Source organism: Aeromicrobium sp. CFBP 8757 (genome assembly GCF_014841755.1).
Lineage (GTDB): Bacteria > Actinomycetota > Actinomycetes > Propionibacteriales > Nocardioidaceae > Aeromicrobium.
Genome location: NZ_JACYUM010000002.1, coordinates 169180 through 224706 on the forward strand (window position 1 = coordinate 169180; position 55527 = coordinate 224706).

A 55527-nucleotide genomic window follows, 5' to 3' on the forward strand; every position below is an offset into this window, starting at 1 on the left:
GACGACCCGGTCGTACATCTCGCGCCGCTCGGCGTGCCACGCGACCTCGGACTGCAGCCGCAGGAACAGGTCGTCGGAGCCGCTGACCCACCCGGGCAGGACGTCGACCCATGCCCCGTCGCCGAGCACCGTCCGACGTGGCTCGAGCGGCGCGATGGCGGGCGCCTGCCCCGTGTCGAGGAGCGAACCCTGGTAGTAGTCGGTCACCGGACGATCGTACGCCCGATCGAACACATGTTCTAGCCCTCGGGGCACTAGGCTCGACCCATGGAATCCGCCTGGGACCGACTGCTCGAGCTCGTCGAGCAGCTCGCCACCGACCCCGCGCTGCCGCTCGACGCCGCCGCCGAGGGACGTCTGGCCGGGTACGCCCACGAGGCCGTCGCGGACCGTCACATCGACACCGAGCTGCACGTCCCGGACGTCACCCGGTGGCTCGCGGGCCTCGTCACGGCGCACCGGGCCCTGCGCGACACCCACCCCGAGGTCGACACCGACACCGAGCTCGGCAACCTGCTGCGCATCGTCACCCGCTGGCTGCACCCCGCCCGCCCCCGCTGACGGGGAACGGGCGGGGCGAGGCGGGGTCAGCCCCGGTCGTCCGTCGTGCGCGGCGCGTCCGACCCGGGCGGAGACGGCTCGGCCGCCTCGACGACCAGGACGAACTCGCCGTCGTGCTCCTCGACGCCCGTCAGCACGGCGTCCTCGACCATCTCCTGGCCCAGACGGTCGCGGACGACCATCGGGTCGGTCTGCAGGTCCTTGTAGAGCGAGACGCACAGCGCCGCCATGACGAGCACGAACGGGACGGCCGCGACGATCGTGATCTTCTGCAGGCCGGCCAGCGCGTCGTTGCCGCCGATGATCAGCATGATCGCCGCGACGCCGCCCATCACGGTGCCCCAGAACACGACCGAGCGCTTGGAGGGCTCGGTCGACCCCTTCTCGCTCAGGGTGCCCATGACGATCGAGGCCGCGTCGGCGCCCGACACGAAGAAGATGCCGACGAGCACCATGACGAGCACCGTCGTGACCGAGGCGATCGGCAGCTGGTCGAGCATCTGGAACAGCGCGGAGTCGCTGTCGACGGACCCGGCTGCGTCGACGAGATCGCCCGTCCGGCGCTGGATGTCGATCGCGGTGCCGCCGAAGACGGCGAACCAGACGAGGCTGACCAGCGACGGCACGATCAGGACGCCCGTGACGAACTGGCGGATCGTGCGACCGCGGCTGATGCGCGCGATGAACATGCCGACGAACGGCGTCCAGCTGACCCACCAGGCCCAGTAGAAGATCGTCCAGTCGGCGAGCCACGACTTCATCTCGTCGTCACCGCTGGCGGCGGTGCGCGAGGCCATCTCGGTCATCTGCGAGGCGTAGTCGCCCAGCGCGGTCGGCAGCAGGTTGAGGATCAGCAGCGTCGGGCCCGCGACGAACACGAACGCCGCGAGCGTCAGCGCCAGCACCATGTTGGTGTTGGAGAGCCACTGGATGCCCTTCGCGACGCCCGAGACCGCCGAGAAGATGAAGGCGATCGTCAGGACGACGATGATCGCCACGAGGACGACCTTGCCCGGCTGGTCGACCCAGCCGTTGTACTTCAGGCCGCCGCCGATCTGCAGGGCGCCGAGCCCCAGCGAGGCGGCCGAGCCGAACAGGGTCGCGAAGATCGCGAGGATGTCGATGACGCGTCCGACGGGCCCGTCGGCCTTGGCGCCGATGAGGGGCCGGAACGCCGACGAGATGAGCTGCGAGCGGCCCTTGCGGAACGTGCCGTACGCGATCGCGATGCCGACGACGGCGTAGATCGCCCACGGGTGCAGCGCCCAGTGGAACATCGTGGTCGCCATCGCGGTCTGGAACGCCTCGTCCGACTGGGCCTCGGAGGTTCCGGGCGGCGGTGTGACGAAGTGCGACAGCGGCTCGGCGACGCCGTAGAACATCAGGCCGATGCCCATGCCGGCGCTGAACATCATCGCGATCCACGAGACGGTGTTGAACTCGGGCTTCTCGCCGTCGTCGCCGAGCGGGATGCGGCCGTACTTGCTGGCGGCCAGCCAGATGACGAAGATGACGAAGAACGTCGACGTCAGGACGAAGAACCACCCGGTGTTGGTGATCACCCAGTCCTGGGCGCTGGTCGACGCCGTGCCGAGGCTCGGCGTGCTGACGAGGCCCCAGACGACGAAGGCGATGGCGATGGCGCCGGTCACGTAGAACACCACTGGATCGATGCGCTGGCGCCAGGTGGGAGTCTGCTGACTCACTGAGATCCCCCGATCGTTCGGTCGTGCGGATGATTTGGACAACCTCACGACCGTACGCGACAACGCGCCCCGAAAGCGATTCAGCGGCTGATCGAGCCCCTGACCTGCGCCAGGTACACCAGCGCGGCCACCGTGCCGACGAGGTTCAGGATGCTGAGCGGGTACCAGAAGACGAGGTGCGCGACGACGGAGACCGCGAGGATGATCAGCCACGTCTGCTTGGGCAGCGTGTCGAGCGACTCGAACTGCGACGGACGCCGCGACACGCAGTCGACCAGCGCGAAGCCCTTCGCGACGAACAGCGCGATCGACACCACCATCATCAGCGTGCTCTGGAACTCGAACATGACCGAAGGCTACCGGGACGCCACGAGGCGGGCTCCCCGAAGGGAACCCGCCTCGTGGGTGGTGCGGTCGTGATCAGGCGTTGTCGGACGACGTCGACGTGCTCGGCGTGGCCTTCGCAGCGGTGTCGGACGCGCTCGAGGCGGCCTTCTTGGCGGTCGTCGCGGTCTTGGCCGGGGCCTTCTTCGCAGCCGTGGCCGTCTTGGCCGGAGCCTTCTTGGCCGCCGTCGCGGTCTTGGCCGGAGCCTTCTTGGCGGCGGTGGCCGTCTTGGTGGGGGCCTTCTTCGCGGCGGCCGTCGTCGTGCTGGCAGCGGCGGTGGCCTTCTTGGCCGGGGCCTTCTTCGCGGGAGCCTTCTTGGCGGCCGGGGCCTTCTTCGCGGGAGCCTTCTTGGCCGTGGCGCGCTTGGCCGGCTCGGGGGTCTTCTTGACCGTCGTGTCGACCTTCTCGGCGGCCTTGCGAGCCGTCGTGGGGGCCTTCGACGTGACCTTCGTGACCTGCGCCTTGGCGACCGAGACGTACTCGAACGCGATCTTCTGGGCGTCGGCGACGATGCCCTTGGCCTGCTGCGTGACGTCCTCGACGACGTCCTCGACGCTGTCCTCGGCCTTGTCGAGCAGGTCGTCGGCGGACTTGCGGAGGTCGTCGACCGTCATGCCCTTGGCCTTGGAGACGAGGTCCTCGCTCTTCTTCGACAGATCGGCGTAGGTGCTCGTGGCGGTGCCGAGGGCGACCTGCGCGAAGTCCTGGGCCTGCTTCTGCAGGTCGGCGACGTCGATCTTGCGGATCGTGCCGGGCAGGCCGCGCACGTCGTCGACGATGGCCTTGACCTGGGTCGTGATGGTGTCGGTGATGGTCATGCGTTCTCCTCGCTGGGTGCGGTCTCCTGAGGGGACGCGCCCGGGTGGTTGGCAGCGGTCACGGTCGTGACCAGCTCGCTGTCGGTGGCTTCGTCGATGCCGACGAAGGAGCGGTAGATGTCGAGCAACGCGCTCTTCTGACGCTCGGTGAGCCGCGGGTCGAGGGCGATGGCGTCCTCGACCATGCGGGCGCCGTGCTCGTCGGCATCGAGGATGCCGGCGCGCACGTAGAGCGACTCGGCGGAGATCCTGAGCGCCTTCGCGATCTGCTGCAGGACCTCTGCCGACGGGCGACGCAGTCCGCGCTCGATCTGGCTGAGGTACGGATTCGACACGTCCGTCAGCTCGGAGAGCTGGCGAAGCGACATCTGCGCCTGGCCCCGCTGCTCACGCAGGTACTCGCCGAGTCCTTCGACGGTCCTGTGCATGCTCAGCTTGGCCATGCCTCCATGCTGCTTGCAAAAGTTAGCAAATGCAAGCAGAACTGCTTGCGACATGGGTCACAGGCGCGCATCGCCGCAGGTCAGAAGGCTGTGCGGAGCTCTCCGACCTGCTTGCCGCCCCCCAGGACGACGGGCCGCTCGTGCAGGATCGGGGCCTCCACACCCGCCAGCTCGAGCATGCGCGCCATGACCGCGTACAGCGGGCGTTCGGCGCCGTCCTCGATCTTGACGGCGAACGCCGATCCGTCGTCGAGCGCCACGACGAAGACGCTCTCGGCCCCCGACTTGGCGACGAGCCCCGGGATCGCACGCATCAGCGCCCGCTCGGCCCGCCCCCTACCGCTGACGTACTCGGGGTGCTCGCGCATCGCGCCCGTCAGGCGGGCACCCGCCGACCCGGCCGGCTGCTGCACCACGCGGCCGATCGCCCGGGCGAGCTGCTGCAGCGGCGTCGCGAGCAGCGGGGCGCCGCAACCGTCGACGCCCACGACGGCCGGGGGGCCGTCGGTCAGCTCGGTGAACGTCTCGGTCACGACGCGCTGCAGCGGGTGGTCGGGCTCGAGGTACGTCGTGACGTCCCAGTCGTTGACGACGCACGTCAGGAGCATCGCGGCGTGCTTGCCCGAGCAGTCCATGCAGATCGGCTCGCGGACGCCACCGGCACGCAGGTGGTCGGCGTGCACGTGGGGGTCGAGCGGGTAGGACGGCGGCGTCTGCAGCGCCGACTCGTCCAGCCCCGCCAGCGCGAGGATCTCGCGGACCGCCGCGAGGTGGAACGGCTCGCCGGAGTGGCTCGCCGACGACAGCGCCAGCAGACGCCCGTCGAGCGGCAGCCCCGCCCGCAGCATCCCCATCGCCTGCAGCGGCTTGTTGGCCGACCGCGGGAAGATCACGGCGCCCGGGTCGCCCAGCGACCAGACGACCTCACCCGCGGGATCGACCCGCACGGCCACCCCCCGGTGCCTGCTCTCGACGAGCCCCGAACGGACGACCTCGGCCAGTATCTCCACGGCACGAGCGTACGCGTGGCGGGCCCGTTCTTCTCGTGTGACGGATTCTCGCCTATCCTGTTGCGATGGTTGGTCCTCTCGGGCCGCTTGACGCCGTGGTGCGCACGCACCGCGCAATCAGCTGACACGACTCCCCGAAGGTTCATCCATGCGCAGAACGCTCGCCGCCGCCCTCGTCGGCTTCCTCGTCGTCGCGGGGCTCCAGGCCCAGCCCGCCTCGGCAGCCTCCAAGAAGCCCAGCAAGGTCGGCCTCGTCTCGTTCGTCAAGGCCGACTACGACCGCCGCACCAACAAGACGAGCCTGTCGCTGGACTGGCCCGACGCCCGCCGGGCGCAGAAGTACGAGATCTTCGTGTCGCGGTACTCCTCGATGAAGAAGGCCAAGGTCTACCAGCAGAAGTCGAGCAAGACCACGATCCGCAAGCTGACCCGCGGCAAGGACTACTTCTTCCAGGTCCGCGGCGTCAACGGCAAGAAGCGCGGCTCGAAGTCGACCGTGGTGGGTCGCACCACGATCCTGCGTCCCGGCCCCTCGCAGGGGCTGCTGCCCGTGCGCGTGATGACCTACAACGTCTGCAGCGACGTGTGCGACGTCATCGGCACGACCAGCAACACCTGGGCGGCCTCGCGCCAGCTCGGCGCGCTCGAGCGGGTCGGCTCGTCGGGTGCCGACGTCGTCGCGATGCAGGAGGCCGGCAAGCTCTCGATCGCGCCTCCCGGCTACACCGAGGCGATCAGCTACAGCGCCAAGCGGCTGTTCTACAAGACCGCACGCTTCGACGTCGCCCCCGGCCTCAAGCCGTCCGCGACGTTCCAGCCGACGGGTGGCAAGTGCCGCCTGACGTCCGAGACCGACCGCCCCACCGGCGTCGTGTTCCTGGGTCGTCACTCGGGCGGCTGCCGCTACGCCGTGTGGGCCCAGCTCGTCGAGCGGTCGACCGGACGCACGTTCATGATGGTCGACGTCCACACCGTCACGGGTCAGACCAAGGCCTCGACCGACAACCGTCGCGCCGAGATGAACGAGCTGATCGCGGTGCTCAAGCAGGCCAACCCGCAGCGGCTCCCAGTCGTCTACGCCGGCGACTTCAACTCGCACAAGCAGACCAAGACGAGCGACTCGCCCCGCCCGGTCATGAACGCCCGCAAGCTCTACGACGCGTACGACCTGGCCCGCAACGTCTCGCGTCAGCACATGAACAGCTACAACGCCTTCCGGTCCACGCCCGTCATCAGCTACAAGTGGGGCGACCACATCGACAAGGTCTGGGTCGACCCGTGGCGCGTGCGCGTCGACGGCTGGTACAACTTCGCGCTCCTGGACGCGCGAGGACGCATGGTCCAGCCGATCCCGTCCGACCACAGCCCCGTCGTCGTCGACCTGCGCATCGGCGCCTGAGCGCACTCGGCGGCGCGGGCCTGTTCCGCGCCGCCCCGTAGGATCCACCTGTCCCGCCCGTCCGTCCCTGGAGCACTGCCGTCGCCACCCGTAGGAAGATCGCACCCCCGCGCCGGCGAGCGGAGCCCACGGCCGCACCGGCCGTCTCGCGACGTCTGGCGGGCCGCCGGCGTCGCCGCGACCGGCGTCGCCTGCTGATCGTCGCCGTGAGCCTCGTGCTGGTCGCGCTGCTGGCCGGCGGGCTCGCGACGACCTACGCCGAGCCCGATCCGCTCGGCGCCCCGAGCCGGGTCTCGGCGACGCCGCTCTCGCCGACGAGCGTCGAGCTCGACTGGACCGGTCACGACGACGTCGACCGCTACGTCGTCAAGGTCGGCGACGACCGGTCCCTGACGGCCGCCACCAGCACGACGGTCCCGGCCCGCGGCACGCGCGTGACGCTCGACGACCTGGCGGCCACGACCCCGGGCATCGACCGCTACTACCGTGTCGACGCCGTCCGCGAGGACGAGGTGCGGTCGTCCCGCACGGGTCGCTTCACGCTCCGCCCGGGCGACGTGCAAGGGCTCGACGTCCTTCGGTCGACCGCCAACGGCTTCCAGGCCGACTGGGCCGACGTGCCCAACGCCCGCCAGTACGACGTCGCGGTGGCCCGCGACGAGGGCTTCACGCAGGACGCCCGCGCGGCCCGCACGGTCGGGGTGGCCAGCGAGTTCGTCGGCAAGGGCCTGCGCCCCGACACGAAGTACTGGGTCAAGGTGCGGCCCGTCAACGGCGAGCAGGTCGGCGTGTACTCGGCCCCCGTCGCGTTCCGCACCGCGGTGCGCCAGACCGCGTTCAAGGTCGCCACCTGGAACGTGTGCTCCGAGAAGTGCAAGGGGTACGAGGGGCGGGCCCGCATCATGGCGCAGTTCCTCAACGACAACGAGGTCGACATCTTCGGTCTGCAGGAGTCCGGAGGCATCCGCGTCGGGGCCGTCACCAACACGATCTTCAGCGGTGGCGACCGCGGCTTCGAGCGGGCCGCGGGCGGCGCGAAGGCCCGGTACATCTTCTTCCGCCCCGCGCTGTTCGAGCAGCTCGGCGGCGGCAGCTTCGACATCGGCGACGGTCGTGACACGACGTGGGCGAAGTTCCGCGTCAAGGAGTCGCGCCGCACGTTCTACTACGTCGACGTGCACCTCGACAACGGCAAGGGCAAGGACGCCAACGCCCGTCGCACCCGCGAGATCGACCGCATGCTCGGCACGATGCGCTCGATCAACACGACCGGCACGCCCATGATCTACGCTGGCGACTTCAACTCCGGCCCGCACCGCGACCAGGACACCCCCGGCGACCGCATGCGCGGCGAGGGCCTGACGAACTCCGAGCTGCTGACGGACGACGTCCAGAACGCCGGCATCAACACGGGCCACACGTTCAGCACCGAGGTGCTCGACTCCGGCGCCCACATCGACCACATCTGGGTGACCCCCGACTTCGAGGTCGACTCGTGGAAGCAGCTGGTGCGCATCACCAACGGCCGCTACACGACCCCGGTCGTCTCCGACCACAACGCGATCAGCGCCGTCGTGGCCCTCGACGCCCGCACCAAGTCGCTGGGGCCGAAGACACCGACGACGCCCCTCGGCGAGGCCGACGCGCCGCTAGGCTGAGGCCCGTGGCCACTCCCCTCGACTCCTTCCACGCCGTGATCCCCGCCGGCGGTGCCGGCACCCGGCTGTGGCCGCTGTCGCGGGCGTCCCGCCCCAAGTTCCTGCTCGACCTCGACGGTTCGGGACGATCGCTGATCCAGCAGACGTGGGACCGGCTCAACGACCTCGTCCCCGCCGAGCGCATCCACGTCGTGACGGGCCACGCGCACGCCGCCGCGATCCGCGAGCAGCTGCCCGATCTGACGGGCCTGTTCGTCGAGCCGTCGCCGCGCGACTCGATGCCCGCGATCGGGCTCGCCGCCGCCGTCATCGGCGCCGAGCACCCCGGCGCGATCATCGGCTCCTTCGCCGCCGACCACGTCATCGACGACCAGGTCTCGTTCGCCGAGGCGATCGGCCAGGCCGTCGCGGTCGCCCGCACGGGGCTGGTCACGACGATCGGCATCACCCCCACCGGCCCGTCGACGGCCTTCGGGTACGTCGAGTCGGGCGACCGGCTCGACGTCGAGGGGGCCGGCTCGGCGCGCGCCGTCCGGTCGTTCGTCGAGAAGCCCGACGCCGAGACCGCCGCACGCTACGTCGCCGGCGGCGCCCACAGCTGGAACGGCGGCATGTTCGTGACCCGCACCGACGTGCTGATGGGCCACCTCGAGCGCCTGCAGCCCGGCCTGCACGCGGGTCTGCGGACGATCGCCGAGGCGTGGCCGACGTCGTCGCGCGACGACGTCCTCGACCGCACCTGGCCCGGGCTGACCAAGATCGCGATCGACCACGCGATCGCCGAGCCCGTCGCCCTCGAGGGCGGCATGGCCGTCGTGCCGGGCGAGTTCACGTGGGACGACGTGGGCGACTTCGCCGCGCTGCTCGACATCGGCGCGGCGTCGTCCCCGGAGACCGTGTGGGTCGACGGCAGCGGTCTGGCCCTCTCGGAGGACGGCACGACGATCGCCGTCGTCGGTCTCGACGACGTCATCGTCGTCCGCACCCACGACGCCCTGCTGGTCGTGGCCCGCGACCGCGCCCAGCAGGTCAAGGACGTCGTCGCCGAGCTCAGGCGCCGGGGCCGCGACGACCTGGTCTGAGGCGCGCTCAGCGGGGCGTGAAGGGCGCCACGAGGTCGACGAGACGGCCGACCGGCAGATCGGGGTCGGGCGTGTAGGCCTGCGCGACCTCGCCCGTGCCCAGCACCCGGATGTCACCGTCGTCCGGGCCTGCGTACACCGAGTCGCCGCGCGCCAGCTTGAGGTGCTGGTCGGTCGAGCTGACGAGCTCGACCTCACCGCCGGTGCACACCACGATCCGGTGCGGCGCCGGCGGCAGCAGGGTGCCGTCCGGCTCGGCCTTCGAGCACTGGCTGACCGCGAGCGCGAACTCGTCGACGCCGGGGCGGAACACGTCGGTCGAGAAGCCGAACGGCTCGGGGGTCACCCGGGCGAGCCGCGACATGCCCTCCTCGAGGCACTGCACCAGGCCCACGGGGTCGAGCGGCTTGGTCGTCAGGCCGGCGCGCAGCACGTTGTCGGACGCGGCCATGATCTCGAGGCACATGCCGCGCAGGTGGGCGTGGATGATGCCGGCGCCGAGGAACGCGGCCTCGCCGGGCTGCAGCGTCAACCGGTTGAGCGTCAGCGAGATCACCACGCCGATGTCGTCGGGGAAGAACTCGGCGACCTCGACGGCCGTGGCGTACGCACGCTTGACGTCGATGCCGGCGTCGGCGAGCTCGCGGCACGCCTCGACGACCGCGGCGACCTCGCCGTCGCCCACGCCGACCGTCAGCAGGCGCTCGACGAGCTGGACGATGCCGCGGAAGCCCGGCGCCTCGTGGAGCTCGGCCGCCAGCCCCCGCGCCAGCGGCGTGTCGATGCCGTGCAGGACGCGCAGGATCTCGGCGGTCGGACGGAAGCCGACCAGGGTGTCGAACGTCGTCAGGGCATAGGCCATCTCGGGCTTGTGCGAGGCGTCCTTGTAGGTGCGCTCCGGCGCGTCGAGCGGGACGCCCTCGGCCTCCTCGGCCGCGAAGCCCGCCCGTGCCAGGGCCATGTTGGGGTGCACCTGCAGCGACAGCGGTCGGTCGGCCGCGAGGATCTTCAGCATGAACGGCAGCGGACCCGACACGTCCGACAGCGCGACGGGCGCGTCACCGTCGCGCGTGACCGTCGACTGCCCCAGCGGGTGCGTGCCCATCCAGACCTCCGCCAGCGGCCCGCCGTCGGGCTGCTGGCCGAGGAACCGCGGGATGTCGGACGCCGAGCCCCAGTCATAGGCGCGGGACGCGTTGTCGAGCAGGAACATCGGGCACCTCGCGCAGCAGCGTGGACAGGTCGGGAGTCGGGACGAGTCTAGGGCGACGGCGCGGGCGGCCGCAGCCGTCTACTTGTGACGCGGCTTGCGGGCCGGACGGTCGTCCGACCGCGGTGCACCCTTGTCGGCGGCCTTGGACGGGTACGGCCGGTTCTCGTGGCTCTTCTTGTACGGCTTGCGGTCCTCGCGCGTGCGACGGATCGGCGGCCCCGAGTCGCGCTGCAGGTCGATCAGCTTGCCCGAGATGCGCGTGTTGGCGAGGGCCTCGAACACCGCGTCGGGCAGATCGGCCGGCAGCTCGACCAGGGTGTGGTCCTGGCCGATCGTGATCTTGCCGAAGTCGGAGCGCTTCAGGCTGCCCTCGTTGGCCAGCGCGCCGACGATCGCCGACGGTCCGACCTTGTGCCGCTTGCCGACCGCGACGCGGTAGACCGCCGCGCCCTCGGCCGGGAGACGGTCGCTGCGGCCGAAACCGGCCGGCTTGCGCCCGTCGGGGCCCGCGTCGCTGCGGACCGGACGCTCGCGGGCGGCCGCCTTCGGCGGATCGGGACGCAGGAAGAACTCCTTGTCGGACTGGCTCATGACGGCCAGCGCCGCCGCGACGTCGGTCATCGAGACCTCGTTCTCGCTGGCGTACTCCTCGACGAGGGAGCGGAAGGCGTGGAACGTGGGCGATCCCATGCTGGACGTGATGGCCTGCGCGAACCGTCCGGCGCGACGCTCGTTGACCTCCTCGGCCGACGGCACCGACATCTCCTCGACGGGCCGACCCGAGACCTTCTCGATCGCCGACAGCATGCGCCGCTCGCGCGGCGTGACGAACAGGATCGCCTCGCCCGTGCGGCCGGCGCGCCCCGTGCGGCCGATGCGGTGCACGTACGCCTCGGTGTCGTGCGGGATGTCGTAGTTGACGACGTGCGTGATGCGCTCGACGTCGAGTCCGCGGGCCGCGACGTCGGTCGCGACGATGATGTCGATCTGGCCGCCCTTGAGCTGCGAGACGGTGCGCTCGCGCTGCGCCTGCACGAGGTCGCCGTTCAGGGCGGCGGCGGTGTAGCCGCGGGTGCGCAGCTTGTCGGCGAGCTCCTCGGTGGCCGACTTGGTGCGGACGAACACGATCATGCCGTCGCCGGTCTCGACCTCGAGCAGACGCGTCAGGGCGTCGACCTTGTGGTGGTGCGAGACCTGGATCCAGCGCTGGCGGACCGTGGCGGTCGACGTCGTGGCCTTGGGCGTCGCGATGTCGACGGGGTCGTGCAGGTACTTCTTGGCCAGGCTGCGGATCATCTTGGGCATCGTGGCCGAGAAGAGGGCGACCTGCTTGTACTCGGGCGTGTCGGCCAGGATGCGCTCGACGTCCTCGGCGAAGCCCATGTTGAGCATCTCGTCGGCCTCGTCGAGCACCAGGAACTCGAGCGCCGTCAGGTCGAGGCTGCCGCGCTCGAGGTGGTCGATGACACGACCCGGGGTGCCGACGACGATGTGCGCGCCGCGCTGCAGGCCCTGCAGCTGGAAGCCGTAGCCCTGTCCGCCGTACACCGGCAGGACGCGGACGCCGGGGATGTTGACGGCGTACGCCGTGACGGCCTCGCACACCTGCAGCGCGAGCTCGCGGGTCGGGGCGAGCACGATGGCCTGCGTCTTGGCGTTCTTCGGGTCGATCTTCTGCAGGATCGGCAGGGCGAAGGCCGCGGTCTTGCCGGTGCCGGTCTGGGCGAGGCCGACGACGTCCTTGCCCTCGAGCAGGGTCGGGATGGCGCGGGCCTGGATCGGCGTCGGCGTCTCGTAGCCGAGCGCCGAGAGGCGGTCGACCAGGACGTCGACGAGGCCCAGGTCGGCGAAGGTCGGGGTCGAGTCGGCCGTCGTGGCGTCGGTCGGGATTTCGGTGGTCATGGATGCTCCTATGGGGACGACGCGGACCGGATCGGCCGGGACCGGTGCAACCTCACAGTCGACAGGCAGTACACGCGCAGGGTCAACGGTATCGGTCCGGACCTCGATCGGAGAAACTCGCGGGACGTGCTCCGGGACTCACCGCCCGACGGGAGGCGCCGTCTCCGGCACCAGGGCGTTGAGCCGGTCGGCGATCGTCGTCACGGCGACGTCGATCTGGTCGGCCGTCGCACGGTGCACGTCGGGGCCGCGGCGGTAGGGATCGCGCACGTCGGCCGCGGCCGGGGCGAGGCTGCGCCGCTGGGCCGCCGCGGCCACGAGGGCCGCGGGGTCGCCGCCGTCGACGAGCCCCGTCAGGGCCGCGAACTCGAGCAGCGTGAAGCTGCGGCGCAGGGCCTGCGGGTTCATCGCGAGCACCTCGGAGCGGTGCTCGCGGGTCGCCGTGAGGATCAGGTCGGCGGACTCGACGAGGTAGGAGTCGAGGGGGTGGGAGCGGAACGTCTCGGCCCCGTGGCCCAGGCGGTGCAGCTCCATCGCGGCCATCGAGTCCATCGGCTTGCGGTCCCAGCCGCGCACACCGGCGCTGGCGACCTCGAAGCGGTCGTCGTCGAGCCGCGCGCGCAGGAGGATCTCGATCAGCGGCGAGCGGCAGATGTTGGCGGTGCACACCGCCAGGACGGCGAACCGCGGGCCGCCCGTCACGACAGGACGGGGCGGACGTGCAGGCCCGCCTCGGGGTCGACCAGGACCTGCTGCGTCGCGGCGACGCCGTCGGCCAGCAGCGTCGCGTCGAGGGGGACGTTGCGCTTGACCATCGCGAGCGCGACGGGCCCCAGCTCGTGGTGGCGCGCCGCCGAGCCGACGAAGCCCACGACCTTGCCGTCGAGGACGACGTCGGAGCCGTGCGGCGGCAGGTGGTCGACGGACCCGTCGAGGTGGAGCAGCACGAGGCGTCGGGGCGGACGTCCGAGCGTGTGCACGCGGGCGACGGTCTCCTGGCCGCGGTAGCAGCCCTTGTCGAGGTGCACCGCGACGCCGAGCAGCCCGGCCTCGTTCGGGATCGTGCGGTCGTCGGTGTCGACGCCGACGCGCACGTGGCCGGCCTCGATGCGCAGGGCCTCCCACGCCCACAGGCCGACCGGGTCGCCGAGCTCGGCGGGCAGGTCGGTCAGGGTCGCACGCGGCACGACGCGGTGCTGCAGGCCCGGCAGGCCGATGACGGCGAAGTCGTCGGTCACGTCGGCCACGCTCACGCGCATGAAGAACTTCATCCGCTCGAGGAACGCCACGAGCGGCGCCCCGGCGCCCGGCTCGAGGTGGGCCCAGAACGTCTCGCCGTCGTCGACGCCCGAGAAGCCGTGCTCGATGCGGCCCTGCGGCGACAGCAGCAGCACCTCGGTGGGCGTGCCGGGAGCGAGGCCCTCGAGGGCCTGGGTCGTCAGCGAGTGCAGCCACGTCAGGCGGTCGGGGCCGCTGATCGTGACGACGTCGCGGTGCGACAGGTCGACGAACGTCGCCCCCTCGAGCAGGCGGCGCTGCTCGGCCGAGATCGAGCCGTAGTGGGCCGCGACGTCGCCGTCGGGGGCGTCGCCGCCGACCGCGCCCGGCAGGGCGAGCAGCGGGCTCGGACGGCGGGCCGCCGTGGTGTCCGCGCCGGCGCCGGCGGTGACGTCGTCAGACACGCTGCAACCGTCCCCACAGGTGCGACTGCATCTCCTGGCCCTCGGCGGCCATGTCGTGGGCGTACATCAGGTCGCCCTCGACGAGGCCGTACATGCGCTGGCCGGCCGTGTACTCCTTGGCCGTCGACGTGCGGGCGACCAGGTCGGTGGCCAGCGTGACGCGTGGCCCGTCGACCTCGCCGTACCAGACCTCGGCGTAGCCGGTGGGGTGCGCCAGGACGAGCTCGAGCTGCCCCTCGCCCGCCGGACGCAGGAACCCGGTCTCGAGCGCTCCGGGGCGCACGCGCTCGCCGGCCTCGTCGGTGATCCACGTGCGGCTGAAGTAGTGCAGGAACGGCCGGGTGTCGTGCGCGAAGACGACGTCCTGCTCGTACGAGAACGCGTCGATCGTCGGGTAGTCGCCCTGGCCGTTGCCGTGCCAGGTGCCGAGGAGCCACACGACCGGCATCAGGTCGGGGTGGAGGTCGGACGGGATCTCGAACGGCATGAACCCGATTCTACGGGTCGCGGCTAGCCTCGACGCATGCGCGCAGTCGTCCAGAGGGTCACGGGAGCACGGGTCGACGTCGAGGGCCGGACCGTCGGCGAGATCGGCACGGGTCTGGTGGTGCTGCTCGGCGTGACGCACGACGACACGACCGAGACGGCGTCGCGGCTCGCGGCGAAGATCCACGGCCTGCGCATCCTGCGTGACGAACGCTCGGTCTCCGACACCGGCGACGGCATCCTCGTCGTCAGCCAGTTCACGCTGTACGGCGACGCCCGCAAGGGTCGCCGGCCCACCTGGACGGCCGCCGCCCCGGGGCCCGTCGCCGAACCGCTCTACGAGGGGTTCTGCGAGGCGCTGCGCAGGTTGGGCGCCCACGTCGAGCAGGGCGTGTTCGGGGCCGACATGGCCGTGTCGCTGACCAACGACGGCCCCACGACGCTGTTGCTCGACATGTGACGCGAGCGCGCCCGGCCGACGACGATCAGCCGCACGCCGACGGGATCGAGACGTCGTTGCGGATCGTCCGAACCCCGGGCGTCGTCGCGAGCACGGGGTCGCCGACCTGGCCCGGCCCCGTCAGCATCGTGGCCACGATGCGGCGGCGCTGACCCGGTTCGAGCGTGAACGGCACGGACGTCTCGGCGCGGCCGCCCAACGAGGCCGTCGTGACGAGCTGCGGCTCGTCGTCGAGCCTGATGTCGGTGAACCGCCCACCGGCCGGGGCGTAGAGCCACGCCAGCAGCCGCATCTGGCTCAGCGGCACGTCCGTGTCGATGCTCGAGACGCCCCGCGGCAGGCCCGTGGGGGCGTCGGACGAGACGTCGGCGGTCACGGTGACGAGCTGCCGTCCTCCGTCGAGGCACCGCCGCGCGGTGCCGAGCACCGTGAAGTCGAAGTAGTACTCCATCTTGCTCGCGGTGGTGTCGCCGAAGTACACCCCGACGTGCGGTGTCGTGCCGTCGTCGGTCGGGAAGCCGCCCGCGATGCCGGTGCCGGCGATCGCGGCCTGCTCGTCGGCGTGCCGCGACCACAGCATCAGCCGGTTCTCGGTCGCGGCCCTGACCAGGCCGCCGATGACGGGGCGCGACGGGACGGACCCCGATCTGACGACGTCGAAGATCGAGCGGGCCGCCTCCTCGTAGAAGTCGTCCTGGGCGTCGGGGTCGGAGACCGTGAGGTAGACGCGGTTGAGCAGGAGCTCGACGACGGTCGTCTGGTCGAGCGTCACACCGCTGTCGAGCGTCACGGGCCCCGTGCCGCCCAGGATGTGGCTCATCGCGACGGGGTCGACCGACAGCACGCCGTCGACGTCCACGTCGAGCCCCTGGTCGGCCATCGCGCGCGCGATCTCGGCCGACCGCGCGAAGTCGGGGGTGACGTTGACGTCGCGCAGGTCGGTCACGAGCTGGCGCGTGAAGACCGACGTCTCGTCGCGCGTCATCGGCACGACCGGCCGCTCGAACGGGCGGAGGTCGAGGTTGGAGCCCTGCTCCCCCATCGTCAGTCGGCCGTTCCTGGCCGTGATGATCGCGTACGAGCCGGCGATGCCGCCCGTGGCACGCACCTCGGCGTTGTTCTGCACCAGCAGCAGGTAGCGCCGGGTGCCCTCGCCGCCCAGCATCGTCGGCATCAGGCGGGCCGCGACGTCGCTCGACGCGGCCGCGGCCTGCGCCGAGTCGATCTGCTGCTTGATCGTGCCGACGGGCCGGCGCAGCGGTGACAGCAGACCGGTCGGGTCGACGTCGACGAGCTCGTCGCGCGCCGCGGACAGGGCGGTGCGGGCCGTCGAGACGGCAGGCGCGATCGCGGCGACGTTCGCGAGGTCGATGCGCCCGTCACTCGGGCTGAAGGCGTTGAGGTCGACCTTCGTCGACACCTCGACGACGGGCGGCAGCGCGTCGCGGGCGACGGTGTCGAGGGCCGCCGACACCGAACGGATCGCGTCGATGTTGCGCCCCACGACCGGCACGTGCGAGCCGATCGACCACAGCGGGCCGTCGGTCAGCGACGCGGCCGACGACGTCGACGCGCGCAGGGCGTCGAGCGTGCGGGCGGAGCCGACGTCGCCGGCGATCACCTGCTCCCGCAGCTGCGTCGCCTGCTGGGCGGCGCGCCGCAGGTCGGACGTCGCGCGCACGGCCTGGTAGGCGAACACCAGCACGGCCAGCGTCACGAGCGACGCGATCCCGATCGCGGCGAGACGCCGGCCGCTCTGCCGGCGGTACCACCGGACGAGCCGGCGGCGACGGCGTCGGGCCCACCGGGCGATGCGGTCGCGCATCTGGATCACCGCTGCCTTTCGGGCCGTCGGGCACGCGCCGTGGCGCGACCCGTCACCCGCCGTGGCGGGTCGTCGTGGACGGCCACCGGGGGCCGGACCGGGTCAGTGGGCGCTGGAGCGGCGCGAGGAGTAGACGATCGTCCCGCCGACGGCGAGCAGGGCTCCGGCCGCCAGCAGGATGTAGACGCTCGCGCCACCCGTGCCCGGCAGGACGCCGTTGTCGTCGGCCCGGTCGGCGTCCGGCGCGGTGCCCGCGTCGTCGGGTGCCGCGTCTCCCGAGCCCGGGTCGTTCGAGCCGCTGCCGCCGTCGGGGGCGACGGACGCCGTGGGCGTCGGCGTCGCGACGGGGTACGGGTCGGCGGCGTGCGCGAGCGAGCCCGTCGCCATCAGGAGCACGCCGGCGAGCAGGGTCACGGCGGCGAGGCGGATGTTCGTCACGGCAGTACTCCGGCTTCGGGGTCACGAGGTGGCGGCGGGGTGCGCCATCGCCCGGTACAACGACCTGCCGCGCCGCGGGTTATGCCCCGACGCCGAAGGCCCGCCCGGTGACCGGGCGGCCCTTCGACGCTGTGGTGCCGGGACGGGTCAGACCGCGACCGCGACCTCCGCGACGACGCCCTTGGCGGCCGTCACGGCGTTGTCGACCGACACCGCCTTCGGGGCCAGGGTGCGCAGCGTCCACTCACCGGGGCCGGCGAAGAAGCGGAACTGACCGGTGGCCGAGGTCGGCACCTCGGCCGTGAACTCGCCCGTGCGGTCGAGCAGGCGCACGTACGCGTTGCCGACGGGCTGGCCGTCGCGCGTCACGACACCCTGGATGACCGCCTGGTTCTCGACGTCGACGCCCTCGAGCGAGGGTCCGCCCTTGACCGCGCCGCACATCAGGCGGCACCCGGCTCGTCGCCCAGGGCGACCGGCACGCCGCGCAGCGAGCCGTACTCGCTCCACGAGCCGTCGTAGTTCTTGACGTTGTCGTGGCCCAGGATCTCCTTGAGCACGAACCACGTGTGCGAGCTGCGCTCGCCGATGCGGCAGTACGCGATGGTGTCCTTGCCCTCGTCGAGGCCCGCGTCGGCGTAGAGCGTCTTCAGCTCGTCGTCACTGCGGAAGGTGCCGTCGTCGTTGGCGGCCTTGCTCCACGGCACGTTGCCGGCCGTCGGGATGTGACCGCCGATCTGGGCGGCCTCCTGCGGCAGGTGCGCGGGGGCCAGCAGGCGTCCGGCGAACTCGTCGGGGCTGCGGACGTCGATCAGGTTCTTGGTGCCGATCGCGTCGATGACCTCGTCGCGGTACGCGCGGATCGACGTGTCGGCGTCCTTGGCGGTGTAGGTCGTCGCAGGACGGTCGGCGACGTCGGTGCTCAGCTCACGGGCGTCAAGCTCCCACTTCTTGCGGCCGCCGTCGAGCAGGCGCAGGTTCTCGTGGCCGTAGTACTTGAGGTACCAGTACGCGTAGGCCGCGAACCAGTTGTTGTTGCCGCCGTAGAAGACGAGCGTGTCGTCGTTGCCGACGCCCTTGGCCGAGAGCAGCTCCTCGAGCTTCTCCTTGCTGACGAAGTCGTGGCGGACGCCGTCCTGGAGGTCCTTCTTCCAGTCGATCTTGATGGCGCCCGGGATGTGACCGGTGTCGTAGGCGCTGGCGTCCTCGTCGACCTCGACCAGGACGATCGACGGATCGTCCAGGTGCTCCTCGACCCAGTCTGCGGTGACGAGCGCGGATTCGCGGCTCATGGGATACCTCCGTTGTGCCCGGTGGGCGTTGGTTGTGACGGTGTGTGGATGGTGCGGGTGGTGGTTCAGGCGGTGCCGGCCGGCGCGAGCCGGCGCAGCACGAGGTACATCTCGCAGCCGAGGCACAGGCCCACGACGGCGTTGAGCAGGGCCGCCACGAGCGCGAGCGTCGTCGCGACGAGGGCGACGGTCGTGGCGCCGGCCAGCAGCGCCACCAGGGCGACCGTCGTGAAGACCAGGCCGACGAGCTGCGCGAAGCGCGGCGGTCGGGCGTCCTCGAGCTCGGCCGGCGGACCGAGCCGCGGGCGGACGATCGTGGTGAACACGATGGCCCACGGCGAGGCCGACAGGCCCACGAGCACGGCGATCGCGAACACCACGACCTGCACGCCCAGCAGGACGGTGCGCACCGGCTCGGACGGCACGGCCAGCACCAGCGCGAGGACGACCGCGGTGATCGCGGCGTTGACGCGCAGACCGCGCGGGTCGACCTGGGTGGGCTGCGGCATCGATGCTCCTGGCTGGGACGGACGGCACGGCGGACCTACCCGGGAGGGCAGGGGCGTGCGGGGCTGACGGGCGTACGGGTCAGCGCGTGCGACACAGCGACGAGCGCGTGCGGCAGTTGTCCACTGCACGGCGTCGCGTCAGGTGTGTCGTCCGGAACATGTCTCCAGAGTAGGGACCCCGCGACCACCACACACCCGCTGGTCTCACGATGTGGATGCTCGTCCCACATCGTGGCGCGCACACGGGGATCGCAGGCGTTATTTCCCGTCCGGAACGGCCCGATCGAGGGCGGCGAGCACCTGGTCGCGGCGCGGCAGGCCCGATGCGCGGGTCGTCACGACCCCGTCGGCGTCGAGCACCAGCACGGTCGGGGTGCGCATGACGTCGAGGTCGCGCACGAGCTGCAGGTGCGACTCGGCATCGATCTCGACCGTCTCGACGCCAGGCGCCGTCGCGGCGATGTCGGTCAGCAGGACCCGCGTGGCGCGGCACGGGCTGCAGAACGCGCTCGAGAACTGCACGAGCGTGGCCCGCTCGCCGAGCGGCGCGCCGATCTGCCCCGCAGTCAGGCGCTCGCGGGCATCCTCGACCGGCTGCGACGAGAACCGTCCGTTCTTCCAGCGCATCAGCAGCGCGACACCCGCGGTCGCCACGAGGGCGATGCCGAGCAGGACGAGACCGATCACGGGCCCAGCCTACGGCTGTGCGGCGAGGCCGGCCGGATCAGCGCAGCAGCGGCGCCGTGACGAGCTGGCCGCCGAGGTACACGACGGGTGCCGCGAACGCGACCGACATCGCCCCCGGGAAGCCCCACCGGACGGCCGGGTGGACGCTGCGCGCGGCCATCGTCCGTCCGACGACCTGGCCCAGCACCGCGACCACACCGGCTCCGGCGCCCACGACGACGCCGAAGAACCACGTCATGCTCGAGTCGGCGGTCGCCGCCACGGCCGCACCCGCACCCGCACCGGCGAGCGTCGCCGGGCCCAGGCAGATCCAGCGGTCGACGGGGATCGTCCAGACCAGCAGCGCGCCCCCGAGCCCCGCGGCCCCCACCGCGACGACGTCCGCCCCGCCCAAGGACTGCGCGGCCCCGAGCCATCCGGCGGCGAAAGCCGCCACGACCGCCAGCGTCACGGCGTACCCCGTCGACGACACGAGGTTCGCCCGGCCGTCCTTGCGCAGCATCTGCGCGACCAGCGCGACGAAGACCGCGGCCATGACGGCCGGCAGGACGCCGGCGAACACCCCGGTGTCGGTCGCCCCCACGACCTCGGCGGACGTGCCGTCGGCACCGTCGAGCAACCGGGGCTCCAGCGTCAGCACGGTCGCGACGACGCCCGCGACGACCGCGGGCACGAGGCGCGGCGAGCCGATCGGCTCGCCCGACGACGTCAGCAGCGGGGGCGACACCGCGACCAGCAGCTGCACGAGGACGACCGCGGCCGCGACCAGAACCTCGTCGGCGTGGGCCGCGAGCGTGATGACGCCCGCGAGGGCGAGGGCGAGCACCGTGGATCCGAGTCGTGACACCCCCGCATGATGCCAGTCCTCGGCTCAGCCGCCCGCGAACGGTGGCAGGAACTCGACGTTCGTGCCGGGATGGAGCCGCACCTGCGACGGCTCCTTGGCGCCGACGGGCGTCTCGCCGACGAGGATCGAGCAGAAGTCGATGACGTCGTCGAACCGGTCGCGGTGACCGTGACGGCGGTGGATCTCGGCCAGCAGCTCGGCGAGCGTCGAGGCCGTCACCCGCTCCTCGGCGATGCCGGCGGCCGCGCGCGCCGCCGCCCAGTAGTGGACCGTGACGTCGTCGCCCCGCGCCGTCACCCCGTCGTCGGGTGCCGCGCCGGGCAGCACTGTGACGTCGTTCTCATTCGCGTCACCTCGTGGCCATGGATCCGTCACATGTCGTATTCTGGTGCATGCAACGAGGCCACGGTGACTCACCATGGCCTCTTCCCATATGACATGGGTACGCACTGCACACTGTGCCCCGCACGAATCGCAGCACCGGAGGTAGCGACGATGTCCCACCTGCTCCTGCTCACCAAGAGCACCCAGTCCTCGGTCGAGGTGCTGCCCGCGCTCGCCCTGCTGCCGCACCACGTCAAGATCCTCCCCGCCGAGGCCAGCGCCCTGCTGGACGCCCCTCCGTGCGACGCGGTGCTCGTCGACGGACGCCACGACCTCGCGCAGGTGCGCAGCCTGACGCGCGTCATCCGCACGACGGGCGTCGAGTGCGCGCTCATCCTGATCCTGACCGAGGGCGGCCTCGCGGTCGCCGCGTCCGACTGGGGCATGGACGACGTCATCCTCACGACCGCCGGCCCCGCCGAGCTCGAGGCCCGCCTGCGCCTCGGCATCGGCCGCGCCGCCGCGACCCTCGACGGCGGCGACGACAGCCACGTCATCTCCTCCAGCGGCCTGGTCGTCGACGACGCGACCTACACCGCCAAGCTCGAGAACCGCACGCTCGACCTGACGTTCAAGGAGTTCGAGCTGCTCAAGTTCCTGGCGCAGCACCCGGGCCGGGTGTTCACGCGCCAGCAGCTGCTGCAGGAGGTCTGGGGATACGACTACTTCGGCGGCACCCGCACGGTCGACGTCCACGTGCGCCGCCTGCGGGCCAAGCTCGGCACCGACAACGAGACGCTGATCGGCACGGTGCGCAACGTCGGCTACCGCTTCGTCGCGACCAAGACCGAACCGTCACGTCAGACCGCGGACGTCGAGGTCTGACGGCGTCCGCCGCCGGCCCGCCGACGACCCACCTCCCGCGCCCATGGCTCGCCTGACCGCGCACGCCCTGCTCGACCTGGTCCTCGACGCGGGATCGTTCGAGTCGTGGGACGAGCCGATCGACCGCTCGGGGCTCGACCCCGCCTACCGCCGCGAGCTCGATGCCGCGGCCGAGCGGGCCGGCACCGACGAGTCGGTGCTGACCGGCCGGGGGCTGATGCGCGGACGCCCCGTCGCGGTCGTCGTCAACGAGTTCGCCTTCCTCGCCGGGTCGATCGGGCAGGCCGCCGCCTCCCGCATCGTCGCCGCCGTCCGTCGCGCCACGGCCGAGGGGCTCCCGGTGCTCGCGACCACGGCGTCCGGTGGCACGCGCATGCAGGAGGGCACGCCCGCCTTCGTGCGGATGGTCGACATCGCGCGGGCGATCATGGACCACCGGGCGGCCGGGCTGCCCTACCTGATCTACCTGCGCCACCCCACGACCGGAGGCGTGTTCGCCTCGTGGGGATCGCTGGCGCACATCACGATCGCCGAGCCCGGCGCCCTGATCGGCTTCCTCGGGCCCAAGGTCTACGAGCTGCTCGAGGGGCGCCCCTTCCCGTCCGGCGTCCAGACGGCCGAGAACCTCGCCGACCGCGGCATCATCGACGCCGTCGTGCTGCCCGACGAGCTGCCGTCGATGGTCGACCGTGCGCTCGGGCTGCTGGTCGACCCGCCCACGGCACGCACGCGCCAGCGCCGGACGTCCGAGGTGCACCGTGAGCGGTCGGCCTGGGAGTCGATCCGGATCACGCGCGGTCCGCACCGCGCCGGGGTCCGCGAGGTGCTCCGCTACGGCAGCGACGCGACGGTGCGGCTGCAGGGCACCGAGAAGGGCGAGCGCCACAGCGCCATGATCGTGGCCCTCGCGAGGCTCGATGGCCAGCCGTGCGTCGTGATCGGCCAGGACCGCACGACCCAGACCCGCTCGACCCCGATGGGACCGGCCGCACTGCGCGAGGCGCGCCGCGGCATGCGGCTGGCCAACGAGCTGCGCCTGCCGCTCGTGTCGTTCATCGACACGCCGGGCGCCGAGCTGTCGCCCGAGGCCGAGGAGGGTGCCGTCGCCGGCGAGATCGCCCGGTGCATCGGGTGGATGTCGACCATGAGGGTGCCGACCGTCTCGGTGCTGCTGGGGCAGGGCTGCGGCGGCGGGGCGCTCGCACTGCTGCCCGCCGACGTCGTGATCGCCGCCGAGAACGCGTGGCTCGCACCGCTGCCGCCCGAGGGGGCCAGTGCGATCGTGTTCGGCGACCTCGACCATGCTGAGCAGATGTCACAGTCACAGCGCGTCGGCGCCCTCGACCTGCAGGCCATCGGCACGGTGCACCACGTCGTCCCCGAGCCGTCCGGCGACACCGTCGAGGGCCTCGCCCTCGCCGTCGCCGCCGAGGTCGGGGCACAGCTCGAGCAGCTGGGGTCGCGATGAGCCTCGTCGACCTCGCCGACCGCGCAGCCACCGCCGACGGCGTCGCGCCGCTCAACGAGGCGAGCCTGTTCGCGCTGCGCGACCGCGTGCGGGCCCGCGTGCTGGTGCAGCAGGCCGACGCCGACGGCCGCACCGTCGCCGGGGCCTACGCCGCCGGTGACGCACCGGTCGAGATCGTCGTCGACCCCGACCGGCGCCGCCAGGGCATCGGCCGCCGCATCCTCGACGAGCTGCTCGCCGACGGCGAGGACGCCTTCTGGGCGCACGGCGACCTGCCGGCCGCCCGGGCTCTCGCGTCGTCCGCGGGGCTCGTCGCCGGCCGCACCCTGTTGGCGCTGCGCCTGACGTTCGACGGCGCCCCGACGCCCGAGCGCGTGCCCGACGGCGTCACGCTGCGCACGTTCGAGGCCGACGACGTCGACGCGATCGTCGCCGTCAACGCCCGCGCGTTCGCCCACCACCCCGAGCAGGGCGCGATGGACCGCGCCGACATGGAGCGCCGCATGGCGTCCGACTGGTTCGACGCCGAGGGCTTCTTCGTCGCCGAGCGCGACGGTCGCGTCGTCGGGTTCCACTGGACCAAGGTCGAGGACTCGATCGGCGAGGTCTACGTCGTGGGCATCGACCCGGACGCGCAGGGAGGTGGCCTCGGCACGGCCCTGACCGCCCGCGGGCTGCGCCACCTGCACGAGCGGGGGCTCGAGGTCGTCGACCTCTACGTCGAGGGCGACAACGCGGCGGCGCTCACGGTCTACCGCAACCTCGGCTTCGCCGACCACGCCCGCGACACCCTCTACGTCCGGCCGCCGGCAGCCCCCGACCCGCACACCCACACCCACCCCTGACGCCGAGGAGGGGGTTGCCGCCCCGCGAGGAGGTGGTTGCCGCCCCGCGAGGAGCGGCCCGGGTCAGGAGAGGCCGCGCTGCAGGGCGGCGGCGGCGCGGCGGGCGGCCCTGGGTGCCGTGCGCCCCATCGAGACCATGTTGATGAAGCCGTGGATCAGCCCGTCCTCGGTCACGTGCTCGACCGGGACGCCCGCGGCGCGCAGCTTCTCGGCGTAGGCGTCGCCCTCGTCGATCAACGGGTCGAAGCCCGCCGTCACGACGTAGGCGGGGGCGACGCCCGTGACGTCACCGTGCAGCGGCGAGAGGCGCGGGTCGGACCGGTCCTCGCCGCCGACCAGGTAGTTCTCCTCGGCGAGGTCCATGAAGGCCCTGGTCAGGAAGAAGCCCTCGGCGTACGTGTCGCGGCTCGGTGCCCGCTCGGCGAAGTCGGTCGCGGGGTAGATCAGCAGCTGGAACGCCGGCGTCGGTCCGCCGGCGGCCACGGCCTGCTGCGCGACGACCGCCGCCAGGTTGCCGCCCGCGCTGTCGCCGCCCACCGCGATGCGCGTCGGGTCGATGCCGAGGCCCTGGGCGTGCTCGGCGATCCAGGCCCAGGCCGCCATCGCGTCGTCGACCGCCGCGGGGAACGGAGCCTCGGGCGCGAGCCGGTAGTCGACCGCGACGACCCGCACCTGGGCCTCCTCGGCGAGGAACCGGCACGTCGCGTCGTGACTCTCGAGGTCGCCGTAGATCCAGCCTCCGCCGTGGAAGAACAGCAGCGCCGGCGAGCGTCGCGAGAGGCCCCGCGGCGTGTAGAAGCGCAGCCGCAGCGGGCCGCCGGGGCCGTCGATCGTCCGGTCGGTCACGGCACCAATCGGCGGGTTGCCGCCGGCCAGGCGCGACGACGAGACGATGATGCGGCGGCCACGACTGATCGAGACCGACTCGGCGGCCGGGCCCTCGAGGTGCTGCAGCTTGAGCAGCAGCTGCATCTCGGGGTCGAGCGTCCGACCGGCCACGACGACGGGAGCACCCGCCAGCCGGGTCAGGACGGGCCTCGGCAGCTGCATGATCGAGCGCGCCGCGGCGCCGCGCACGGCACCGATCACCTGGGGTACGAGAGCCATGCAGGACACGGTAGCGGCACGGCGGCCCGGGGACGCTCGTTCAATCCGTGTTCACCTTTGTCTGCCATGGTGGACATGTGGACACACACGACATGGCGGTCGCCGCTCTCGAGGATCCGGCCTCCCCCGACGAGTTCGACGTCGACCCCCCGTTCGACCCCGCGCAGAGCGCACTGCCCGCCGACCGCTTCCTCGACCGCGAGCTGTCGTGGATCGCATTCAACTCCCGCGTGCTCGAGCTGGCCCAGGACGACACGCTCCCCCTGCTCGAGCGGGTGCGCTTCCTCGCGATCTTCGCCAGCAACCTCGACGAGTTCTTCATGGTGCGCATCGCGGGTCTCAAGCGGCGCATCGCGGCCGGCGTCGCGGTGCCGTCGGCCAGCGGTCTCAACCCCCGCAACGTGCTGACGCTCAGCCTCGAGGCCAGCCAGGACCTCATGTCGCGGCATGCCGAGACCTACCACTCCGAGATCGTCCCGGCCCTGGCCGAGGAGGGCATCGAGCTGCTGCACTGGGACTCGCTGCGCCCGTCCGAGCAGGAGCGGATCAGCGCCGTCTACCGCGACCGCGTGTTCCCGATCCTGACGCCCCTCGCGGTCGACCCCGCGCACCCGTTCCCGTACATCTCGGGCCTGTCACTCAACCTGGCGCTCGTCATGCGCAACCCCGCGACGGGCAAGGACCACTTCGCGCGCGTCAAGGTGCCGCCCATCATCAACCGCTGGATGGAGGCCGACCCCGGACGTCTCGTGCCGCTCGAGGAGGTCATCGCCGCCCACCTCGACCTGCTGTTCCCCGGCATGGAGCTCATCGCCCACCACGCGTTCCGGGTGACCCGCAACGAGGACCTCGAGGTCGAGGAGGACGACGCCGAGAACCTGCTCAAGGCGCTCGAGAAGGAGCTGCTGCGCCGCAAGTTCGGCCCGCCCGTGCGTCTGGAGGTCGAGGAGTCGATCGACGAGAGCGTCCTCGACCTGCTGGTCTCCGAGCTCGGCGTGCGCCCCGACGAGGTCGTCCGCCTGAAGGGCCCCCTCGACCTGCGCAGCCTCAACGAGATCGCCGACCTCGACCGTCCGGAGCTGCGCTACGACCCGTTCATCCCGGGCACGCACCAGCACCTGGCCGAGGTCGAGACGTCCAAGCCCGCCGACCTGTTCAGCGCCCTGCGCAAGCGCGACGTCCTGGTGCACCACCCGTACGACTCGTTCGCGACGAGCGTGCAGCGCTTCATCGAGCAGGCCGCGGCCGATCCGAACGTCCTGGCGATCAAGCAGACGCTGTACCGGACGTCGGGCGACTCGCCGATCATCGACTCGCTCGTCGACGCCGCGCGCGCCGGCAAGCAGGTGCTGGTGCTGGTCGAGATCAAGGCCCGCTTCGACGAGCAGGCCAACATCCGCTGGGCCCGCAAGCTCGAGCGCGCCGGCTGCCACGTCGTGTACGGCCTGGTCGGCCTCAAGACGCACTGCAAGCTCGCCCTGGTCGTGCGCGACGAGCCCGACGGGCTGCGCCGCTACGCGCACATCGGCACCGGCAACTACAACCCCAAGACGGCGCGGCTCTACGAGGACTTCGGCCTGCTGACCGCCGACCCCGCCATCACGCACGACCTCACCGATCTGTTCAACAACCTGTCGGGCTTCGCCCAGGACTTCTCGTACCAGCAGCTGCTGGTCGCACCGGCCGGGCTGCGCGACGGCATCGTCGACCGCATCGACGCCGAGATCGCGCACCACCGGGCCGGACGTCCCGCGTGCATCCGGTTCAAGGTCAACTCGCTGGTCGACGAGGCCGTCATCGACAAGCTCTACGAGGCGTCGCGGGCCGGCGTCGAGGTCGACCTCGTGATCCGCGGCATCTGCACGCTGCGCCCCGGGGTCCCCGGCCTCAGCGACACCATCCGCGTGCGCAGCATCCTCGGGCGGTTCCTCGAGCACAGCCGCATCTACTGGTTCGCCGGCGGCGGCGAGCCCGAGGCGTGGATGGGCTCGGCCGACCTCATGCACCGCAACCTCGACCGGCGCGTCGAGGTGCTGGTGCGGGTGCCGACGACCGAGCACACGCAGGCGCTGGGCGATCTGCTCGCCCGGTCCGTCGACCCCGACACGACGTCGTGGCACCTGGAGGGCGACGGCAGCTGGACGCGCCACGTCGGGTCGTCGAACCTGCAGTCGGTGCTGATCGACCGGGCCCGCTCGCGCAGGTCGCGCCAGGCCTGACCGTCGCGCCGCGGCTACCCGGTCGCGGCGTCGAGGGGGCAGCCGGCGAACAGCAGCGGACCCTCGCCGCTCATGTAGGCGGCCTTCTCGGGGTCGACCGCGAAGCGCAGCGTCGTGACGGTGCCGTCGGCGGTCGCGTCGAGCAGGTCGAGCGTGTCCTCGACGCGTCCGGTGCGACCGATGAACGGTCCGGTCGTCAGCGCCGAGCGCACCGCGAGCTGCCGCGCGGCCTCGGACGGCGACCCGAACGCCGACACGAAGCGGATCGTCTGCCCGCGTCGTCCGTCGACGAGCCCCCGCCCCGTGAAGGCCGGCGACGTCAGCGAGCCCGCCCGCGCCACCGCCGCATCGGCCTGGGCCCGCAGGGTCGGGTCGGCATCGGTCAGCGACGTCGCCCGGCAGCCGAAGGCGCGCCCCTGCACGACCGCGGAGTCCGAGCCCGCGAGGGCCTCGGCCACGTCGGCCAGCGGCCGGTCGGACAGTGCCGAGGGCGCGTCGCCGTGGATCGTGGCCAGCACATCGGACGCGTACCCGGCCCGGTCGGTGGCGACGACGAGCCTCCGGTCGCGGTCGACCGCGACGTGGGCCAGGGTGCTGGCCAGCTCGGGCGTCAGGGACGCGCCGTTCTCGGCGCCGATCGACCACACGCCGTCGCGACGGGTGTACCCCAGCTCGGCCAGGCGGTCCTCGACGTCGTCCAGCGAGACCCGCCCGGAGACGCGGGCGACCATCGCGGCCCCCGCCGTCGCCCGGCCGTACGCCTCCCAGTCGAGGTCGGCGGCCGACCACCCGTAGGCGTCGTGCATGTCCTCGACGATCCCGCCGAGGACCGATCGGGTGGTCAGGTCGCGCAGCGAGCCGGCGTCCTCGATCGACGCCCGGCCAGCGGCGGACGACGCCGAGCCGACGCCGAGTCGGGAGCGGACGGAGGCCCAGTCGGTGAAGCCCGCCACGATCGTGTCGCGGGGCAGCGCGTCGAGCGCCTGGGCGAGGGACGACCGCGCGTCGGGGGCGCGTCCCGAGGCCCACGAACCGGCGCCGACCGCGAGTGCGACGACCAGCAGCGGGGCGACGACGACCGTCAACGACCGGCGAAGTCGCACGTGGCCCACCTCCCGGATCGTCGTTCACTTCCTCAGGGGAGAATACGCGCCATGAGGGCGAGCGAACGGACGACGACGGCCGCGGGTGGAGTCGTGTGGCGCAAGCGACCCGCACCGCGCCGGCCCGATCCCCGCGTCGAGGTGCTGGTGGTCCACCGCCCGTCCTACGACGACTGGACGTTCCCGAAGGGCAAGACCGATCCCGGCGAGACGCTGCAGCAGACCGCGGTGCGCGAGATCGGCGAGGAGGCGGGGGTGCGCGTGCGCCTCGGCCACCCCCTGCGGCCCGTCACGTACGCCGTCAGCGGCGGCACCAAGGTCGTGTCGTACTGGATCGCCCGCGTGGTCGGAGCCGACGAGAGCACCCCGTTCGTGCCCAACAAGGAGGTCGACGAGATCCGCTGGGTGGGGCTCGACGAGGCCGCCACCCTGCTGACGTACGAGCACGACCTGGGTCTGCTCGAGCAGTTCCGCGAGCTGTGCGCGCACCAGGCGCACCGCACCCGCACCCTCGTCGTGGTGCGCCACGGCAAGGCCGAGCCGAGGGGTCCGCGTCACGACGACGACCTCGCCCGGCCCCTGGCCCGTGCCGGCACGGAGCGCGCCGCGGCACTGGTGCCCGTGCTCGGCGCCTACGGCGTGCAGCGCGTGGTCAGCAGCCCCGCCGTACGGTGCGCGCAGACCGTCGAGCCGTACGCGAGCTCGATCAGCACGTTCCTCGAGATCGACGACCGGCTGTCGGAGCAGACCAGCGCGACGCTCGTGCAGCGCTCGATCGGGACGCTGCTGGACCGCAAGAAGCCGATCGTGCTGTGCACGCACCGCCCGACCCTGCCGTGGGTGCTCGACGCCATCGGCGTCGATCAGCAGGACCTCGCTCCCGGCGCGGGGATCGTCGTGCACCACCGCGGCGGCGCGGTGCACGCCGTCGAACAGCTTCCCTGAGGACCACGCGCCGCGCCGGGCACGACACGACCGTTTCGGCACCGTTCACCTTCCGTTCACTCTGGCGCGCAGATCGATACACCTGCGCTCCCTACGGTCACGGAGTACGCATCATCTGATCCCAGAGAGGGACTCCCTTGAACCGCAAAAACCTGCGCGTCGCCGCTCCCGCGGCCATGCTCGCCCTCGCCCTCGGTCTGAGCGCCTGCGGCGCCGGCAACGAAGACTCCTCCTCTGACGGCGGCAGCAGCTCCGACGGCGGCAGCAGCGTCTCCGGCACCCTGAACGGCGCCGGTTCGAGCGCCCAGGAAGCGGCCGTCGCCGCCTGGAAGAAGCAGTTCCAGACCGCGAACCCCGACGCCACGGTCAACTACGACCCGGTGGGCTCGGGCGGCGGCCGCGAGCAGTTCATCGCCGGCGGCGTCCAGTTCGCCGGATCCGACGCCTACCTCGAGGACGAGGAGCTCACCAGCGCCAAGGAGAAGTGCGGCAGCGACATCGTCGAGGTCCCGACGTACGTGAGCCCCATCGCCGTCGTCTACAACCTGGACGGCGTCGACGACCTGAACCTCTCGCCGAACGTCATCGGCCAGATCTTCGAGGGCAAGATCACCAAGTGGGACGACGCGGCCATCAAGGCCGACAACCCCGACGCCGACCTGCCGGACACCGACATCACGGCCGTCCACCGCTCCGACGACTCGGGCACCACGAAGAACTTCACCGAGTACCTCGACGCGGCGTCCGAGGGTGGCTGGAGCGGCGGAGTCGTCGAGACCTGGCCCCTGAAGGGTGGCGAGGCTGCCGAAGGCACCTCCGGCGTCATCTCGGCCGTCTCCGGTGGCGACGGCACGGTCGGCTACGCCGACGAGAGCCAGGCCGGCGAGCTCGGCAAGGCCAACGTCAAGGTCGGCGACGAGTTCGTCGCCCCGACGCCCGAGGCCGCGGCCAAGGTGCTCGACACGGCCGCTCCCGTCGAGGGCCGCGACGCGACCGACATCGCCGTCGACATCGACCGCACGACGACCGAGTCGGGCGTCTACCCGATCGTCCTGGCCTCGTACCAGATCGCCTGCCAGACCTACGAGGACGCCGCCACGGCCGAGCTCGTCAAGTCCTGGCTGACCTACGTGACCAGCGCCGAGGGCCAGGACGCCGCGGCCGAGACCGCTGGCTCCGCCCCGCTCTCGGGCGACTTCGCCGCCAAGGTGAAGGCCGCGGTCGAGACGATCAAGGCAGCCTGATCCCCCGCCCGGTGGTCTGGTCGGATCCCCGACCGGACCACCGGGCTCCAGGTGGCTCCCCGGAGCCACCTCCTTCTACGTCCGCACCACTTCGCTGAAAGGCACCGCCTGTGACCAGCACGCTGGATCCCCGTCGCAAGCGCTCGACCGTCGTCCGTCCCGGTGACCGCATCTTCTCCGGCCTGTCGACGAGCGCGGGAATCCTCATCCTGCTCGTCCTGGCCGGCGTGGCCGCCTTCCTCACGATCGAGGGCATCCCCGGCATCACGGCCAGCCCCGACGAGGTCAAGAGCGGCCAGAGCTTCCTGCCGTACGTCTGGCCCCTGGTGTACGGCACCCTGCTCGCGGCGACCATCGCGCTGATCATCTCGGTGCCGGTGGCCATCGGGGTCGCGCTGTTCATCTCGCACTACTCACCGCGCAAGCTCGGCCAGGTGCTCGGCTACCTGATCGACCTGCTTGCCGCCGTCCCGAGCGTCGTGTACGGCCTCTGGGGCATCGGCTTCCTCGCGCCCAACATGGCGCCGATCTACCAGTGGCTCGAGGGCAACCTCGGCTTCATCCCCTTCTTCGCCGGCCCCGCCTCGGCCACGGGCCGCACGATCATGACCGCGTCGGTCGTGCTGGCCGTCATGATCCTGCCGATCATGACCGCGATCTGCCGCGAGATCTTCCTGCAGACGCCGCGTCTGCACGAGGAGGCCGCACTCGCCCTCGGAGCGACGCGCTGGGAGATGGCCCGCATGGCGATCTTCCCGTACGCGCGCTCGGGCATCGTCTCGGCCGCCATGCTGGGCCTCGGCCGCGCCCTCGGCGAGACCCTCGCCGTCGCGATGGTGCTGTCGGTCAGCGCCGGCACGGTCACCGCCAACCTGATCAGCAGCACCAACCCCAGCACCATCGCCGCCAACATCGCCCTGAGCTTCGGCGAGGCGAGCGGGAAGACCGTCAACGTCCTGATCGCCAGCGGCCTCGTGCTGTTCGTGATCACCTTCCTCGTCAACTTCGCTGCGCGGGCCATCGTGGACCGTCGCAAAGACTTCTCCGGAGCCAACTGATGACGACCCTGACCACCAGCAACCCCGGCAACCCGGGGCCCGTGGACGTCCACAAGGAGCTGCACGGCGATCAGCTGCCGAGGCGGGCCCCGCTGATGGTCGTCGGCGCCGGCGTCGTCGTGGCCGCCCTGCTCTTCGTCCTGGCCGACGTCAACCTGCTGCTCGCCGCGCTGGTCGTCTTCGCGATCAGCCTGGTGCTCCCGGCGTGGTCGGCCGCCGTGGAGGGCCGTCGCAAGGCGACGGACCGCCTGGTCACCGTCCTCGTCACGTCGTCGTTCGTCCTGGCGATGTTCCCGCTGTTCAGCATCCTGATCACGGTCGTCAGCAAGGGCTCCAAGGTGCTCGGCATCGAGTTCTTCACGTTCTCGATGCGCAACGTCGTCGGCGAGGGTGGCGGCATCTACCACGCGCTGGTCGGCACGCTGCTGATCACCGGTGCCGCGACCGTCATCTCGGTGCCGATCGGCCTGTTCACCGCGATCTACCTGGTCGAGTACTCCGAGGCCAACCGCCTGTCGCGCTGGATCCGCTTCCTCGTCGACGTCATGACCGGCATCCCCTCGATCGTCGCCGGACTGTTCGCCTACGCCCTGTTCGTCCTGTTCTTCGGCGAGGGCGTCCGTATGGGAATCGGCGGATCCGTGGCACTCTCGGTGCTGATGATCCCCGTCGTCGTCCGCTCCACCGAGGAGATGCTGAAGCTGGTGCCCAACGAGCTGCGCGAGGCCTCGTACGCGCTCGGCGTGCCCAAGTGGCGCACCGTCGCCAAGGTCGTCCTGCCGACGGCCCTGGCCGGCATCGTCACGGGCGTGACGCTCGCGATCGCGCGCGTCATCGGCGAGACGGCTCCCCTGCTGATCATCGCGGGCGCGACCGACTCGGTGAACTTCAACCTGTTCGACGGACGCATGGCGTCGCTGCCCGTGTTCGCCTACGCCTCCCAGCGCAACCCCGGCATCCCGCCGGAGTTCAGCATCGACCGCGCCTGGGGTGCCGCCTTCACGCTGCTCCTGATCGTCATGCTCCTCAACCTGATCGCCCGACTCGTCTCCTACTTCTTCTCGCCCAAGGGCGAGCGCTAAACCGTCCAGGAAGGACAGCACCATGGCCAAGAGCATCGACGTCTCCGACCTGAACATCTACTACGGCGACTTCCTCGCCGTCGAGGACGTGACGATCCCCATCGCGGCGAAGTCCGTCACGGCCTTCATCGGCCCCTCGGGCTGCGGCAAGTCGACCTTCCTGCGGTCGCTCAACCGCATGCACGAGGTCATCCGCGGCGCGCGCGTCGAGGGCAAGGTGCTGATCGACGGCCAGGACCTGTACGGCTCCGACATGGACCCCGTCAACGTCCGCCGCATGATCGGCATGGTCTTCCAGCGGCCCAACCCGTTCCCGACGATGTCGATCTACGACAACGTCCTGGCGGGCCAGAAGCTCAACAGCAAGCGCATGAAGAAGTCCGAGTCCGACGACATCGTCGAGCGGTCGCTGCGCAGCGCCGGCCTGTGGGCCGAGGTCAAGGACCGCCTCGACCGTCCCGGCTCGGGCCTGTCGGGCGGTCAGCAGCAGCGCCTGTGCATCGCCCGCGCGATCTCCGTCGAGCCCGAGGTGCTGCTGATGGACGAGCCGTGCTCGGCCCTCGACCCGATCTCGACCAGCGTCATCGAGGACCTCATCCACGAGCTCAAGACGCAGTACACGATCGTGATCGTCACCCACAACATGCAGCAGGCGGCTCGCGTCTCGGACGAGACCGCCTTCTTCAACCTGTCGGGTGTCGGCAAGCCGGGGCGCCTGATCGAGGTCGGCCGCACGCAGTCGATCTTCTCCAACCCCCAGGACCCGGCCACCGAGGCCTACATCCAGGGCCGGTTTGGGTGAGCCGAGGAGCGCAGCGACGAGCGTGAACCCACGCCAGCGCAGCGTGAGCGGTCCGCGGCGAAGCCGCCCCGCTGCGAGGCGCGGTGAGTGAGAGGGCTCGGGTGACCACTAGTCACCCGAGCCCTTCGTCGTGCGTCAGTCCCCCTCGCTGCGCTCACGGTCGGCCGCAAGCGGCCTCCCTGGGGGACGGAGCGTTCGCCAGGGAGCGGAGCTGGGGGACCTCCCGCAAGCGGCCTTCCTGCGGGACGGCGCTAGTTGCCGGGGATGAACATCCGCAGGACGTAGTAGGTCAGGGCGGCGACGCCGGCCGAGGCGGGGATCGTGATGATCCACGCCGTGATGATGCCGCGGGCGACGCCCCAGCGGACGGCGCTGAAGCGCTTGGTGGCGCCGGCACCCATCACGGCGGACGTCATGGTGTGCGTCGTGGAGACGGGGGCGTGCGCGCCGATCGCCATGCCGTACAGGACGATCGCGGCGGTCGACTCGGCGGCGAAGCCGCGCGGCGGGTCGAGCGCGATGATGCGACGCCCCATCGTGCGCATGATGCGCATGCCGCCCGACATCGTGCCCAGCGAGATCGCGCCCGCGGCCGACAGGATGACCCACAGCGGGATGTCGTCGTTCGCGGACGTGTGATAGCCGCCGGCGATCAGCGCGAGGACGATGACGCCCATGGTCTTCTGCGCGTCCTGCAGGCCGTGGCCGAGCGACAGGGCGGCGGCCGAGACCGTCTGCGAGAGCCGGAACCCACGGTTGACGGTGTGCGGGTTGGCGCGCCGGAAGACCCACATGATCGACGTCATGATGATGAAGGCGCCACCGAAGCCGAGGGCCGGGCTGAGCACCATCGGGATCGCGACCTTGTCGACGACCTTGTCCCAGTCGACCGAGACACCGGCCGCCAGGCCGACGCCGATGAGGCCGCCGATCAGGGCGTGCGAGGACGACGACGGGATGCCGAAGTACCACGTGATGAGGTTCCAGACGATCGCCCCGACCAGCGCGGCCAGCACGACCGTGAGGGCGTGCGACTGGCTCTGTGCCGTGATGTTGTCGAAACCGCTGAGGATGTCCTTGATCGTCTTGGCGACCCCGACCCCCAGCAGCGCTCCGACGAAGTTGAGGATGCCGGCCATCGTCAGGGCGATGCGCGGCGTCAGGGCGCGCGTCGAGACCGAGGTCGCGATCGCGTTGGCGGCGTCGTGGAAGCCGTTGGTGTAGTCGAAGAACAGGGCGATCGCGACGGTGGCGATCACCAGAGCGAGGACGAGGTCCACTCTCAGGACTCCTTGACGGCGATCTGCTCCACCGTGTTGGCGACGGACTCGAGGGCGTCGATCGCGTGCTCGAGGGAGTCGACGACGTCCTTGCGCTTGAGGACCTCGAGCGACTTGTACGTGCCACCGAAGAGGTGGGCCACGATGCGGCGGTAGGAGCGGTCGCCCTGGTTCTCGAGGCGGTTGATCTCGATCCAGTACTCGTCGAGGTCCTTCATGGTGCGCAGACGCGGCATGGCCTCGGCGGTCAGCTGCGTGGCGCGCTGCAGCACCTCGACCTGGGGGGCGAAGTCGGCCGGCAGGTCGCCGAGCTCGTAGAGACCGACGAGGTCGACGGTCTCCTCCATGAAGTCCATGACGTCGTCGAGGCTGCTCGCGAGACGGTAGATGTCCTCGCGGTCGAACGGCGTGATGAACGTCGAGTTGGCGCGCTTGACGATCTTGTGGGTCGTCTCGTCGGCCTGGTGCTCGGCCTCGCGCATCTGCTCGCCGATGGCGGCCTTGTCGGTGCTGGGGTCCAACATCTGCGCCAGCAGATTCGCTCCGTCGACGAGGTGGTTCGCCATCTCGGTGAACAAGTCGTAGAACGATGTCTCAACTGGTCGGATGCGAAAACGCACGACGAGCTCCTGTCGGTGCTGAGTAGGGCACGCCCATGCTAGAGGCACGCCGTTCACGCTCGTCAATCGCGGGTGTCGACGGTTGTTCAACCGGCTGTGGCAATGCCCAGGATCTCGTCGACCTCGCGCTGCGAGAGGCGACAGTCCGTGGCGGACGCCGCGATGATCAGGCGGCTCGTCAGCTCGATCTCGTCGAGCGCCTGGTCGTCGCGCAGGCGACTGTCCAAGGGCTCGGGCATGGTGCGCACTCCAGGGTTTCGGTCTCGGCAACGGCGGTTCCCCCGTCGCGGCGGGAGCGGCCGACGGGTGGTTGTCCCCTCCGCCGAGGCTATCCGAGCCCTCCACGTCTCCGCAGCACTATGTGCCGGTCGGGTGTCGGACGAACGTCACACGCGGGCGTCGCGGGCCCGTCGCACCAGGTCGGCCACACCCATCGCGAGCGCGACCAGCACGAACGCGATCGTGACGTGCAGGCTGTACGACAGCGCGTCGGCGAAGTCGCCGTCGCTCGAGCGCACCCGCTCGAAGAACAGCGCCAGGACGATCGCGACGCCGATCGCCGAGCCCACGCGCTGCGCGGTCTGCAGCAGTCCGCCGCCGGCTCCCGCACGGGTCGGGTCGACCTCGTCGAGCGACAGCGTGATGTTGGGGGCGATGACCAGGCCGCCACCCAGTCCTGCGAGCAGCAGCACGGGGGCGAGCTTGAGGCCGACGTCGCCGTCGAGGTGCGGCACGAGCAGGTCGACGACGACGAGCGCGGCGGCGATCATCACCAGCCCGGCGACGACGAGGAGCCGTCCGAACCGCTCGACGAGCCGTCCTCCCAGCAGCGACGACGTCGCCGAACCGACCGCGAACGGCAGCTGGGACAGACCTGCCTCGAGGGCCGAGTAGCCCAGGCCCTGCTGGAGGTAGAGCGTCAGGACGATGAAGATCGACGTGAACCCCGCGAAGTAGAACGTGCCGAGACCCAGCCCGAGGACGAACGACCGGACCTTGACGAGCGACAGGTCGAGCAGGGTCTCGCGTCCCCGCGACGTCCAGCGTCGCTCCCACGCCACGAAGACCAGGAGCAGGAGCGCCGCGACCCCGAGGAGCCACCACGGGCGTCGCGACAGGGAGTCGCCCTGGCTGCCCGTCACGAGGGGCAGGAGGACGAACAGCATCGCGGTGCCGAACAGCACGACCCCGACGGGGTCGAGCGACTGCTGGGGCCCCCGGGCCGCGGTGGGCAGGTAGCGGTGCGCCAGCACGAGCAGCAGGATGCCGATCGGGACGTTGACGTAGAACACGAGACGCCAGCCCGACTCGTCGCCGCCGAGCTGGATCAGCAGGCCTCCGAGGACGGGCCCGATCGCGGTCGACACCCCGATCGTCGCGCCGAACAGGCCGAACGCCCGCCCGCGCTCGGGCCCCTTGAACAGGTTCTGGATGAAGCCCGAGACCTGCGGGGTGATGAGCCCGCCGCCGATGCCCTGCGCGACGCGCGCCGCACCGATCCAGAGCGGTTCCTGGGCGGCTCCGCAGACCGCGCTGGCGATCGTGAACAGCGCGACGCCGGCCATGAACACCGTCTTGCGGCTGCGTGCGTCACCGAGGCGCCCGGCCGGCACCAGCACGATGCCGAAGGCCAGCGCGTAGCCGGCGACGACCCACTGGATCGTGCCGTTGCCCGCGTCGAGGCCCTCGCGGATCGACGGCAGCGCGACGTTGACGATGCTGACGTCCAGCAGCGTCATCGCCCCGGCGAGCAGGCAGACCGCCAGCGCGTGCCAGCGCCGCGAGCGCTCCTCGGGGGTCAGCTCGGTCGCGTCGGTCTCCGTCACCCGGTCAACGGTAGGCCCGCACGGCTACTGCTGCGCGCGGACGAGCGTGATGCGCTCGAGCAGCTCCTCGAGCGCCTCCTCGAACTCGGCGGCGGCGTGGTCCTCGCGGAGTCGCGCCCGCAGACGCAGGACGGTCGGGAACTGGCTGAGCTCGCCGTCGTCGCCGTCGCCGTCGTCGAGCACGTCGAGGGGGCCGATGTCGGCGCCGAGCGTCGACACCTCGAGCAGCAGGTGGCCCAGCAGGAAGCTCGTGAAGCTGCGATAGCTCGCGGCGGCCGCCTCGTCGCTGAACCCGTTGTCGGTCAGCCCCGAGAGGAACGTCTCGACCCAGTCCAGGCTGCGCAGCGGCGGTCGGAGCCACGGCGCCTCCGGGGGCCGGGATGCCACGAGCGGGAACGACCGGGGGTGGGCCAGCGCGACGCGGCGCACGCCGTGCGCGAGGCGCTGGAGGAAGTCCTGCCAGCTGGTCTCGGGGGCGGCCAGGACGTCCGGATCGGCACGCATGTCGCCGATCAGGACGTCGACGATCGCGTCGAGCAGCTCCTCCTTGCCGGGGACGTGGTGGTACAGCGACATCGCCTCGACGCCGAGCCGCGCACCCAGCCGGCGCATCGTGAGCGTCGAGAGGCCCGACTCCTCGATGTGCTCGAGGGCCGTGTCGACGATGCGACGGCGGTCGAGCTGCACGCGCGTCGACGGTGGGGCGTCGCCGAGGACGATCGCGGCGTCGGCGTCGACCTGGCCCTCGGCGTCGATCGCGCTCGGGGACGTGTCGTCGTCGCCCGGACGGATCTCATCGGCAGGTGGCACGGGGCTCTCCTCGTCGTCGGTCCATCCTCCCACCGGTGTCCCGGGCACGCCCGGGACGATCGCGGCGTGGACGTCCAGGTCGGACGTCCACGCCGCGTCCGGTCAGCGGCCGAGACCGGTGCGGTCGACCTTGCGGTGGAAGTGCATGCCGGCCAGTCCGCCGACCATCGCGCCGACCAGTGCGGCGGCGATGACGCCGACCAGGACGACGACGGCCTGCAGGCTCAGGTCGGACAGGTCGTTCGGGATGCGCGGGAAGCTGTTGAGCTCGTCGAGCACGTCGTACTTCGAGCCGGCGACGGCGCCGAGCACTGCGATGACGATCGCGATGAAGACCGTCCACCCGAACACGGCGACGCCCTGACGGATGCCGTCGAAACGGGCCATCCGACCGGCGACGTACCCGCCGCTGTAGTAGGAGACGAAGACGATCACGAGGACGAGGACGACGCCGGCCCAGCCGATCTCCTCGGCCGAGACGCCGCGGTCGCTGGCCGCGTCGGCGATGTCGGAGGCGTCCGAGGCCAGGCCGACGCCGGCGCCCGCAGCGGCGACGAGCGCCGTGAGCAGCACCGTCATGCCGGTGGCCGTGAGCCAGCCGAAGAAGGCGCAGAAGATCTTGATGCCGCCGAAGCGCTCGCTCTCGCGGTCGACGACGTCCCTACGGGTCTCGGGGTTGGGTTCGTGGGTGGTCATGGGAGCTCCTGGGGTACGGACGACCAGGACGGTCGCCGGCTGGGATGTCGCGCACGAGACAGGCTTACACCGTAAGTCCGCGTCGTGCGTGGCGTGCGGGTACCCCGGGACGGGTCCGCCATGCATCGCGACCCGGTCGTGTCGCGGATCACCCCGGCTGCGGGTCTTCGCGGGGCGAGGGGCACAGTGACGGGGTGACGTCGGACTCCACGGACCCCACGAGCTGGCTGCTGACGCCCGACGAGCGCGGGAACCCCCACACCCGCCTGGACGACGCGCACCCCGGCCGAGCCTGGTCGCGGGGCAACGACGTCCGCCCGCTCGTGCACGGCGCGACGTACTTCGCCGAGCTGTTCGAGCGGATCGAGGCGACGCGCGCGGGCGACCTCGTGTTCTTCACCGACTGGCAGGGCGACGCCGACGAGCGCCTGACGGGCGAGCCCGGCAGCGAGGTCGTCGAGGTGCTCGGCCGGGCCGACGAGCGCGGCGTCGACGTCCGCGGTCTGGTGTGGCGCTCGCACTGGGAGGGCTTCGGGTTCACGGCCCGCGAGAACCGGCACCTCGGGGAGCAGCTGCAGGCCCGCGGCGCCGAGGTGCTGCTCGACATGCGGGTGCGGCTCGGCGGGTCGCACCACCAGAAGATGGTCGTCATCCGGCACCGCGACGACCCGGCACGCGACATCGCGTACGTCGGCGGCATCGACCTGTGCCACTCACGGCGCGACGACGCCGACCACCACGGTGACCCCCAGGCGCTCGACATGGCCGACGAGTACGGCCCGACCCCGCCGTGGCACGACCTGCAGGCCGCGATCACGGGCCCGGCCGTGCACGACGTCGAGACGGTGTTCCGCGAGCGGTGGGAGGACCCGACGCCGCTCAGCCGCAGCCCGATCAACCTCGTGTCCGACCTCGTGCACCGTCTCGACCGCAGCCCCGATCCCCTGCCCGAGCAGGCGCCCCCTCCCCCGGAGGTGCCGGGCGCGACGCACGCCGTCCAGCTGCTGCGGACGTACCCCGACCTGAGGGCCGACCGCGACTACGAGTTCGCGAACGGTGGCGAGCGCAGCGTCGCCCGCGGCTACTCCAAGGCGCTGCTCAAGGCGCGGCACCTCGTCTACGTCGAGGACCAGTACCTGTGGGGCACCCACGTGGGCGACGTGTTCACCGAGGCGCTGCGACGCCACCGCGACCTGCACGTCGTCGCGGTCGTCCCGCTCCACCCCGACCTCGAGGGGGCGTCGCGCACGGCCCAGCTGCTCGGTCGCCGTCGCGCGATGCTCGCGATGCAGCGCGCGGCGCCCGACCGCGTCGCGGTGTTCGGCATCGAGAACCACGCCGGCACGCCGGTCTACGTCCACGCCAAGACGTGCGTCATCGACGACGTCTGGTCGACGATCGGCTCGGACAACTTCAACCGTCGGTCGTGGACGCACGACTCGGAGCTCTCGGCCGTCGTGGTCGACCTCGCCGACGCCGACGGGGACGGGGACGCCGGTCCGACCTACGCGCGACGGCTCCGGCTCACCCTGGCGGCCGAGCACCTCGACCGCGATCCCGCGACCGACCCCATGGACGACTGCGTCGACGCGGCCGGCATGTTCGAGGCGTTCGTCGCCAGCGCCCAGCGCCTGGACGACTGGTACGACGGCGGGAGCGTCGGCCCGCGCCCGCCCGGGCGGCTGCGACGTCTCCGACCCCCGCACCTGAGTCGGTGGAGGCGCGCCGCGGCGACCGTCCCGTACCTGCTGCTGCACGACCCCGACGGCCGCCCGCGACGTCTGCGCGGCACCGACGACTTCTGACCGTGCGCCGCACGAGAGACTGACCGGGTGGCACACCAGAAGGTCGACATCGAGCTGCGCGTCCTGCACGTCCGCGCCGAGACCCCCCAGCACCTCAGCATCGTGTTCGAGCGGCCCCGCGGCTTCGACTACGAGGCCGGCGACTGGATCGACCTGGCCTTCGCCGACGAGCTGCGCGGCGGACGGACGTACTCCCTGTCGTCGTCGCCCACCGAGCCCGACCTGATGATCACGTTCAAGGAGGGCCAGAGCGAGGTCAAGCGCGCCCTGGCCGGCGCAACCCCCGGCGACCGCATGCGCATCACGGCCTACGGCAACGACTACGAGTTCCAGCTCGCCGAGCACCGCGACAGCGTGCTGATCGCCGGCGGCGTCGGCGTCGCGCCGTTCCGCAGCATGATGAAGGAGATGGTGGACGCGCGGCGGTCCGGATCGCTCGAGCTGGTCTACCTCAACGGCACCGACGACTTCCTGTTCAAGGACGAGCTCGACGCGTGGCAGGCCGAGCTGCCCGACGCACGCGTCGACTACATCGTCACGAAGGGCCTGAAGCGCAAGGACCGCGAGCGGATGCTGCGCGAGATCATCTCGGTCACGGCGCACCTCTACTACGTCGCCGGCGCCGAGGGGATGATCGAGTCGACCGAGGCGCTGCTCGACACGATGGGCGTCGACCACGACGACATCCGCATCGACAGCTTCGGCGGCTACTGAGACAGGGGCCCGTCGGTGGGTGGGATCGCGATCACGTGAGAGACTGGGACTTTGGTCCCAATGCACGGGGGAATGCATGGCACAGATCATGGTCGGACCGACTCTCGCCGACCGGGAGATCGAGCGTTACCACGTGCTCGACCGCGCCCCGGGGCGTGACCTGCAGTCGCTCGTCGACCTGATCGCCGAGATCTGCGACGTGCCGCACGCGGCCATCAACATGATCACCAGCACCCAGCAGCACCAGATCGTGACGGCCGGCTTCGAGCGGTCGATCTGTGCGCGCGACGACTCGATGTGCGCGATCGTCATGGGCGAGCCCCACCCGATCGTCGTCGCCGACGCCAGCGCCGACGACCGCTTCAAGGACAACCCCTTCGTCACGGGCGACATCGGATCGGTGCGCTTCTACGCGTCCGCGCCCATCTCGACACCCGACGGCGTCCCGATCGGGCGGCTCTGCGTGTTCGACGACGTCTCCCGCGAGCTGACGGCGGTGCAGCAGCAGGCCCTGGGCGTCATGGCGTCGCAGGTCATGGACCTGCTCGAGCTGCGCTACCGCAGCCAGGCGCTCGAGGACTCGCTCCAGGAGCTGACGCGGGCGCAGGACGAGCTGCGGCGCTCCAACGAGCACCTGACGCAGTTCGCCGGTCAGGTCAGCCACGACCTGCGCACCCCCCTGACCGCGATCCTGGTGAACGCCGAGCTGCTGGCGACCGAGCCCGCCGTCGAGGGCGACGTCGAGGTCGCCCAGATGGTCGGGGCGGTCGAGCAGGCCGGCCACCGGATGGACGCCATGATCCAGCAGATGCTGTCATTCGCGCAGCAGGGCGGACGACTGCGCAGCGCCGAGGTCGACCTGCGCCGCGTGCTCGACCTGGTGCTGACCGACGTCGCGCCGCTCGTCGGCCACAGCGAGGCCGCGATCGAGGTCGGCGAGCTGCCCCGCGTCCCGGGGGACGCCGACCTCCTCTACTCGGTGCTGCTGAACCTGGTCACCAACGCGATCAAGTTCGTCCGGCCCGGGCAGCACCCCCGCGTGACGGTCGGCGCCGAGCGGCGAGGGCGCACCTGGCGCGTCACGGTCGACGACGACGGCATCGGCGTGGCGCCCGACCGGCGCGAGGCGATGTTCGAGCTGCACACCCGCGTGACCCACGACCTGCCCGGTCACGGCATCGGCCTCGCGACGGCGCGGCGCATCGTCGAGGCGCACGGCGGCACGATCGGGATGGACGGCACGGCCTCCGGCGGCACGCGGGTCTGGATCGACCTGCCGGCGTAGGTCGCGGGCGGCGCGACGCCCCTTCGGCGGGTGGTGCCGAAGTGTGGAGTGCGTGGGGAGTTCGTGTGGAGATCGCGTGGATCTCGGCTCCCTAGGTTGGTGTCACCAGCCAACGCAGCACCCCCCACCCGGGCCCCGACCGCACTCAGCGAGGGTCCACCAGCCGAAGGACCACCGCCATGAAGACCAAGAAGATCCTCCTCCCCCTCGCCACCCTCGTCGCCGCCGGCGCCATCGCGGTCGGATCGGGTGCCACGTTCACCTCCACCAGCGCCAACACGATCAGCTCGGTCACCTCCGGCACGCTGACGCAGAGCAACTCCAAGGCCAACGCCGCGATCTTCAACCTGACCAACATCAAGCCCGGCGACGTCGTCAACGGCAGCCTCACGATCAAGAACACCGGCTCGCTGCCGGCCACCTTCTCGCTCACCGAGACCTCGTCGGTCAACGGCTTCACGGCCACGAACCTGACGCTCGACATCACGAACGCCACGACCGGCACCAAGGTCTGGTCGGGCACGTTCGGCGACCTGGTCGACGGCACCAAGAACGACCTCGGCCTCGTCGCCCCCGGCGTCTCGAACGACTACACGTTCAGCGCCAAGCTGGCCGCGACGACGCCCAACGCCGACCAGGGCAAGACCGCCTCGGCCGCGTTCCAGTGGGACTCGGTCCAGGCCGACGCCACCACGACCAACCAGTGAGCCGTGCCGGGGCGCCGCACGGCGCCCCGGCACCCGCCAGACCATCCGACGACAGGTCCTGAGAGGACGCCCCATGAGCACGCACCGTGAACCCCGCCGCGGCACCGCCTCGCGCGTCGGCTCCTGGCTGGTCAACATCGTGATGGTCCTGGCCACGGTGGCCGGGATCGGGTACCTGGCTCCCAGCCTGTTCGGCTACGAGCGCTACGTCATCACCGGCGGATCGATGTCGGGCACCTTCGAGAAGGGCTCGATCGCCTTCGAGGAGCGCGTGCCCGTGGAGGACGTCAAGGTCGGCGACGTCATCACGTACCTGCCGCCCGCCGACAGCGGCACGAACCACCTCGTCACGCACCGCGTCATCTCCGACACCGTCCTGCCGACCGGTCAGCGCCAGCTGCAGACCCAGGGTGACGCCAACCCCGACCCCGACCCGTGGACGTTCGCCCTGACGGGCGACACGCAGCCCGTCGTCCGCACGACCGTCCCGCTCGCCGGCTGGATCTTCGTCGCGCTGGCCGACCGCGAGACGCGCATGATCGCGATCGGCGTCCCCGCCGGGCTGATCGCCCTCGCGAGCCTGGTCGAGCTCGGACGCGGCATCGGCGGGGCCCGCCGCGACCGGCGCGAGAAGCGCGAGCCGGCCGTCGCCGCCGCCTCCGCGAGCGTCGAGCCGGCCCGCATGCTCGTCCACGCCTGACCCACCCGACGACGTCGCGCACGACGCCTCCAAGACGTGGAGGAGAGCGGGAGATCGTGTGGAGATCGCGTGGATCTCAGCTCCCTAGGTTGTTGTCACCAGCCAACGCAGCGCCCCTCACCCGGACCTTCTGGTCCACCAGCCGAAGGACCACCGCCATGAAGACCAAGAAGATCCTCCTCCCCCTCGCCACCCTCGTCGCCGCCGGCGCCATCGCGGTCGGATCGGGTGCCACGTTCACCTCCACCAGCGCCAACACGATCAGCTCGGTCACCTCCGGCACGCTGACGCAGAGCAACTCCAAGGCCAACGCCGCGATCTTCAACCTGACCAACATCAAGCCCGGCGACGTCGTCAACGGCAGCCTCACGATCAAGAACACCGGCTCGCTGCCGGCCACCTTCTCGCTCACCGAGACCTCGTCGGCCAACGCCTTCACGGCCACCAACCTGACGATGACGATCACCAACACGACGACCAACAAGGTCGTCTACACCGGCACCTTCGGCGGCCTCGTCGACGGCACCAAGAACGACCTCGGTCTCGTCGCCCCCGGCGTCTCGAACGACTACACGTTCAGCGTCAAGCTCGACCAGGCCACCCCCAACACCGACCAGGGCAAGACCGCCTCGGCCGCGTACCAGTGGGACTCGGTCCAGGCCGACGCCACCACGACCAACCAGTAGCCCCCCTACCTGCCGGCCTCTCCCAGGCCGGCGCGGACCGTGCCGTCGACCTCCCCCGGGTCGGCGGCACTTCTGCGTCCGTCCGCAGTTGTGGAGGAGATCGGGAGATCGTGTGGAGATCGCGTGGATCGGCTCTTCCTAGGCTTGAGCCATGAAGTCGACGACACCCCGACACCGTGAGGTGGCAGCCCGCACGCACCGGCTGCCGCTGCTGGTCGTCGCGCTGCTCGTCGTCGTCGCCGCCGTCGCCATGACGGGCTCGTCGTCCGCCTCGTTCGTCGCCAGCACCGGCTCCACCGGCACCGTCAGCGCCGCCGCCGACTGGACGCCCCCGACCGTCGCCGTCACCGCACCCGCAGCGGGCACGGCCGTCAAGGGCACCGTCTCGGTCACCGCCTCCGCGTCGGACGCCGACTCCGGCGTCGCGACCGTCACCGTCCAGCGCGCCGCCGCCGGCACCTCGACCTGGACGACGATCTGCACCACGTCGACCGCGCCGTACACCTGCAGCTGGAGCACGACGGCGCTCGCCGACGGCGGCCACGACCTGCGCGCGGTGGCCGTCGACAAGGCGGGCAACTCCGCCACGTCCGCGTCGGTCCGCACCACGGTCGCCAACAGCCTGACCGTCGTCCTGGCCCGCCCGGGCGACATCCTGCGCGGGAACGTCTCGACCACGACGACCGTCAGCGACGCCGGCTCGCTCACGCCCTCGGTGCGCGTCGAGTACGCGCCGGCCGGCACGACCACCTGGACGACCCTGTGCACCGCGGCGTCCGCCCCCTACACCTGCTCGACCAGCACGACGTCGCTGGCCAACGGCACCTACGACCTGCGATCGGTCGCGGTGGCCGGTGGCACGACGTACGCCTCGGCCACCGTCGCGGGCGTCGTCGTCGACAACCTCGGGCCGACCGTCACGATGACCGACCCGGGCTCGCCCCTCAAGGGCACCAAGACGTTCGCCGCGACGGCGTCCGACGCGCACTCCGGTGTCGCGAAGGTCGTCGTCCAGGCCTCGACCGGCTCGGGCTGGTCCGACCTCTGCACCGTCTCGAGCGCGCCGTACTCGTGCTCGGTCGACACCACGACGCTGGCCAACGGCACCTACTCCTTCCGGGCCACCGCCACCGACCGCGCCGGCAACAGCACGACGTCGGCCGTCGTCGCCAACCGCGTCGTGCAGAACACCGTCTCGTCGGTGACGCTGACGGCGCCCGGCGCGTACCTGAAGGGCAGCGTCACCCTGAACGCGTCCGCCACGTCGACCGGGACGATCGCCTCGGTCAGGATCCAGCGATCCGTCGCCGGCGCCGACAGCTGGACCGACATCTGCACCGACACCACGTCGCCCTACTCCTGCTCGTTCACCACCACGCAGGTCGCCGACGGCGCCTACGACCTGCGCGCCGTCGTGACCGACTCCGAGGGTCGCTCCACGGCGTCCGCCGTCGTCACGAACCGCGTCGTCGACAACACGCCCGGCAAGGGCGTCGACATCCAGACGACCAACGGCGGCACGGCCGGGCGCATCGACGCCGGCGACACGGTGGTCTTCACCTTCAGCGAGCAGATGGACCTCAGCTCGATCTACAGCGGCTGGTCGGGCACCGCGACGTCCGGGACGCAGCGGGTCCGGGGCGGCTTCTTCAGCACGGACGTGCTGGACGTCAGCTCGCCGGCCGGTGTCCGGCTCGGCACCGTCGACCTCAACGCCAACTTCGCCTCGATCTTCGCCGACGCGGTCAGCGACGTCTCGATCTCGGCGGCCACGGTCACGGTCGACGGCGTCGCCCGCACCGTCGTGACCATCCGGGTGCTCAACGCCAGCGGCCTGCAGGCCACGACGCCGGCCAACCTGGTGTGGCGTCCGTCCGGGTCGGTCCTCGACCTGGCCGGCAACGCGATGAGCACGACGGCCGTCACCGAGTCCGGCCCCCTGGACCTGGACTTCTGATGACGACCACGACGCCCGACGGCGCAGTCGACGACTCGACCTCCGCGGAAGACGATCCCCGTATGCTCTCTGAGATGCCCCATCTCGTGCTCCTGGTCGAGGACGACGACCAGATCGCCGCTCCGCTCATCCGCACCCTCGAGCGTGAGGACTACGTCGTCGAACGGGTCGCGGCCGGGCTCCCCGCCGTCGACCGGGTGAAGGCCGGCGGCGTCGACCTGGTGCTGCTCGACCTCGGGCTGCCCGACGTCGACGGGCTCGAGGTGTGCCGTCGCATCCGGGCGAGCGGCTACCTCGGGGGCGTCCTGATCCTGACCGCCCGTGGCGGCGAGCTCGACCGTGTCGTGGGCCTCGACGTCGGTGCCGACGACTACCTCGCCAAGCCCTTCGGCCTGGCCGAGCTGCTGGCGCGCACCCGCGCCCTGCTGCGTCGCGCGGCCCCCGCCGCCGACGTCGCCACTCCGGCTTCCTCCGTGACGGCCGCGCCCGCGCCCACCCCCGACCCGTCCGCCGCGAGCGACCTGCGGGTCGACTCCGACGCGCGACGCGTGTGGGTCGGCGCCGACGAGCTGGTCGTGACGGCCAAGGAGTTCGACGTCCTGGCACTGCTGGGCTCGAGCCCGGGAGCCGTCTTCACCCGCGAGCGCGTCATGGACGACGTGTGGGACGAGAACTGGTTCGGCTCGACCAAGACGCTCGACACCACGATCGGCCGGCTGCGGCAGAAGCTCGAGGACAGCGGCACGGCCGCCCGCATCGTCACGGTGCGAGGGGTCGGGTTCCGGTTGGAGAGCGGCGGGGACGGGAGCGATGCGTAGCCGCCTGGTCGTGACGCTGGTCGCCCTGACGGCCGTCATCCTCGTGGTATTCGGCGTGGTCCGCGGCTTCTCGACCGCCGACCTCGTGCGCGACCAGCAGCGCGACGGCCTGCGGGAGTCGGCCTCGCTCGCGTCCGTGGCGATCGCGGCCCAGGAGCGCGGACCCGACGGCGTCACGGGCGACTTCCTCGCGGCGCTCGCCGGACGTGACCGCGTCGTCACGTACGTCGACCCCGCGGGATCGTCGAGGGTCGGGGGGACGGACGTCGTCGGGCCCGACGACCTCAGCGCCAGCGCCTCCGTCGACGGTGGCGGACGCGTCACCCTCACCGAGTCGGGCTCCGTCCAGTCCGAGCGCGTCCGCGACGCGCTGCTCCCGCTGGTCCTGCTCACGGTGGCCCTGGCGATCGTCGCCGCACTGGTCGGCACCCTGCTGGCGCGTCGCTTCGCCCGCCCGTTCCGGCGGCTCGCCGACGATGCCGCCCGCATCGGCGACGGACACTTCGACACCGAGGTGCACCGGTCGAGGATCAAGGAGGCCGACGACCTCGGCACGGCGCTGCGCCGCGCCGCCGGTCAGCTCGGCACCCTGGTCGAGCGGGAGCGCGAGCTCAGCGTCGTCGCGTCCCACGAGCTGCGCACACCCCTGACGGCGCTGCGCCTCTCGCTCGAGGACCTCAGCCTGTGGCCCCAGACGCCGCCCGACGTCGCCGAGGAGCTGCAGCACAGCCTGGCCGAGGTCGACCGGCTCAGCGGTGTCGTCACGTCGCTGCTGGAGCGCGGCGACGGCAGCCATCTCGGCACCGTCACGCAGACCGATCTCGCGGTGCTCGCCGAGCAGACCGCCGCACGGTGGGCCGACCGTGCGCGTGCCGCCGGACGCACGGTCCACGCCGGGCCGTCGGACGACATCTCGCTGCCGATCGTCCGGGCGTCGGTCGACCAGATCCTCGACGCCCTGGTCGAGCGCGCCCTCGCCGACGGCACCGGCGACGTCACGATCGACGCCGTCCGCCTCAGCACGCACGCGCGGCTGCGGGTGCTCGACGAGGGCGACCGGACGCTCGCGACCGGCATCGTCCAGGCGGCGCCGGCCGGTCAGACCGGCACCGGGCTGGTCGCCGCGGCGACGCAGGCCGAGTCGCTCGGCGGCTTCGTCGGGGTGGAGGACGCCGCGACGACGGGCCTGGTGCTGGCGCTGCCCTGGCCGCGCCGCCGCATCGACGCCTGACCGCTCCGGTCAGGCGGTCGGGGCGCTCAGCTCGAGGGCGATGTTGTCGGGGTCGCGGAACTCGAGGATCGCGGTGCCGGCCTCGCCGAGGTCCTTGATGCCCTCGTGGGCGACGCCGAGCTCGTCGAGCACCCTGACGGCGTCCTCGAGGGCGGCCAGGTCGGCGACCGTGAAGCTCAGGTGGTCGAGGCCCGTGCGGTCCTCGTGGAAGTGGTCGTCGCCGGGTGCGACCGGGCGCAGGCCGAGCAGGCCGCCGCCGAAGCTGTAGATCACACCACCGAACAGGAACGCGAGCTCCTCCTTGGTCTTCTCGTCGGGGTTCGGCGGCAGCTCGAACGCGACGTCGAAGCCGAACACGGAGTCGTAGAACGAGCGAGACACGTCGATGTCGCGGACGGTCAGGCGGACGTGGTTGTAGTCGTTCACTGCGACGGGCATGGTGCTCCTGGTGCTGGGGTCTGGGTTCCCTCCCACGTTCGCACGGAGCCGACGATCCCGCCCGACCAAACCGTCACCCGGGCCGCCCTCGTCAGCCGACCAGGCCGAGTCTGGGTGGGGCGCCTTGCTCCGCTCGTCCCTCGCGCCTGGCGCCCGGGTCTCCGTTCGCCAGGGAGGCCGCTCGCGGCCGACCGTGAGGGAGCGCCAGCGCCCGGGTCTCCGTTCGCCAGGGAGGCCGCCCGCGGCCGACCGTGAGGGAGCGCCAGCGACCGAGGCGGATTCTTGCGCAGGTCGCCGCCCCCAGCTCCGCTCACGTCGCTCGTCCCTCGCGCCTGGCGCCCGATCTCGGCCGCCAGGGTCCCCGGTCAGGCTGGGCGGCGGGCCGACCAGAGGGTGCGGGTGCCGCGCACCCAGAGGTCGCCGAGCCCGCGGACGCTGCCGGGCCCGTCGCCCACGAGGTGCTCGAACGCCGACCGGTCCGGCTCGTCGAGCCGCGGTGCGGCGACGTGACCGATCCGCCGCAGCTCGAGCGCGGCGTACTCCCCCGCCGGCCCGTCCGCGGGCAGGTCGTGGTCGATCGACAGCGTCCGGGTGGCGACGTCGTCGAAGCCGGTCGACGCCAGCGCGGCCGTCCAGTCGGGCCGGTGGGCCGGCGTCGCCCCCGCGGCGTCGCGCAGCCGCTGCTCGAACCCGGCCAGCCCGCGCGGCAGCACCATCGAGGGCGCGTCCATCTCGACGACCACCAGCAGCCCACCGGGTCGGAGGGCGTCGAACAGGTTGCCGAACGCGCGGACGGGATCGGCGGCCTCGTGCAGCGCCATCGACGACCAGGCGACGTCGGCCCGTCCGAGGTCCGGGGTGTCGGAGCCGACGTCGGCGAGCAGGGTCGAGACGCGGTCACCCAGACCGGCGGACGCAGCTCGCTCGCGCACGCGCTGCAGCATCCGCTCGTCGACGTCCACCGCCACGACCTCGGCCGTCGTGAACCGCTCGGCGAGGGCGACCGACCCCGTGCCCGTCCCGGCGCCGACGTCGAGGACGCGGCGCACCGGCCCGGCACCGTCGGCCAGGTCGGCGACCGCCGCGACGGCCTCCGTCAGCAGGTGGGCGTGCACCTCGGCGTCGAGGTCGAGCAGTCGGGGCAGCAGCGCGCGCTGCGGGTGGTCGTGGCCGTGGTCGTGGTCGTGTCCGTGGGGCATGCTCCCAGCCTAGACACGACTTGCGCCTGAGACATATCATCTTGCGCATGGAGCAAGACGCCGAACGGCTGGTCCGCCTGCGCATCCGCGCGCTCCGCACGGCCCGCGGGTGGTCGCTCGACACCCTGGCCGAGCGGGCGCACCTCAGCCCGTCCAACCTCAGCCGCATCGAGACCGGCAGCCGCCGCATCGCCCTCGACCAGCTGATCCCGATCGCGAAGGCCCTCGACACGACGCTCGACCAGCTCGTCGAGTCGCACGCCGACGAGGACGTCGTCATCCGTCCGCAGCAGAACGAGCGGCGCGGCATGACGATCTGGGCCCTCGCCCACGAGCGCACGCCGAACGAGCTGACGGTCGCGAAGATGCGGATCACCAAGCCCGCGCCGCCCCTCGACGAGGCCGCCGTGCACCCGGGCCGCGACTGGTTCACGGTGCTGTCGGGCACCGCCGAGCTGCGGCTCGGCGACCGGCTCGTGGTGGTCGAGGCCGGCAGCGCCGCCGAGTTCTCGACCATGACACCCCACGCGATCGGCGCGCACGGCGGACGTCCCGTCGAGATCCTCAGCATCCTGACGCAGGACGGCCGCCAGGCGCACACGTAGCGATCAGGCGAGCAGCTGCACGATGACGGCCGTGACGAGACCGCTCACCACGAAGTACGGGGCGTTGATCAGCCCGTAGAGCATCGGCCGCGGGACGTTCGGGTTGATCGCGATCGTGAACGCCATCGGCGTCAGGTAGCCGACGCCGACGATCGCTCAGAACACGAGGGCGTCGCCCATCGAGTCGATGTCGAGCGTGGCCATCAACAACGCACTGGCGACAACGATCACGATGCTGCACGCGACGGGTCCCGCGTACGTCAACGCGCCCGATGCGGGCGGCTGCCCCTCGCGGCCGAGCGCGACGGCATAGGGCTTCGGGACGACGGCACCGAAGTAGACACCCCCGAGGACGGCGAGCGCGAGGGTGGCGAGGAGGACGGCGATCCAGTCGATCGAGGAGAGGTCGAACATGTGGTGCTCCGGTTCTGCAGATGGTGGGACGACCTCATCGTCCCGGGGGTAGCGGTCAGCTTCGGTCCTCTTCTCCTGCGATCATCGAGATGTGCTCACGACGTCCGGACGACTGCTGTCACTCCTGTCGCTGCTGCAGGCGCGGCGCGACTGGCCCGGCGCGCTGCTCGCCGAGCGGCTCGACGTCAGCGCGCGAACGGTGCGACGCGACGTCGACCGGCTGCGTCAGCTCGGCTACCCGATCGCCGCGGCCAAGGGACCCGACGGCGGCTACCGCCTCGAGGCCGGCGCCGAGCTGCCGCCCCTGCTGTTCGACGACGAACAGGCCGTGGCGTTGACCGTCGCGCTGCAGCTCGCCGCCAGCAGCGGCTCGGGCATCGGCGAGGGCGCGGTGCGTGCCCTGACCACCGTCCGCCAGGTGATGCCGTCGCGGCTGAGGCACCGCGTCGACTCGTTGACCGTCACGGCCGTCCGACGTCCTTCGGTCCGGCCCGAGGCGCCGGTGGAACCCGCGGCGCTGACGACGATCGGCGCGGCGGTGCACGCCCGCGAGACCTTGAGGTTCGACTATGCCGCGTCCAGCTCGTCGGCCTCCGGGCCACCGCGCCGGGCGGAGCCCCACCACCTGGTCACCTGGGGCGCCCGGTGGTACCTCGTCGCCTGGGATCTTGACCGAAACGACTGGCGCACGTTCCGCGTCGACCGCATGACACCGCGCATCCCCAACGGACCGCGCTTCACTCCACGCGAGGTGCCGGGCGGCGAGGTCTCCGCGTACGTCGCCAGCACCTTCCGCGGCAGCACCGATCCCTCAGGGGGGTGGCCCTGCCACGGCGAGGTCGTGCTCGACCTGCCCGCCGCCGACGTCGCGACGTACCTGGCCGACGGCGTCGTCGAGCCCGTCGGCGACGACCGCTGCCGCCTGACCACGGGCGCGTGGTCGTGGGTCGGGCTCGCTGCGACGATCGCCCGCTTCGACGCCGACGTCGAGGTCGTCGGCCCGCCCGAGCTCGCCGACGCCTTCGCCACCCTCGCCCGCCGCTTCGCCGCCGCCGGCGGTGCCTGAGCCACCCGTCGATCTCGTGACACGTGGCTCGGCCACCGCCCCGCGAGCCGGACAGGCGCGACGCACGACGCCGGCCTCTGCGATACTCGACCTGGACGCGCGGGAGACCTCTTCCCCGTCCCGGGCCTCTAGCTCAATTGGCAGAGCAGCGGACTTTTAATCCGCGGGTTGTCGGTTCGAGTCCGACGGGGCCCACCACCTCACGGCACCGCTGCCGTCGTCGTGCCGGCCGGTCGGTGCGGAGGCGGGTCCATGCGATGACGGTCGTCGGTCGACCGGCGGTCAGATCGATCCGCGCGCACGCGGCGCCGACCACCCGCGGAACATCGCGGCGAGGCGCCAGACCAGGCACGTGGCCGAGGCGACGACGAACAGGAACGACGGCCACTCCTGCGTCGCGACGACCGCCGCCATGACCGAGCCGACCAGGGCCGGGACGGCGTAGAGGTCTCCCTCGAAGATCACGGGCACCCGGTTCGAGAGCACGTCGCGCATGATGCCGCCGCCGACCGCGGAGACCAGCCCCAGCAGCGACGCGGGCAGGACGCCGAGCCCCGCGTCGACGCCGATGATCGCTCCGGTGACGCAGAACAGCGACAGCCCGATCGCGTCGAGCACCAGGATCGGGCGCTCGCGACGTCCGATGCGCCCCGACTCCACGAACACCACGGCGGCCGCCGCGAGCGCCGACAGCAGGTAGCCCCAGCTCTCGAACGCGACCGGCGGGTTGTCGCCGATCACGACGTCGCGCGCGACTCCCCCGCCGAGCCCCGTGATGAGCGCCAGCACCGCGATCCCGAAGACGTCGAGCCGCAGGCGGACGGCGACGAGCGCCCCCGACATCGCGAAGATGAAGATGCCGACGTGCTCGAGCGTCGCGATCACCGCGTGCGTCATCGCGACGTCACCGCACGGGCGATGGGGAGGGGGCGGACATGTCGCCATCATGTCCGCCCCCTCACCGCCGTGTCATGCCGGGATCGACGTCCGCTCGCGCAGGTGCGCCGCGACCTCCGCGGCCACGGCCCGTCCGAACGACGCGGGGTCGTCGTCGTCCGGCTCGGCCACGAGATGGTGGACCGAGCCGTCCTCGAACATGTCGATCGCGCCGACGCGCTGCACCTGCGCCATCTCGGGGGCGTGCTCGACGTCGCCGTGCACGATCGCGCTGGCCCCCTCGGGCGGCAGCGGCGACAGCCACGAGTTCTCGGTCGCGACCACGACGTCCGCCGGCAGCAGCGCCAGCGCCCCGCCCCCGCAGCCCTGCCCGAGCAGCACCGACACGGTCGGCACCCTCATGGTCGACATCAGGCTGATGCAGCGCGCGATCTCGCCCGCGACCGCACCCTCCTCGGCCCTCGGCGACAGCTCGGCACCGGGCGTGTCGATGAACGACACGAGCGGCAGCCCGAGCTCGTTGGCCAGCCGCATGCCACGACGCGCCTCGCGCAGCGCCGCCGGACCCATCGGCGTCTCGGGCGTCTGCTTGGCACGGTCCTGGCCGATCACGATGCACGGCTGGCCGTCGAGGCGCGCCAGGGCGACGATCATGGCCGAGTCACGCTCGCCCTTCTCGGTGCCCTGCAGCCGCACCGTGACGTCGCTGCCGTGCCGCAGCACGTCGCGGACGCCGCCGCGGTCGGACCGCCGGGTCAGCTCGATCGACTCCCACGTCGACCGGCGGCGCACGACCGCGTCGGTGCGACGCTCGCGCGTCGACCCCGTGGCGGGGTCGACCAGGATGCTCAGCGCCTGGTCGACCAGCTCGGGCAGCAGACCCGGCTCGACGACGGCGTCGATGATGCCGCGGTGCGCGAGGTTGTCGGACGTCTGCACGCCGGCCGGGAAGGGCCGTCCCTCGAGCAGCTCGTAGACCTTCGGCCCGAGGAAGCCGATCAGGGCGTCCGGCTCGGCGATCGTGATGTGCCCCAGCGACCCCCACGACGCGAACACGCCGCCGGTCGTGGGGTGCCGCAGGTAGACGAGGTACGGCAGACCGGCGCCCTTGTGGTCCATCAGCGCGCGCGAGATGTCGACCATGTGGACGAACGCGGGCGTCCCCTCCTGCATGCGGGTGCCGCCTGACGCCGTCGTGGCGAGGATCGGCAGCCCCTCGGCCGTCGCCCGCCGCACGGCCGCGACGATGCGCAGCGCCGCGGCCCGCCCGATCGAGCCGGCGAGGAACCGGAACTCGTTGACGACGACGGCGACGGGCCGTCCGCGCATGAGCCCGCGCCCGGTCAGGATCGACTCGTCGGTGCCCGCGCGCTCGGCCGCCGACTCGAGGTCCTGGCGGTACTGGTCGCCCACGCCGGAGTGGTCGACGGGCTCGTCCCACGACGTGAACGACCCCTCGTCGAGCACCAGGTCGAGCAGCTCCTGGCCCGTCAGGCGCTTGGCGCTCACTCGTCCTCCTCCAGCCACGCGCGGATCGCGTCGCCGTGCTCGCCGAGCGTCGGCGGGGCCAAGTGCTCGGTGGTCGTCCGCTCGTCGCCGTCCCCCGCGAAGAAGCGCAGCGGCGGACCGGGCAGCGTCAGCGGGCCCAGCGTGCTGTGCTCGACGTCGATCAGCAGACCCTGGCTCCTCGTCTGGTCCCACTCGTAGACCTCGTCGATCGAGCGCACCTTGCCGGCGGGGATGCCGATGACCGAGAGCCGCTCGAGCAGGTCGGCGGCCTTCCAGTCGGCGAACACCTCCTCGACCAGCGCGATGACCCGCTCGCGGTCGCCGGCCCGCTCGGGGTTCGTCGCGATGCCCTCGGTGTCGGGGTCGAGGCCGAAGCCCTCGCAGAAGTCGTGCCACAGGCCCTCGCTGCCGACCGCGATCTGCACGGCCCCGTCGGCGCAGCGGAACAGCCCGTACGGCGAGATCGACGGGTGGTGGTTGCCGATCGCCCGGCCGACCTGGCCCGCGATCGTCCACTTGGTGCCCTGGAACCCGTGGACGCCGACGGTCGCGGCCAGCAGCGACGTGCGCACGACGGTGCCGACGCCGGTCGACTCCCGCTCGTGCAGCGCGGCCAGCACGCCGTAGGCGCCGTACATGCCGGCGAGGATGTCGGAGATCGGCGTGCCGACCTTCTGCGGGTCGTCGGGGCCGGAGCCCGTGATCGACATCAGGCCCGCCTCGCCCTGGGCGATCTGGTCGTAGCCGGCGCGACCGCCCTCGGGCCCGTCGTGGCCGAA

General features: G+C 71.7%; 59 protein-coding genes and 1 tRNA gene (2 of these 60 cut by a window edge). 26 read left to right on the forward strand and 34 right to left on the reverse strand.

Features of this window, described 5'->3' with window-relative positions:
• A protein-coding gene (locus tag IFT73_RS07690; RefSeq protein ID WP_192167127.1) for an alpha-ketoglutarate-dependent dioxygenase AlkB crosses the window boundary here: on the reverse strand, nucleotides 1-207 show its start. The gene continues 417 nt to the left of window position 1, outside the view; only the first 207 of its 624 coding nucleotides appear in the window; its start codon is at nucleotides 205-207; its stop codon lies off the left edge, out of view.
• A gap of 60 nt (nucleotides 208-267) precedes the next feature.
• Here IFT73_RS07690 and IFT73_RS07695 point away from each other — a divergent pair, with 60 nt between their 5' ends.
• Nucleotides 268-561, forward strand: a complete 294-nt coding sequence (locus IFT73_RS07695) for a hypothetical protein (protein WP_056611977.1) — start codon at nucleotides 268-270, stop codon at nucleotides 559-561.
• A gap of 26 nt (nucleotides 562-587) precedes the next feature.
• Here IFT73_RS07695 and IFT73_RS07700 read toward each other — a convergent pair whose 3' ends face one another.
• The 5 genes from IFT73_RS07700 to IFT73_RS07720 form a co-directional block, all read right to left on the reverse strand.
• Entirely contained in the window at nucleotides 588-2267 is a 1680-nt protein-coding gene (locus IFT73_RS07700) for a BCCT family transporter (RefSeq protein WP_371811197.1), read from the reverse strand.
• An 80-nt stretch (nucleotides 2268-2347) separates the two neighbouring features.
• Complete coding sequence (locus IFT73_RS07705; RefSeq protein WP_192167129.1) at nucleotides 2348-2614, reverse strand: DUF2516 family protein; 267 nt, start codon at nucleotides 2612-2614, stop codon at nucleotides 2348-2350.
• Between the two features lie 73 nt (nucleotides 2615-2687).
• Nucleotides 2688-3470, reverse strand: coding sequence for a hypothetical protein (locus IFT73_RS07710; protein ID WP_192167130.1), 783 nt, complete (start codon nucleotides 3468-3470; stop codon nucleotides 2688-2690).
• Nucleotides 3467-3913 (reverse strand): helix-turn-helix domain-containing protein, encoded by a 447-nt coding sequence (locus IFT73_RS07715; RefSeq protein WP_056611968.1) that lies wholly within the window; start codon nucleotides 3911-3913, stop codon nucleotides 3467-3469. The genes IFT73_RS07710 and IFT73_RS07715 overlap by 4 nt, the downstream gene beginning before the upstream one ends.
• Before the next feature lie 80 nt (nucleotides 3914-3993).
• The gene (locus IFT73_RS07720; protein ID WP_192167131.1) at nucleotides 3994-4923 is read right to left on the reverse strand and encodes an asparaginase; all 930 of its coding nucleotides are present in this window, start codon (nucleotides 4921-4923) and stop codon (nucleotides 3994-3996) included.
• Nucleotides 4924-5071: 148 nt separating this feature from the next.
• Here IFT73_RS07720 and IFT73_RS07725 point away from each other — a divergent pair, with 148 nt between their 5' ends.
• From IFT73_RS07725 to IFT73_RS07735, 3 genes are all read left to right on the forward strand, one after another.
• A complete protein-coding gene (locus IFT73_RS07725; RefSeq protein WP_192167132.1) occupies nucleotides 5072-6322 on the forward strand; it encodes an endonuclease/exonuclease/phosphatase family protein in 1251 nt (416 codons plus the stop codon).
• Between the two features lie 206 nt (nucleotides 6323-6528).
• The gene (locus IFT73_RS19550; protein ID WP_192167133.1) at nucleotides 6529-7980 is read left to right on the forward strand and encodes an endonuclease/exonuclease/phosphatase family protein; all 1452 of its coding nucleotides are present in this window, start codon (nucleotides 6529-6531) and stop codon (nucleotides 7978-7980) included.
• A gap of 5 nt (nucleotides 7981-7985) precedes the next feature.
• Nucleotides 7986-9062 carry a mannose-1-phosphate guanylyltransferase gene (locus IFT73_RS07735; RefSeq protein ID WP_371811198.1) on the forward strand — a complete coding sequence of 359 codons (1077 nt, stop codon included), beginning with the start codon at nucleotides 7986-7988 and terminating at the stop codon, nucleotides 9060-9062.
• A gap of 7 nt (nucleotides 9063-9069) precedes the next feature.
• On the opposite strand, the gene manA is transcribed toward IFT73_RS07735, so the two are convergent.
• The 5 genes from manA to IFT73_RS07760 form a co-directional block, all read right to left on the reverse strand.
• Nucleotides 9070-10275 (reverse strand): mannose-6-phosphate isomerase, class I, encoded by a 1206-nt coding sequence (manA, locus tag IFT73_RS07740; protein WP_192167134.1) that lies wholly within the window; start codon nucleotides 10273-10275, stop codon nucleotides 9070-9072.
• Between the two features lie 78 nt (nucleotides 10276-10353).
• Nucleotides 10354-12177, reverse strand: a complete 1824-nt coding sequence (locus IFT73_RS07745) for a DEAD/DEAH box helicase (protein ID WP_192167135.1) — start codon at nucleotides 12175-12177, stop codon at nucleotides 10354-10356.
• A 138-nt stretch (nucleotides 12178-12315) separates the two neighbouring features.
• Nucleotides 12316-12879 carry a low molecular weight phosphatase family protein gene (locus IFT73_RS07750; protein WP_192167136.1) on the reverse strand — a complete coding sequence of 188 codons (564 nt, stop codon included), beginning with the start codon at nucleotides 12877-12879 and terminating at the stop codon, nucleotides 12316-12318.
• On the reverse strand, nucleotides 12876-13787 hold the full coding sequence (locus IFT73_RS07755) for a folate-binding protein YgfZ (RefSeq protein ID WP_213014508.1): 912 nt from the start codon (nucleotides 13785-13787) through the stop codon (nucleotides 12876-12878). The genes IFT73_RS07750 and IFT73_RS07755 overlap by 4 nt, the downstream gene beginning before the upstream one ends.
• A 64-nt stretch (nucleotides 13788-13851) precedes the next feature.
• On the reverse strand, nucleotides 13852-14346 hold the full coding sequence (locus IFT73_RS07760) for an FABP family protein (protein WP_192167138.1): 495 nt from the start codon (nucleotides 14344-14346) through the stop codon (nucleotides 13852-13854).
• 36 nt (nucleotides 14347-14382) lie between these two features.
• Here IFT73_RS07760 and dtd point away from each other — a divergent pair, with 36 nt between their 5' ends.
• Entirely contained in the window at nucleotides 14383-14805 is a 423-nt protein-coding gene (gene dtd, locus IFT73_RS07765) for a D-aminoacyl-tRNA deacylase (protein WP_192167139.1), read from the forward strand.
• Between the two features lie 25 nt (nucleotides 14806-14830).
• Here the strand turns inward: dtd and IFT73_RS07770 are convergent, their stop codons facing one another.
• From IFT73_RS07770 to IFT73_RS07805, 8 genes are all read right to left on the reverse strand, one after another.
• On the reverse strand, nucleotides 14831-16630 hold the full coding sequence (locus IFT73_RS07770) for a DUF4012 domain-containing protein (protein ID WP_192167140.1): 1800 nt from the start codon (nucleotides 16628-16630) through the stop codon (nucleotides 14831-14833).
• A gap of 102 nt (nucleotides 16631-16732) precedes the next feature.
• Nucleotides 16733-17068 (reverse strand): LPXTG cell wall anchor domain-containing protein, encoded by a 336-nt coding sequence (locus IFT73_RS07775; protein WP_192167141.1) that lies wholly within the window; start codon nucleotides 17066-17068, stop codon nucleotides 16733-16735.
• 147 nt (nucleotides 17069-17215) lie between these two features.
• Nucleotides 17216-17512, reverse strand: coding sequence for a DUF1416 domain-containing protein (locus IFT73_RS07780; RefSeq protein WP_056611926.1), 297 nt, complete (start codon nucleotides 17510-17512; stop codon nucleotides 17216-17218).
• A complete protein-coding gene (locus IFT73_RS07785; RefSeq protein WP_192167142.1) occupies nucleotides 17512-18360 on the reverse strand; it encodes a sulfurtransferase in 849 nt (282 codons plus the stop codon). Before IFT73_RS07785 ends, IFT73_RS07780 begins: the two co-directional genes overlap by 1 nt.
• A gap of 65 nt (nucleotides 18361-18425) precedes the next feature.
• Nucleotides 18426-18869: a DUF4395 domain-containing protein gene (locus IFT73_RS07790; RefSeq protein WP_192167143.1), complete on the reverse strand. Its 444-nt coding sequence runs from the start codon at nucleotides 18867-18869 to the stop codon at nucleotides 18426-18428.
• Nucleotides 18870-19127: 258 nt separating this feature from the next.
• A complete protein-coding gene (locus IFT73_RS07795) occupies nucleotides 19128-19556 on the reverse strand; it encodes a thioredoxin domain-containing protein (protein WP_192167144.1) in 429 nt (142 codons plus the stop codon).
• A gap of 37 nt (nucleotides 19557-19593) precedes the next feature.
• A complete protein-coding gene (locus IFT73_RS07800) occupies nucleotides 19594-20403 on the reverse strand; it encodes a hypothetical protein (protein WP_192167145.1) in 810 nt (269 codons plus the stop codon).
• Between the two features lie 24 nt (nucleotides 20404-20427).
• Entirely contained in the window at nucleotides 20428-20730 is a 303-nt protein-coding gene (locus IFT73_RS07805; RefSeq protein ID WP_213014507.1) for a MoaD/ThiS family protein, read from the reverse strand.
• 168 nt (nucleotides 20731-20898) lie between these two features.
• On the opposite strand from IFT73_RS07805, the gene IFT73_RS07810 reads away from it, so the two are divergent.
• The 3 genes from IFT73_RS07810 to mshD are packed head-to-tail and all read left to right on the forward strand — an operon-like array spanning nucleotide 20899 to nucleotide 23925.
• Nucleotides 20899-21612 carry a response regulator transcription factor gene (locus IFT73_RS07810; protein WP_192167147.1) on the forward strand — a complete coding sequence of 238 codons (714 nt, stop codon included), beginning with the start codon at nucleotides 20899-20901 and terminating at the stop codon, nucleotides 21610-21612.
• Nucleotides 21613-21655: 43 nt separating this feature from the next.
• Nucleotides 21656-23080 carry a carboxyl transferase domain-containing protein gene (locus tag IFT73_RS07815; protein WP_192167148.1) on the forward strand — a complete coding sequence of 475 codons (1425 nt, stop codon included), beginning with the start codon at nucleotides 21656-21658 and terminating at the stop codon, nucleotides 23078-23080.
• Nucleotides 23077-23925 (forward strand): mycothiol synthase, encoded by an 849-nt coding sequence (gene mshD, locus IFT73_RS07820; RefSeq protein ID WP_192167149.1) that lies wholly within the window; start codon nucleotides 23077-23079, stop codon nucleotides 23923-23925. The genes IFT73_RS07815 and mshD overlap by 4 nt, the downstream gene beginning before the upstream one ends.
• Before the next feature lie 63 nt (nucleotides 23926-23988).
• Here the strand turns inward: mshD and IFT73_RS07825 are convergent, their stop codons facing one another.
• Complete coding sequence (locus tag IFT73_RS07825) at nucleotides 23989-25032, reverse strand: alpha/beta hydrolase (RefSeq protein ID WP_192167150.1); 1044 nt, start codon at nucleotides 25030-25032, stop codon at nucleotides 23989-23991.
• Between the two features lie 92 nt (nucleotides 25033-25124).
• On the opposite strand from IFT73_RS07825, the gene IFT73_RS07830 reads away from it, so the two are divergent.
• The gene (locus IFT73_RS07830; RefSeq protein WP_192167427.1) at nucleotides 25125-27251 is read left to right on the forward strand and encodes an RNA degradosome polyphosphate kinase; all 2127 of its coding nucleotides are present in this window, start codon (nucleotides 25125-25127) and stop codon (nucleotides 27249-27251) included.
• 14 nt (nucleotides 27252-27265) lie between these two features.
• Here the strand turns inward: IFT73_RS07830 and IFT73_RS07835 are convergent, their stop codons facing one another.
• Nucleotides 27266-28354 carry a hypothetical protein gene (locus IFT73_RS07835; protein ID WP_192167151.1) on the reverse strand — a complete coding sequence of 363 codons (1089 nt, stop codon included), beginning with the start codon at nucleotides 28352-28354 and terminating at the stop codon, nucleotides 27266-27268.
• A 51-nt stretch (nucleotides 28355-28405) separates the two neighbouring features.
• On the opposite strand from IFT73_RS07835, the gene IFT73_RS07840 reads away from it, so the two are divergent.
• The 5 genes from IFT73_RS07840 to pstB all read left to right on the forward strand — a co-directional run bounded on the left by IFT73_RS07840 (nucleotide 28406) and on the right by pstB (nucleotide 33485).
• The gene (locus IFT73_RS07840) at nucleotides 28406-29299 is read left to right on the forward strand and encodes an NUDIX hydrolase (protein WP_192167152.1); all 894 of its coding nucleotides are present in this window, start codon (nucleotides 28406-28408) and stop codon (nucleotides 29297-29299) included.
• Between the two features lie 137 nt (nucleotides 29300-29436).
• The gene (gene pstS, locus IFT73_RS07845; RefSeq protein WP_244633147.1) at nucleotides 29437-30543 is read left to right on the forward strand and encodes a phosphate ABC transporter substrate-binding protein PstS; all 1107 of its coding nucleotides are present in this window, start codon (nucleotides 29437-29439) and stop codon (nucleotides 30541-30543) included.
• A 110-nt stretch (nucleotides 30544-30653) separates the two neighbouring features.
• Nucleotides 30654-31601 carry a phosphate ABC transporter permease subunit PstC gene (gene pstC / locus IFT73_RS07850; protein ID WP_192167153.1) on the forward strand — a complete coding sequence of 316 codons (948 nt, stop codon included), beginning with the start codon at nucleotides 30654-30656 and terminating at the stop codon, nucleotides 31599-31601.
• Nucleotides 31601-32683: a phosphate ABC transporter permease PstA gene (gene pstA, locus IFT73_RS07855; RefSeq protein WP_192167154.1), complete on the forward strand. Its 1083-nt coding sequence runs from the start codon at nucleotides 31601-31603 to the stop codon at nucleotides 32681-32683. Before pstC ends, pstA begins: the two co-directional genes overlap by 1 nt.
• Nucleotides 32684-32705: 22 nt before the next feature.
• Entirely contained in the window at nucleotides 32706-33485 is a 780-nt protein-coding gene (gene pstB / locus IFT73_RS07860; RefSeq protein WP_056611885.1) for a phosphate ABC transporter ATP-binding protein PstB, read from the forward strand.
• Nucleotides 33486-33736: 251 nt separating this feature from the next.
• Here the strand turns inward: pstB and IFT73_RS07865 are convergent, their stop codons facing one another.
• The 6 genes from IFT73_RS07865 to IFT73_RS07890 form a co-directional block, all read right to left on the reverse strand.
• Nucleotides 33737-34765: an inorganic phosphate transporter gene (locus IFT73_RS07865; RefSeq protein ID WP_056611882.1), complete on the reverse strand. Its 1029-nt coding sequence runs from the start codon at nucleotides 34763-34765 to the stop codon at nucleotides 33737-33739.
• 2 nt (nucleotides 34766-34767) lie between these two features.
• Nucleotides 34768-35385, reverse strand: a complete 618-nt coding sequence (locus IFT73_RS07870) for a DUF47 domain-containing protein (protein WP_056611879.1) — start codon at nucleotides 35383-35385, stop codon at nucleotides 34768-34770.
• 86 nt (nucleotides 35386-35471) lie between these two features.
• Nucleotides 35472-35624 (reverse strand): hypothetical protein, encoded by a 153-nt coding sequence (locus IFT73_RS07875; RefSeq protein WP_192167155.1) that lies wholly within the window; start codon nucleotides 35622-35624, stop codon nucleotides 35472-35474.
• A 147-nt stretch (nucleotides 35625-35771) separates the two neighbouring features.
• On the reverse strand, nucleotides 35772-37211 hold the full coding sequence (locus IFT73_RS07880) for an MFS transporter (RefSeq protein ID WP_197983838.1): 1440 nt from the start codon (nucleotides 37209-37211) through the stop codon (nucleotides 35772-35774).
• A gap of 24 nt (nucleotides 37212-37235) precedes the next feature.
• On the reverse strand, nucleotides 37236-38021 hold the full coding sequence (locus tag IFT73_RS07885) for a TetR/AcrR family transcriptional regulator C-terminal domain-containing protein (protein WP_197983840.1): 786 nt from the start codon (nucleotides 38019-38021) through the stop codon (nucleotides 37236-37238).
• Between the two features lie 102 nt (nucleotides 38022-38123).
• Nucleotides 38124-38717: a hypothetical protein gene (locus IFT73_RS07890; protein ID WP_056611873.1), complete on the reverse strand. Its 594-nt coding sequence runs from the start codon at nucleotides 38715-38717 to the stop codon at nucleotides 38124-38126.
• Nucleotides 38718-38911: 194 nt separating this feature from the next.
• On the opposite strand from IFT73_RS07890, the gene IFT73_RS19400 reads away from it, so the two are divergent.
• The 9 genes from IFT73_RS19400 (at nucleotide 38912) to IFT73_RS07935 (ending at nucleotide 48620) form a co-directional block, all read left to right on the forward strand.
• A complete protein-coding gene (locus tag IFT73_RS19400; RefSeq protein WP_371811199.1) occupies nucleotides 38912-40522 on the forward strand; it encodes a phosphatidylserine/phosphatidylglycerophosphate/cardiolipin synthase family protein in 1611 nt (536 codons plus the stop codon).
• Between the two features lie 27 nt (nucleotides 40523-40549).
• Nucleotides 40550-41236 (forward strand): FAD-dependent oxidoreductase, encoded by a 687-nt coding sequence (locus tag IFT73_RS19555; RefSeq protein ID WP_192167157.1) that lies wholly within the window; start codon nucleotides 40550-40552, stop codon nucleotides 41234-41236.
• Nucleotides 41237-41312: 76 nt separating this feature from the next.
• The gene (locus tag IFT73_RS07905; protein WP_192167158.1) at nucleotides 41313-42521 is read left to right on the forward strand and encodes an ATP-binding protein; all 1209 of its coding nucleotides are present in this window, start codon (nucleotides 41313-41315) and stop codon (nucleotides 42519-42521) included.
• Between the two features lie 179 nt (nucleotides 42522-42700).
• Nucleotides 42701-43228, forward strand: coding sequence for a TasA family protein (locus IFT73_RS07910; RefSeq protein ID WP_192167159.1), 528 nt, complete (start codon nucleotides 42701-42703; stop codon nucleotides 43226-43228).
• Between the two features lie 73 nt (nucleotides 43229-43301).
• Nucleotides 43302-43928 carry a signal peptidase I gene (locus IFT73_RS07915; RefSeq protein ID WP_197983841.1) on the forward strand — a complete coding sequence of 209 codons (627 nt, stop codon included), beginning with the start codon at nucleotides 43302-43304 and terminating at the stop codon, nucleotides 43926-43928.
• A gap of 158 nt (nucleotides 43929-44086) precedes the next feature.
• A complete protein-coding gene (locus IFT73_RS07920) occupies nucleotides 44087-44614 on the forward strand; it encodes a TasA family protein (RefSeq protein WP_192167160.1) in 528 nt (175 codons plus the stop codon).
• A 151-nt stretch (nucleotides 44615-44765) separates the two neighbouring features.
• Nucleotides 44766-46571, forward strand: coding sequence for an Ig-like domain-containing protein (locus IFT73_RS07925; protein WP_192167161.1), 1806 nt, complete (start codon nucleotides 44766-44768; stop codon nucleotides 46569-46571).
• 74 nt (nucleotides 46572-46645) lie between these two features.
• Nucleotides 46646-47389 carry a response regulator transcription factor gene (locus tag IFT73_RS07930; protein WP_192167162.1) on the forward strand — a complete coding sequence of 248 codons (744 nt, stop codon included), beginning with the start codon at nucleotides 46646-46648 and terminating at the stop codon, nucleotides 47387-47389.
• Nucleotides 47382-48620, forward strand: coding sequence for a HAMP domain-containing sensor histidine kinase (locus IFT73_RS07935; protein WP_192167163.1), 1239 nt, complete (start codon nucleotides 47382-47384; stop codon nucleotides 48618-48620). The genes IFT73_RS07930 and IFT73_RS07935 overlap by 8 nt, the downstream gene beginning before the upstream one ends.
• A 9-nt stretch (nucleotides 48621-48629) precedes the next feature.
• Here the strand turns inward: IFT73_RS07935 and IFT73_RS07940 are convergent, their stop codons facing one another.
• Nucleotides 48630-49058, reverse strand: a complete 429-nt coding sequence (locus IFT73_RS07940; protein WP_192167164.1) for a VOC family protein — start codon at nucleotides 49056-49058, stop codon at nucleotides 48630-48632.
• 365 nt (nucleotides 49059-49423) lie between these two features.
• Entirely contained in the window at nucleotides 49424-50257 is an 834-nt protein-coding gene (locus IFT73_RS07945; RefSeq protein ID WP_192167165.1) for a class I SAM-dependent methyltransferase, read from the reverse strand.
• 47 nt (nucleotides 50258-50304) lie between these two features.
• Between IFT73_RS07945 and IFT73_RS07950 the strand changes: the two genes are divergently transcribed.
• Nucleotides 50305-50862, forward strand: a complete 558-nt coding sequence (locus IFT73_RS07950; protein ID WP_192167166.1) for a helix-turn-helix domain-containing protein — start codon at nucleotides 50305-50307, stop codon at nucleotides 50860-50862.
• A 3-nt stretch (nucleotides 50863-50865) separates the two neighbouring features.
• Here IFT73_RS07950 and IFT73_RS19265 read toward each other — a convergent pair whose 3' ends face one another.
• On the reverse strand, nucleotides 50866-50988 hold the full coding sequence (locus IFT73_RS19265) for a hypothetical protein (RefSeq protein WP_256435464.1): 123 nt from the start codon (nucleotides 50986-50988) through the stop codon (nucleotides 50866-50868).
• A gap of 30 nt (nucleotides 50989-51018) precedes the next feature.
• Nucleotides 51019-51276 carry a DUF1761 family protein gene (locus tag IFT73_RS18625; protein WP_197983845.1) on the reverse strand — a complete coding sequence of 86 codons (258 nt, stop codon included), beginning with the start codon at nucleotides 51274-51276 and terminating at the stop codon, nucleotides 51019-51021.
• 91 nt (nucleotides 51277-51367) lie between these two features.
• Here IFT73_RS18625 and IFT73_RS07960 point away from each other — a divergent pair, with 91 nt between their 5' ends.
• Nucleotides 51368-52342 carry a WYL domain-containing protein gene (locus IFT73_RS07960; RefSeq protein ID WP_192167167.1) on the forward strand — a complete coding sequence of 325 codons (975 nt, stop codon included), beginning with the start codon at nucleotides 51368-51370 and terminating at the stop codon, nucleotides 52340-52342.
• A gap of 122 nt (nucleotides 52343-52464) precedes the next feature.
• Nucleotides 52465-52540: transfer RNA gene (locus IFT73_RS07965), tRNA-Lys, on the forward strand.
• An 84-nt stretch (nucleotides 52541-52624) separates the two neighbouring features.
• Here IFT73_RS07965 and IFT73_RS07970 read toward each other — a convergent pair.
• The 3 genes from IFT73_RS07970 to IFT73_RS07980 all read right to left on the reverse strand — a co-directional run.
• Nucleotides 52625-53239 carry a trimeric intracellular cation channel family protein gene (locus tag IFT73_RS07970; RefSeq protein ID WP_192167168.1) on the reverse strand — a complete coding sequence of 205 codons (615 nt, stop codon included), beginning with the start codon at nucleotides 53237-53239 and terminating at the stop codon, nucleotides 52625-52627.
• 72 nt (nucleotides 53240-53311) lie between these two features.
• On the reverse strand, nucleotides 53312-54748 hold the full coding sequence (locus IFT73_RS07975; RefSeq protein WP_371811200.1) for a carboxyl transferase domain-containing protein: 1437 nt from the start codon (nucleotides 54746-54748) through the stop codon (nucleotides 53312-53314).
• A protein-coding gene (locus tag IFT73_RS07980; protein ID WP_192167169.1) for a CaiB/BaiF CoA-transferase family protein crosses the window boundary here: on the reverse strand, nucleotides 54745-55527 show its 3' portion. It continues 426 nt past the right edge of the window; the window shows 783 of its 1209 coding nt (coding positions 427-1209); its start codon lies beyond the right edge, outside the window — the gene reads right to left on this strand; its stop codon occupies nucleotides 54745-54747. The genes IFT73_RS07975 and IFT73_RS07980 overlap by 4 nt, the downstream gene beginning before the upstream one ends.

Bases quoted from the DNA above. Each gene is read 5' to 3' on its own strand.
- pstB (WP_056611885.1), top strand. From the start codon at position 32,706: ATGGCCAAGAGCATCGACGTCTCCGACCTGAACATCTACTACGGCGAC.
- IFT73_RS07745 (WP_192167135.1), bottom strand. From the start codon at position 12,177: ATGACCACCGAAATCCCGACCGACGCCACGACGGCCGACTCGACCCCG.
- IFT73_RS07950 (WP_192167166.1), top strand. From the start codon at position 50,305: ATGGAGCAAGACGCCGAACGGCTGGTCCGCCTGCGCATCCGCGCGCTC.
- mshD (WP_192167149.1), top strand. From the start codon at position 23,077: ATGAGCCTCGTCGACCTCGCCGACCGCGCAGCCACCGCCGACGGCGTC.
- IFT73_RS07905 (WP_192167158.1), top strand. From the start codon at position 41,313: ATGGCACAGATCATGGTCGGACCGACTCTCGCCGACCGGGAGATCGAG.
- IFT73_RS19265 (WP_256435464.1), bottom strand. From the start codon at position 50,988: ATGGCGTTCACGATCGCGATCAACCCGAACGTCCCGCGGCCGATGCTC.
- IFT73_RS18625 (WP_197983845.1), bottom strand. From the start codon at position 51,276: ATGTTCGACCTCTCCTCGATCGACTGGATCGCCGTCCTCCTCGCCACC.
- IFT73_RS07875 (WP_192167155.1), bottom strand. From the start codon at position 35,624: ATGCCCGAGCCCTTGGACAGTCGCCTGCGCGACGACCAGGCGCTCGAC.
- IFT73_RS07695 (WP_056611977.1), top strand. From the start codon at position 268: ATGGAATCCGCCTGGGACCGACTGCTCGAGCTCGTCGAGCAGCTCGCC.
- IFT73_RS07940 (WP_192167164.1), bottom strand. From the start codon at position 49,058: ATGCCCGTCGCAGTGAACGACTACAACCACGTCCGCCTGACCGTCCGC.
- IFT73_RS07815 (WP_192167148.1), top strand. From the start codon at position 21,656: ATGGCTCGCCTGACCGCGCACGCCCTGCTCGACCTGGTCCTCGACGCG.
- IFT73_RS07970 (WP_192167168.1), bottom strand. From the start codon at position 53,239: ATGACGCACGCGGTGATCGCGACGCTCGAGCACGTCGGCATCTTCATC.
- IFT73_RS07760 (WP_192167138.1), bottom strand. From the start codon at position 14,346: ATGCCGTTCGAGATCCCGTCCGACCTCCACCCCGACCTGATGCCGGTC.
- pstA (WP_192167154.1), top strand. From the start codon at position 31,601: ATGACGACCCTGACCACCAGCAACCCCGGCAACCCGGGGCCCGTGGAC.
- IFT73_RS07705 (WP_192167129.1), bottom strand. From the start codon at position 2,614: ATGTTCGAGTTCCAGAGCACGCTGATGATGGTGGTGTCGATCGCGCTG.
- IFT73_RS07890 (WP_056611873.1), bottom strand. From the start codon at position 38,717: ATGACCACCCACGAACCCAACCCCGAGACCCGTAGGGACGTCGTCGAC.
- IFT73_RS07785 (WP_192167142.1), bottom strand. From the start codon at position 18,360: ATGAGCCGCGAATCCGCGCTCGTCACCGCAGACTGGGTCGAGGAGCAC.
- IFT73_RS07945 (WP_192167165.1), bottom strand. From the start codon at position 50,257: ATGCCCCACGGACACGACCACGACCACGGCCACGACCACCCGCAGCGC.
- IFT73_RS07920 (WP_192167160.1), top strand. From the start codon at position 44,087: ATGAAGACCAAGAAGATCCTCCTCCCCCTCGCCACCCTCGTCGCCGCC.
- IFT73_RS07830 (WP_192167427.1), top strand. From the start codon at position 25,125: ATGGCGGTCGCCGCTCTCGAGGATCCGGCCTCCCCCGACGAGTTCGAC.
- dtd (WP_192167139.1), top strand. From the start codon at position 14,383: ATGCGCGCAGTCGTCCAGAGGGTCACGGGAGCACGGGTCGACGTCGAG.
- manA (WP_192167134.1), bottom strand. From the start codon at position 10,275: ATGTTCCTGCTCGACAACGCGTCCCGCGCCTATGACTGGGGCTCGGCG.
- IFT73_RS07840 (WP_192167152.1), top strand. From the start codon at position 28,406: ATGAGGGCGAGCGAACGGACGACGACGGCCGCGGGTGGAGTCGTGTGG.
- IFT73_RS07810 (WP_192167147.1), top strand. From the start codon at position 20,899: ATGTCCCACCTGCTCCTGCTCACCAAGAGCACCCAGTCCTCGGTCGAG.
- IFT73_RS07825 (WP_192167150.1), bottom strand. From the start codon at position 25,032: ATGGCTCTCGTACCCCAGGTGATCGGTGCCGTGCGCGGCGCCGCGGCG.
- IFT73_RS07790 (WP_192167143.1), bottom strand. From the start codon at position 18,869: ATGCCGCAGCCCACCCAGGTCGACCCGCGCGGTCTGCGCGTCAACGCC.
- IFT73_RS07915 (WP_197983841.1), top strand. From the start codon at position 43,302: ATGAGCACGCACCGTGAACCCCGCCGCGGCACCGCCTCGCGCGTCGGC.
- IFT73_RS07910 (WP_192167159.1), top strand. From the start codon at position 42,701: ATGAAGACCAAGAAGATCCTCCTCCCCCTCGCCACCCTCGTCGCCGCC.
- IFT73_RS07780 (WP_056611926.1), bottom strand. From the start codon at position 17,512: ATGTGCGGCGCGGTCAAGGGCGGACCCTCGCTCGAGGGCGTCGACGTC.
- IFT73_RS07925 (WP_192167161.1), top strand. From the start codon at position 44,766: ATGAAGTCGACGACACCCCGACACCGTGAGGTGGCAGCCCGCACGCAC.
- IFT73_RS07930 (WP_192167162.1), top strand. From the start codon at position 46,646: ATGCCCCATCTCGTGCTCCTGGTCGAGGACGACGACCAGATCGCCGCT.
- IFT73_RS07710 (WP_192167130.1), bottom strand. From the start codon at position 3,470: ATGACCATCACCGACACCATCACGACCCAGGTCAAGGCCATCGTCGAC.
- IFT73_RS07725 (WP_192167132.1), top strand. From the start codon at position 5,072: ATGCGCAGAACGCTCGCCGCCGCCCTCGTCGGCTTCCTCGTCGTCGCG.
- IFT73_RS07770 (WP_192167140.1), bottom strand. From the start codon at position 16,630: ATGCGCGACCGCATCGCCCGGTGGGCCCGACGCCGTCGCCGCCGGCTC.
- IFT73_RS07715 (WP_056611968.1), bottom strand. From the start codon at position 3,913: ATGGCCAAGCTGAGCATGCACAGGACCGTCGAAGGACTCGGCGAGTAC.
- IFT73_RS07935 (WP_192167163.1), top strand. From the start codon at position 47,382: ATGCGTAGCCGCCTGGTCGTGACGCTGGTCGCCCTGACGGCCGTCATC.